Genomic DNA, 49,679 nt, shown 5'->3' on the forward strand with positions numbered 1-49,679 from the left:
GGGGTGGGGGTGGGGGGGGAGGGCCCCCGGAGGCGGCGCGGAACTCCGAGCCGGAGAAAGCGCCAGCACCAAAGGCAAGCCCCGAGCAAAGAACGGCGCCCACCCTCACTCCCCCGCATCACCCCCCGGCAGCGGAAATCGTGCTGCTTCGATGAAGTCCGGGCGGGGGTCGAGCGCGGCGGCGAGTCGGAAGTGGCGCAGCGCCTCGTCCGGGCGGTTGGCGCGCTCAAGGGTGCGGCCCAGGGCGAAGTGGGCGAACGCGTTGTCGGGCTCCCGTTCCAGGACGACCTGGAACTCCAGCTCGGCGGGGCGAAGTTGAGCGGCCAGGAAGAAGGCGCGGGCTCGTAGCAGTCGGGCGGCGGTGTTCTCCGGATGAGCGGCGATGACCGGGTCCAGGAGTTGTACCGCGCCCCGTGGATCGCGCGCCGCCAGCAGTTGTTCGGCTGCCCGGAAGTCGATGACATGCGTCTCGGGGGTGCGCTCGGTCACGGCCGTCTCCTCTCCGACACGTACGGACTCGCCGCGTACCGTTGGGGTACCGGCGGCTTGTGCACCGGCGACTCGGCCACGAGCAGATGGTTCGTCACCGACCACGAGCAGGTGGTTCGTCGCCGACGGGCAGCCCGTATCGACGACCGCCCGGTCGCTACGTGGGGCACAACAAGCCCGGTCGTCACCGCATTCCCGAGGCTCGCCACAGCATTGGCTGCGCGCGGCGCGCACCGCGCGCCCTACCAGCGCAGCGCAACCCTCGGACGCCGCACAGCAAACTCCCCCACCACACCCGCAAAAAGCCGAAGCCCAACCCCAAGACCCAGCCCAGCCCAGCCCAGCCCAGCGCCCTACAAACTAACCTGATAAGCCTTCCGCAGCGTCTCGTGCACCGTCCACCGAGTCCGATCCCCCTCCCGCAGGAAGCAAGCATCACCGGGGCCCACCTCGAGGACCGAGCCGCCCTCGATCTCGATGGTGGCGCGGCCGGAGACCACCACGAACAGCTCGTTGGCCTCGATGTCGGTCACGACGCCCGGCGTGATCTGCCAGACGCCGCGGACCTGCTTGCCGTCCGGGGATTCCCAGAGCACCTTTCCGGTGACGACCGGATCGCCGGAGAGGATCTGGTCCGGGTCGAGCGCTTCGGGCTCCAGTTCGGCGTCCGGGATGCCGGGGACGTTGACGACGAACGATGCGGGGGCCAGATCGGAAGCAGTCATGGCGTGAGGCTACCGCTGGGTCTCAGCGGGCCCGCAGCCGCTCCCAGATCTCACGTACTTGGGGCTCCAGGGCTTCCAGCGGACCGTCGTTGTCGATGACGTGGTCCGCGATCGCGAGGCGCTGCTCCCGCGTGGCCTGGGCGCCCATGCGGGCCTTCGCCTCGTCCTCGGTCATGCCGCGCAGCGTGACCAGCCGCCGCAGCTGGGTTTCGGGGGCGGCGTCGACCACGACGATCGTGTCGTACAAAGGCGCGAGGCCGTTCTCGGTCAGCAGGGGTACGTCGTGGACGACCACCGTGCCCTGGCCGGCCGCGGCCTCCAGTTCGGCGGAGCGGGCACCGACGAGGGGGTGCACGATGGCGTTCAGCGCCTTGAGCCGGTCGGGGTCGGCGAAGACGAGGGCGCCCAGTTTGGGCCGGTCCAGGGTCCCGTCCGGCGTCAGTACGTCCGTACCGAACGCCTCGATGACGGCGGCGAGACCGGGCGTGCCCGGTTCGACGACCTCCCGCGCGATCTTGTCCGCGTCCACGATCACCGCGCCGTACGACGCGAGCAGCCGCGATACCTCGCTCTTGCCTGCACCGATGCCGCCTGTAAGCCCCACCTTCACCATGGACCCCACGCTATACGGCACCCCGGCCCCCGCCCAGAGCCGGACCCACCCCCGGAGCCGAGCCTGCCCCAAGCCCGGCCTGCGCCGGACAGCTCCCCTCGCGAGCCCCTCTCGCCCCCTCCCGAACCCTCACCCCGTCAAACGCCCCTCCCCCTCCCAGCGTTCCCTCACATGCCCCCGTCTCCCATGTCCCGTTCCCGGTCGGCCAGGAAGGCTTCCAGTTCGCGGCCGATTTCCTCGGCGGACGGGAGTTCGGCGGGCTCGGCCACGAGGTTGCCGCGGGTTTCGGCGCCGGCCGCCGCGTCGTACTGGTGCTCAAGCCCGCTGACCAGCGCGACCAGCTCCTCGTCGCCCTCCGAGAGCTGCCGTTCGATCTCCTCCTGGGTGCGCAGCGCTTCGGTACGCAGGGTGTGCGCGGCGCTCGGCAGGACCAGGCCCGTCGCGGCGGTGACCGCCTCCAGCGCGGTGAGCGCGGCGTCCGGGTAGGCGGAGCGCGCGACGTAGTGCGGTACGTGGGCGGCGACGCCCAGTACGTCGTGTCCGGCCTCCGCGAGGCGGTACTCGATCAGCGCTTCGACGCTGCCGGGGACCTGCGCCTGTTCGAAGAGGTCGCGGTGGCCCGGGGTCAGGTCGGTGCGGTTGCCGTGCGGGGTGATTCCGACGGGGCGGGTGTGCGGGACGCCCATCGGGATGCCGTGGAAGCTGACCGAGAGGCGTACGTTCAGCCGCTCGACGGTCTCTCGTACAGCCGCCGTGAAGCGTTCCCATTCCACGTCCGGTTCGGGACCGGAGAGCAGCAGGAAGGGCGCGCCCGTGGCGTCATGGACGAGACGCAGCTCGATGCTGGGCGTCTCGTACGAGGACCACTGACCGTGGTCGAAGGTGAGCATCGGGCGGCGGGCCCGGTAGTCCACCAGCCGGTCGTGGTCGAAGCGGGCGACGACCTGATGCGGCAGTCCCTCCAGGAGGGTCTCGACAATCTGGTCACCGGTTTCACCGGCGTCGATGTAGCCGTCGAAGTGGTACAGGAGCACCAGCCCGGCGGAGTCGCGGGAGGCTATCGCGTCGACCGCCGCGAGCCCGCTCGGCTCCCATTCGTACAAATCCTGGGGATCCAACACAGTGACCGCTCCTCCTCGATGTCCGCCCCGCACAACGCGGTACAGGGCTCGGGCATTCCCCGCCCTTACGTCATCACCCGCTCGTGCAGCGCCATCACCACTTTTCGCGCCGAGGAGAATGCGCCGTGCTGCCAGGCGTCGGTGTGGCTGAGGTGGTCACCGGCGAAGTGGACGCGGCCTGCAGGAACGTTCAGGGCGGCGAAGGCGGCGTCGTCCGGACCGCCGTTGAGGTGGTGCCAGGCGGCTTCCAGGTGCGGTGCCCGGCGCCAGTTGTGGGAGAAGGAGGTGGCCAGTCCGGATCGGTATCGGCAGTGATGGTGTCGCCGGCCCGCACGGTGAAGTGGCGGCCACCGGTACGGTCCTTGGCCTCCAGGACTGTGCACTCGTTCTGATGCCCACCGTCCGCAGAAAGTCCCGCCTGTTGACCGCACTCATACGAACTCCCCTCGGCTGCCCGGCCTCTACCGGAGTCAGGGATGTTCGCAGCGTGCTGTTACGGCCTCACCAGCCGCCTGTGTCGCACACGTTTCTCGCCGTACGAGGACAGCCGGGCGGCAGCCGAACGACAGCCAGCCGGACAGCGCGAAGGCCCGCCCCCAAAGGGAGCGGGCCTTCGTGTCGCTATCGGCTAGCGCCTAGCGGTGAGCTTGCTCAGCTCTGGCCGCCGGCCAGCTTCTCGCGGAGCGCGGCAAGGGCCTCGTCCGACGCCAGGGCGCCGGAGTTGTCCGCCGACTCCGAGGAGTACGAGCCGCCGGAGACGTTGCCGCCGCCGCCACCCTGGCCACCGGCCGCCGGCGCCGCAGCGCCCTCGGCCGCAGCCTGCTCGTCGGCCTCGCGCGACTTGATGACCTGGGCCTGGTGCTGCTCGAAGCGCTGCTGCGCCTCGGCGTACTGGTTCTCCCACGCCTCGCGCTGCGCCTCGTAGCCCTCGAGCCAGTCGTTGGTCTCGGGGTCGAAGCCCTCGGGGTAGATGTAGTTGCCCTGGTCGTCGTAGGACGCGGCCATGCCGTACAGGGTCGGGTCGAACTCGACCGCCGACGGGTCGGCACCGAAGGACTCGTTGGCCTGCTTCAGCGAGAGGCTGATGCGGCGGCGCTCGAGGTCGATGTCGATGACCTTGACGAAGATCTCGTCGTTGACCTGGACGACCTGCTCCGGGATCTCCACGTGGCGCTCGGCCAGCTCGGAGATGTGGACCAGGCCCTCGATGCCCTCGTCGACGCGGACGAACGCACCGAACGGAACGAGCTTGGTGACCTTCCCCGGGACGACCTGACCGATCTGGTGGGTCCGGGCGAACTGCTGCCACGGGTCTTCCTGGGTCGCCTTGAGCGACAGGGACACGCGCTCGCGGTCCATGTCGACGTCCAGGACCTCGACCGTGACCTCCTGGCCGACCTCGACGACCTCGGAGGGGTGGTCGATGTGCTTCCAGGACAGCTCGGAGACGTGGACCAGACCGTCGACGCCACCCAGGTCCACGAAGGCACCGAAGTTGACGATCGAGGAGACGACGCCGGAGCGCACCTGACCCTTCTGGAGGGTGGTGAGGAAGGTCTGGCGGACCTCGCTCTGGGTCTGCTCGAGCCAGGCACGGCGGGACAGGACCACGTTGTTGCGGTTCTTGTCCAGCTCGATGATCTTGGCCTCGAGCTCCTTGCCCACGTAGGGCTGAAGGTCGCGGACGCGGCGCATCTCGACCAGGGAGGCGGGAAGGAAGCCACGGAGGCCGATGTCGAGGATGAGACCACCCTTGACGACCTCGATGACGGTACCGGTGACGATCCCGTCCTCTTCCTTGATCTTCTCGATGGTGCCCCAGGCGCGCTCGTACTGGGCACGCTTCTTCGAGAGGATCAGGCGGCCTTCCTTGTCCTCCTTCTGGAGAACCAGGGCCTCGATCTCGTCACCGACGGCGACGACCTCGTTCGGGTCGACGTCGTGCTTGATGGAGAGCTCGCGGCTGGGGATGACGCCTTCGGTCTTGTAACCGATGTCGAGCAGGACCTCGTCCCGGTCGACCTTCACGATGACGCCGTCGACGATGTCGCCGTCGTTGAAGTACTTGATCGTCTCGTCGATCGCGGCGAGGAAGGCTTCCTCGTTACCGATGTCGTTGACCGCAACCTGCGGGGTGGTGGCGGTGGTCTCGGTGCTGCTCGTCATGTGGGAAAGGGCTCCGGTACGGACATTGAAGTCGTAGGTACTGCTACGCCGAGAGCCTTTATCGCTTCTGCAGAAGTCGACAGCAATGAGGCGCGCTCCGGATTTCCGAGAAACCCGGTCAGCGCCTCGAAACCGAGGGGACATGCAACAGATGCGAGCGCGACCTGCTCCGTCTGAGGTGCGCAGGCCCGCAGCGCAACTTGTAGCATACGGGGGCAGCCGGACACGGTCAATGCGCGAAGGCCCACACCGCGGGCGGATCGCCTCATAACCGGCACACGCCGGGCGCGAGAAGAGCCGCTCGGCCTTGCCGTCGCAGGCCACAGGGGCCTGACGAAGATCCTCACAGGACTGCGAACAGCCGGCCCCGTGAACCTCAGAAACTACAAGCTTTAACGAACAATACGACGACGGGCGCGATGAACCAACACGACGACTCCCCAGTCACCGACTCCGCGGCCTGGGACGACGCCGAGGCCGTACGGCGCACCACCGGGGAGGCGGAGAGCAGTCGGGCCAGCCGCGGCTGGTGGGACCGGAACGCCGACGAGTACCAGAGCGAGCACGGCGCGTTCCTGGGGGACGACCGCTTCGTATGGGGTCCCGAGGGGCTGGACGAGGCGGAAGCCGGCCTTCTGGGCCCGGCCGCAGACCTCAAGGGACTGCGCGTCCTGGAGATCGGTGCGGGCGCGGCGCAGTGTTCGCGGTGGCTGGCGGCACAGGGGGCGCACCCGGTGGCGCTGGACCTCTCGCACCGGCAGCTGCAGCACGCCCTCCGGATCGGCGGGGACCTCCCGGCGGACGGTACGGAGGCGCGGGGTGTGGCTCTCGTGCAGGCCGACGCCGGGGTGCTTCCTTTCGCGGACGGCAGTTTCGATCTCGCGTGCTCGGCGTACGGTGCGGTGCCGTTCGTGGCCGATCCGGTACGGGTCTTCCGCGAGGTGCATCGGGTGCTGCGGCCGGGCGGCCGGTGGGTCTTCTCGGTGACGCACCCGATCCGCTGGGCCTTCCCCGACGAGCCCGGCCCCGAGGGGCTGTCCGTCGCGGCGTCCTACTTCGACCGCGTGCCCTACGTGGAGCAGGACGCGCAGGGCAACGCGGTGTACGTGGAGCACCACCGCACCCTGGGCGACCGGGTGCGTGACGTGGTGGCCGCGGGTTTCCGTCTGGAGGACCTGATCGAGCCGGAGTGGCCGGCGTGGAACACCCAGGAGTGGGGCGGCTGGTCGCCCCTTCGGGGCGGGCTGATCCCGGGTACTGCCATCTTCGTGTGCCGACGGGACCCATAGGCGGGCTGCCGTCCTTGTAGGCCGTCCCGAAGCTCTCCCCGAGAGGCAGCATCACAGCGCTCTTCCCCGATGGGCAGCGTCACAGCGCCTCCGGTAGGCCGTCGGCCCCGCGAGACACTGGGCGGGTGATCCGCCGCGATGAACTCGATGCTCTGCCCGTACGGTCCGCGCTGCCCGCCCTTCAGGAGGCGCTGGAGGGCGCCGGGACCGCCGTCCTGTGCGCGCCTCCGGGGACCGGCAAGACCACTCTGGTGCCGCTGGCGCTGGCGGGTCTGACGAAGGACGGTGCGCCCGTACGCAAGGTGATCGTCGCGGAACCGCGGCGGATCGCGGCGCGTGCTGCGGCGCGGCGGATGGCGTGGCTGCTCGGAGAGCGCGTGGGCGAGCGCGTGGGGTTCACCGTGCGCGGGGAGCGTGCGGTGGGGGCGCGCACTGTCGTAGAGGTGGTGACGACGGGCGTCCTGCTCCAGCGGCTCCAGCGTGATCAGGAACTCCCGGGCGTGGACATCGTTGTACTGGACGAGTGCCACGAGCGGCATCTCGACGCGGACACGGCGGCGGCGTTCCTGCTGGACGTGCGGGAGGCGTTGCGGCCGGAGCTGCGGCTGGTGGCGGCCTCGGCGACGACGGACGCGGAGGGCTGGTCGCGGCTGATGGGGGACGCGCCGGTGGTGGCGGCGCAGGGGGTGTCGCATCCGGTGGAGACGGTGTGGGCGCCACCGGAGCGGCCGGTGCGCCCGGCGCACGGCATGCGGGTGGACCCGGCGCTGCTCACGCATGTGGCGTCGGTGGTGCGGCGGGCGGTGCGCGAGCGGGAGGGGGATGTGCTGTGTTTCCTGCCGGGCGTGGGCGAGATCGCGCGGGTGGCGGGGCAGCTCGCGGATCAGGGCGCTGCCGGGGTCGAGGTGCTGCAGGTGCACGGCCGGGCGCCGGCCGCCGTGCAGGACGCGGTGCTGGCCGGTTCGGGGGACCGGCGGCGGATCGTGTTGGCCACGTCGGTGGCGGAGTCGAGCCTGACGGTGCCCGGGGTGCGCGTGGTGGTCGACTGCGGGCTGGCGCGCGAGCCGCGGATGGATCACGCGCGGGGGCTGAGCGCGCTGACGACGGTACGGGCGTCCCAGGCGGCTGCGCGGCAGCGGGCCGGCCGCGCGGGGCGCGAGGCGCCCGGCGTGGTCTACCGCTGCTGGTCGGAGGGCGAGGACGGGCGGTTGCCGCGCTTCCCGTCCCCGGAGATCAAGGTCGCGGACCTGACGGCGTTCGCGCTGCAGGCCGCGTGCTGGGGCGATCCGGGCGCCGCGGGACTTGCGCTGCTGGACGCGCCGCCGGCCGGGGCGATGGCGGCGGCGCGGGACGTCCTGACCGCGGTGGGCGCGGTGGACGCGGCCGGGCGGGCGACGGAGCGCGGTGTACGGATGGCCCGGCTCGGCCTGCATCCGCGGCTGGCGCGGGCCCTGCTGGACGGCGCGGCGCAGGTGGGCGCGCGGCGGGCCGCCGAGGTCGTCGCGCTGCTGAGCGAGGAGCCGCCGCGCGAGTACGGCGACGATCTCACCGACGCCTGGCGCACGGCCCGCCGCGGGCGGGACGCGTACGCCGGCCGGTGGCGGCAGGAGTCCCGGCGGCTGGCCTCGGCACTGTCCGGCGCGTCGGGTACCGGGGGCGCTCCGGACGGCGCCGTGCGCGCCCCCGACAGCCGTGCGCAGGCGCCCGGCACGACCGCCACGGTGGCCCGCGGGGAGAGCGATGACGCCGTGGCCGGGGTCGTGGCGGCGCTGGCCTTCCCTGAGCGGGTGGCCCGCAAGCGCGGTGAGGGTTCGTACGTGATGGCTTCGGGGACGGGGGCCGAGGCCGGGGAAGGGTCGCGGCTGCGGAGCGCCGAGTGGCTGGCGGTGGCGGTCGCGGACCGGCCCGTGACGGCGGCGTCCGCGCGGGTGCGGCTCGCTGCCGTGATCGACGAGGAGACGGCGCGGGCGGCCGCGGGGGCGCTGTACGCCTCGGCCGAGGAGGTCGGCTGGGCGGACGGCGACGTGGTCGCGCGGAGCGTGGCGCGGCTCGGCGCGATCGAGCTGGTGTCCCGGCCGCTGCGGGACGCGGACCCGGCGCTCGTACGGGAGGCGCTGGTGGACGGGCTGCGCAGGGAAGGGCTCGGGCTGCTGCGCTGGTCGGAGGGGGCGCGCTCGCTCCGGGAACGCATGGCGTTCCTGCACCGGGAGCTGGGTGCTCCGTGGGCGGATGTCGCGGACGAGGCGCTGCTGGCGCGCCGGGACGAGTGGCTGGAGCCGGAGCTGGGCCGGGCGCGGCGGCGTGCCGACCTGGCGCGGATCGACGCGGGCCAGGCGCTGTCGCGGCTGCTGCCGTGGGCGAGCGGCGATTCGGCGCGGTTCGACGAGCTGGCGCCGGAGCGCATCGAGGTGCCCAGCGGTTCGCGGGTCCGGGTGGAGTACGGCGGTGATCAGCCGGTGCTGGCGGTGAAGTTGCAGGAGATGTTCGGGCTGCGGGAGTCGCCGCGGGTGGCGGGCGGCCGGGTGCCGGTACTGGTTCATCTGCTGTCGCCCGCGGGGCGCCCGGCGGCCGTCACCGCCGACCTCGCCTCCTTCTGGCGCGACGGCTACCGCTCCGTGCGGGCGGAGCTGCGCGGCCGCTATCCGAAGCACCCGTGGCCCGAGGATCCGGCGACGGCCGAGCCGACACGTCATACGAAGGCCCGGATGCAACGGCGTGACGGCGCGCGCCAGGGCTGACAGCGGCGCCGCGGGTGCTCAGGCGGCCATGGCGCGCCCTCCCGTGCGCCGTCCGCGCGCCTCCAGGTACAGGCTCATGGCCAGGAGCGCGGCGCCCGTGGTGAGAAGGCTCCAGGGCAGGTAGCTGGTGAGGAGCAGGACGAGGGTACGCTGGGAGGAGACCAGGTCGACGGTGGCGGCCAGGTAGTCGGCGCGCATCTTCACGTGTCCGGCGAACGCGGTGACCTTGTCGCCGCCGGGCAGCAGGTCGCCGCCGCGCAGTTCCTCCTTGTGGATCTCCTCGCCGTTGACGGGCGCGCCGGTGACCGGCTCCACCCAGAACATCCGCTTGGTGGTGTACCAGCGCGTGGTGCCCATCTTCTCGACGGCTTCCGGGGTGACGCCCTTGACCGGCATCTTCTTGGGGAGCGGGACCTTGGTCCAGGGGATGGTCTGTTCGAAGTAGTAGACGTCGAGGCCCTGGAAGCGGCGGGTGCCTTTGTAGTGGATGGGCGCCGAGGTGCGGGTCTGGGCGTCGAAGTAGCTGTAGTCGCGCTTCTCGGTGAGGAAGGGCCACTTGTACTCGATGCCGTCGCGGCGCACCGGCTCGCCGTCGACCGCCTCGCCCTTCGCGTGCACGGGTTCCTGGGTGTGCGCGTCGAAGATGTAGCGCTCGGGGATCTCGGAGACCATCTTGCCGTCGGGGCCGGCCACGTAGGACAGCGCGTCCCAGACGACGACGTCGCGGCCGGCCGTGCGTTCGACTTCTTCGGAGGCTTCGACGTTGCCCTTCAGCGTCTGCACGATGCTGATCTTCGGGACCCGCTTGGCCTTCATGGTGCCGTAGTCGATGAGGGTGGCGGGCTTGGCTTCCAGGACCATCTCCTGGTACTGGCTCGGCGGGATCTTGGCGAGCCGGGGGAAGGCGTACCACCGCGTCAGCGGGGCCAGGACGGTACAGAAGACGGCGAGGGCGAGCAGGACGAGGCTGGACTTACGGCGCATGGCGGCGGCCCCTCAGGGGTGCTCGGGGACGGTGGTCCGCAACGGCTCGGGGAACGTGCGCCCTTCGGGGGCGCCGACGGCCGTCATGGTGAAGACCAGGGCCAGGGCAGCGGCCAGCCCGATCGCGGCTGCTGTGAGGGCACGCATCCTGGGCCTCCCGTTCGACTGCGGGGCTCCCCGCCGGAACTGACGCGGCGTCAGGTGGTCGGGGCTGGGGCACCGTAGCAACGGGCGGCGGAGATGAGAACACTGAGAACACTCGGAACGGCACCGCATACGGAAGGGGCGCGACGCCTGAGCGCCGCACCCCCTTCCCGCGTACCGTGCTGACGTGCGGTCGTCAGCCGACCTTGAGGTCCACCAGGAGCACCGCTCCGCCAGCCGTGGTGAGCCGGAGCTTGTATGTGCCGGAGTGGCTGTCGGTGAAGATCTCCGGCAGCTTCAGCAGGCCGTCGGCGTCGGTCTTCAGGCCGGTGAGCGTGCGTATCGGCGCGCCCTTGGCGTCCTTGAAGTACGGGCCTTCGGTGTTCTGCTCCGCCTTCGCGGCGTCGGCGGCGTCCCCGGCGATCATCGTGGCGGTGACGGCCACGCCGGCGGCGGCCTTGCCCTGATAGGTCGCCTTCACCTCGATGGGATCGGCGTAGGAGGCGCCCTCCGCGGCCTGCATCTCCTTGTCGGAGGTGCGGGCCAGGGCGTCGGCCTGCGGCCTGGCCTTGACGGTCGCGGTGAAGTCGGTGGCCGGCACGGCACGCCCCACCGCCGTCGCGCGGACGGTGTACGCCCCGGCCTTCTCGCCCGCGATCAGCGCCGGGGCGGTGGCGACACCGTCCTTGTCCGTGGTCACGGTGACCTTGGCGGCGCCGCCCTCGAAGCGGGTGTCGCCGTCGCCGCGTATCTCGTACTGGACTTTCACGCCGGAGACCGTGCGGTCCACGGTGTTCTTCGCGCGCACCCGGAGCCGGTCGGCGAACGAGTCGCCGGCGGTGGCGCTCACCTCCTTGTCCCCCATGCGCTCGAGAGAGGCGAGGGGCGCGGGCTGGGTGGGCGAGGGTGTCGGCGTGGGCGACTCGTTGGTGCCGCCCGGGGTCGTACCGGGCGACGAACCGTCCTCGGAGTCCGAGCCGTCTCCGGAACCCGGGCCGTCGCCGGGCGCGGGGCTCGGCTCGGGCCTCGTCCCGCCGTCGGTGCCGGTGCCGCCGCCGGACTCCGCCCCGTCGCCGTCCTTCCCCGGGGTGCCGTCGGCGTCCTTTCCGGCCTCGGTGTCCTTCCGGGAGTCCTGGTCCTTACCGTCCTTCGACGCATCCCCGGAGCGGGCCTTGTCCGAGCCGCTGCCTCCGGCGCCGGAACCGCCGGTGCGCGGTCCGGTCGGCAGGACGCCGGCGCCGTCGGGCACTTCGTGCGTGCCCTTGCGGTAGTACTCGTACCAGGACAGCACCGTGCGCAGGTACTCCTCGGAGTGGTTGTAGCCGAGGATCGCGCGGTTCATATCCGCCTGGACCGACAGGTCTCGGTCGGCCGCGCACAGGTAGCGGCCGGCCGACAGGGCAGCGTCGTAGATGTTGTTGGGGTCGCTCGCGCCGTCGCCGTTGGCGTCCGTGCCCCACCTCGCCCAGGTGGAGGGGATGAACTGCATGGGGCCGACGGCGCGGTCGTGGGTGGTGTCATTGTCGAAGCGGCCGCGGTCGGTGTCGGTGATCCGGGCGAAGCCGTTGCCGTTGAGCTGGGGGCCGAGGATGGGACGCAGCGTCGTGCCGCTCTCGTCCACCGCGCCGCCGCGGGCCTGCCCGGACTCGACCTTGCCGATCGCGGCGAGCAACTCCCAGGGGAGGTGACAGCCGGGGTGGGAGCGGGCGAGGGACGCCTCGGCCTCCTTGTACGCGGCGAGCACGGTCGCCGGTATGCCGGCCTCCGCGGGGCCGGTGGCTATGGGACCGTCCCCGCCCTGCTCCTTGCCGGGCCGCGGGCTGACGAGCGGGGGCAGGTCGGTGAAGTACGAGGAGTCGCCGTCGATGGGGGTGTCGCCCCGGGGGGCTTCGCGGGAACTCCCGGCGGCGTCGGCGGAGTCGGGCGCCTGGGAGGCGGTCAGCGCGGCGAGGGCCAGCGCCACCACCACACTGGAGGCCGCTCCTTTGCGGAGCCGTCGGCCGAACTTGGCTGCCATGTGTCCTACTCCCCCTCAGCGTTGACCCACCGCGCTGGATGCACGGTGTCGCGCTCTCGGCGCTCCAACGCACGCGACACTACGACAACTCCCCGCGCGCAGCTACCGTTCCCGGCTCGCCATCACCATCTGCTCACATCCGGCATACTGCCTCGAATCGATCACTCGATCATGCTCAACGGTCGGGTCCGGTCAGGAGAGAGATCATGCCGTTCACACTCAGTCATGCCGCGGCGGTGCTGCCTGCCGTACGCCGCAACGGTACGGCGCGCGGGCCGCTGCTGGTGTCCGCGCTCGTCGCCGGGTCCTTCGCGCCGGACCTGACGTACTTCGCCGACACGGTCGTGCCCGGTGCGATGGCCTTCGGAGAATTCACGCACGCGCCGGCCGGTGTTCTCACCGTGGACACGCTCTGCGCGGCGCTTCTGGTGGGGTGCTGGCTGCTGCTGCGCGATCCACTGCTCGCGCTGTTGCCGGCAACGTGGCGGGGCAGGGTGGGCGCGCTGGTCACCGGCCCAGGTCAGCGGCAGGGGCTGTCCCGTGGGCGGTTCGCGCTGCGCTTCTGGTACTCCGCGGTGCTCGGCGCGCTCACGCACATCGTGTGGGACGCGTTCACCCACCCCGGACGCTGGGGTGTCCGGCAGCTGCCCGTACTGCAGGAGCCGGTCGCCGGGTGGCCGGTGTACGCGTACGTGCAGTACGGCACTTCAGCGGTCGCACTCGCTGCCCTCGGGTGGTTCGTGTGCTCCGCGCTCCATCGGGCGCCGACCGGCGCCGTCCCCGAGGGGCTGCCCGTGCTCGGCAATCGGGCGCGGCTGTTGTGCTGCGCACTGCTGACGCTGTGCGTACTACTGGCGGCCTGGCATCGGGTGCTGCGGGCGCATGCGGTGTACGGCGGGGCGGCGACGTGGTTCGACTATGTGCCGACGGCGCTCTTCGGGGCGGGCGCCGGGCTGGGCGTGGCGCTCCCGGTGTGGGCGGCGGCGGTCCGTCTGAACGACCGCCGCCGTACGCGGGCCGCTGCCGCCCCGGCGGAAGAGACAGCGGCCGGGGGCCGGTGAGGGCAGCTCCGTCCCTCACCGGCCCCCGGCCGCCTCGTCACGCATCAGTGCGCGGCGGACTCCCAGTCCCCGCCCGAGCCGACGGAGACGTCCAGCGGGGCGCGCAGCTCGACGGCACCGGCCATCTCGCGTCGTACCAGCTCCTCCACCTTCTTCTGCTCGCCGGGCGCCACCTCGACCACGATTTCGTCGTGGACCTGGAGCAGCATCCGGGACGTGAGCCCGGCGGCGGTCAGCGCCTCGTCGACACGCAGCATCGCGATCTTGACGATGTCCGCCGCGGTGCCCTGGATCGGGGCGTTCAGCGCCATCCGCTCGGCCATCTCGCGGCGCTGGCGGTTGTCGCTGTTGAGGTCGGGCAGATAGCGGCGGCGACCGAGCATGGTCTCGGTGTAGCCCGTGGCGCGGGCCCGGTCGACGACGTCCTGGAGGTAGTCGCGCACGCCGCCGAAGCGCTCGAAGAAGTTGTCCATGAGCTTGCGGGCCTCGTCCGGGGAGATGCCCAGCTGCTGGGACAGGCCGAACGCCGAGAGGCCGTACGCCAGCCCGTACGACATCGCCTTGATCTTGCGGCGCATCTCGGGGTCGACCTCGGTCTTGGGCACCGAGAAGACGTGCGAGGCCACCGTGGTGTGCAGGTCCTCGCCGGAGGTGAACGCCTCGATGAGGCCCTCGTCCTCGGAGAGGTGCGCCATCACGCGCAGCTCGATCTGGCTGTAGTCCGCGGTCAGCAGCGTCTGATAGCCCTCGCCGACCACGAAGCCGCGGCGGATGGCGCGGCCCTCGTCCGTGCGGACGGGGATGTTCTGCAGGTTGGGGTCGGTGGAGGAGAGCCGGCCGGTCGCGGCCACCGTCTGGTTGAACGTGGTGTGGATGCGGCCGTCCGCGGCGATGGTCTTGATCAGGCCCTCGACCGTCGTGCGCAGCTTGGCCTGCTCACGGTGGCGCAGCATGATCACGGGCAGTTCGTTGTCGGTCTGCGCCGCGAGCCAGGCGAGGGCGTCCGCGTCGGTGGTGAAGCCGGTCTTGGTCTTCTTGGTCTTGGGCAGGCCCAGTTCGTTGAAGAGGACTTCCTGGAGCTGCTTGGGCGAGCCGAGGTTGAACTCGTGTCCCGCGGCGGCGTGCGCCTCGGTGACGGCCTGCTGGACGGCGGCCGCGAACTGCTGCTCGATGCGCTCCAGCCAGCCGCGGTCGGCGGCGATGCCGGAGCGCTCCATGCGGGCCAGCAGCACGCTGGTGGGCAGCTCGATGTCGCGCAGCAGGTCGGCGGCGCCGACCTCCTCCAGGCGCGTCTCGAAGGCGGCCCCGAGGTCGAGGACCGTACGGGCCTTGGCCATCAGGGCCTCGGCCTCGGCCTGCTCGTCGGCACCGAAGGCCAGCTGGCCGTCGCCGGCCGCCGCGGGGGCCAGGTCACGGCCGAGGTACTCCACGGAGAGCGCGTCCAGCGCGAAGGAGCGCCGGCCGGGCTTGACCAGGTACGCGGCGAGGGCGGTGTCCATGGTGACGCCGTCGATCTCCCAGCCGTGCTCGGGGAAGATCCGCATCAGGCCCTTGGCGTTGTGCATGACCTTCGGGCGCTCGCGGTCGGCGATCCAGGCGGCGAACGCCCGGTCGTCGGCCTCGTCCAGCTGCGTCGGGTCGAACCAGACGGCGGGGCCCGCGGCGGTGGCCAGGGCGACCTCGGCGACCGAGCCGCTGCCCAGCTTCCAGGAGTCGACCGTGGCGACACCGAGGAGAGCGCTGCCGTGCTCGGCGAGCCAGGGGGCGAGCTGCCCGGCGCCCGCGACGAGGCCGTCGATCTCGACGCCCGGCACGGGCTCGGTGGTGTCCGCGGCGTCCTCGGCTCCGGGGTCGACGGCCAGCAGGCGGTCGCGCAGACCCTGGTTACGGATCTCCAGCGCCTCCAGGAACACCGTGAGGGTCTGCCGGTCGTACCCCTCGCGCACCAGCTCGGCGGGGCCGCAGGGCAGCTCCACGTCGCGGACCATCTCGGTCAGCCGGCGGTTGAGCTTCACGGCCTCCAGGTGGTCGCGGAAGTTCTGCCCGGCCTTGCCCTTGACCTCTTCGGCCCGCTCGCACAGCTCCTGGAACGAACCGAACTGGTTGATCCACTTCGCGGCGGTCTTCTCACCGACACCGGGGATGCCCGGCAGGTTGTCCGACGGGTCGCCGCGCAGCGCGGCGTAGTCCGGGTACTGGGCGGGGGTCAGGCCGTACTTCTCGAACACCTTCTCCGGGGTGAAGCGGGTCAGCTCCGAGACGCCCTTGGTGGGGTAGAGCACCGTGACGTGCTCGCTGACCAGCTGGAAGGCGTCCCGGTCACCCGTGACGATGGACACCTCGAAACCCTGCTCGGTGGCCTGCGTGGCGAGCGTGGCGATGATGTCGTCCGCCTCGAAGCCGTCCGTGGCGAAGCGCTTCACGTGCATGGCGTCCAGCAGCTCGCCGATCAGCTCCACCTGCCCCTTGAACTCGTCCGGGGTCTTGGAACGATTGGCCTTGTAGTCGGGGAACTCCTCCGAGCGCCAGGTCTTGCGCGACACGTCGAAGGCCACCGCGAAGTGGGTGGGCGCCTCGTCGCGCAGGGTGTTCGCCAGCATCGAGGCGAAGCCGTACACGGCATTCGTCGGTTGCCCCGTGGCGGTGGTGAAATTCTCCGCGGGCAGGGCGAAGAACGCCCGGTACGCCATGGAGTGCCCGTCCATCAGGAGCAGCCGGGGACGCCCTCCCTCCGCCGTCTCGCTGCCGGTCGTTTCGCTCTTCTTCGCTGCCTTTGCTGCCACGCCCCCGATCCTGCCACGCCCCACTGACAATCCCTGCCGCGACGGCCGCTCCGGCCGTTCCCGGCGGGTGCCTGTGGACAACGTCATCACCCTCACCATCACGTCCTGTGGACGACCGGCCGACGGTCGGTGGCGCGTGGCAGGATCGATCACAGGCGGACGGAACGCATGGAGACTTGTTCCATGCATGATCCGGATGCCTGAATGGTGAAATACAGAGCGGCTGCTCGCGCACGGCAGCTCAGCATCATCGGCACCCAGGGAGACCGCCATGGCAGGCAAAGCACCCGAGTCGGACCCGGTACAGGACGCGCCCGAGGTCAGCGGCCCGAAGCACTCGGCCGTCGGCCTGCCCGCCATCACCAACGCGCTGCGCATCTCCCGGCAGCAGATGGGCGTGAAGCGCACGGCCCTGACGCTGCTGCGCGTGAACCAGAAGGAAGGCTTCGACTGCCCCGGCTGCGCCTGGCCCGACCCGGACCACCGGCACGCGGCAGAGTTCTGCGAGAACGGCGCCAAGGCCGTCGCCGAGGAAGCCACCCTGCGCCGCGTCACGCCCGACTTCTTCGCCGCCCACTCGGTCGCCGACCTCGCCGGCCGCAGCGGCTACTGGCTCGGCCAGCAGGGCCGCCTCACCCAGCCCATGTACCTCGCCGAGGGCGCGACCCATTACGCCCCCGTGCCCTGGGAGCGCGCCTTCGACATCGTCGCCGAGGAGCTGACCGGCCTCTCCTCCCCCGACGAGGCCGTCTTCTACACCTCCGGGCGCACGAGCAATGAGGCCGCGTTCCTGTACCAACTCTTCGCCCGCGAGTACGGCACGAACAACCTCCCCGACTGCTCGAACATGTGCCACGAGTCCTCCGGCTCGGCCCTCACCGAGACCATCGGCATCGGCAAGGGCAGCGTCTCCCTGGAGGACCTGTACAAGGCCGACCTGATCATCGTCGCCGGTCAGAACCCGGGCACGAACCACCCCCGCCAGCTCAGCGCCCTGGAGAAGGCCAAGGCCAACGGCGCAAAGATCATCTCGGTCAATCCGCTGCCCGAGGCCGGCCTGGAGCGCTTCAAGAACCCGCAGACGCCGCGCGGCCTGGCCGGCGGCGGCACCTCCCTCACCGACCTCTTCCTGCAGATCCGGCTCGGCGGCGACCAGGCCCTCTTCCGGGCGCTGAACCACCTCCTCCTCCAGACCGACGGCGCGCTCGACGAGGACTTCATCCGGGAGCACACCCACGGCTTCGAGGAGTTCGCCGCCGCCGCGGGCGACGGTCTGGACTGGGACGAGACCCTGCGGGCCACGGGCCTGACCCGCGCCGAGATCGACGAAGCGCTGCGCATGGTCCTCGCCTCGAAGCGCACGATCGTGTGCTGGGCGATGGGCCTCACCCAGCACAAGCACTCCGTTCCCACCATCCGCGAGGTCGTCAACTTCCTGCTGCTGCGCGGCAACATCGGCCGCCCCGGGGCCGGCGTCTGCCCCGTACGCGGCCACAGCAACGTCCAGGGCGACCGCACGATGGGCATCTTCGAGCGCCCCGCGCCCGCCTTCCTGGACGCCCTGGAGAAGGAGTTCGGCTTCGCGCCGCCCCGCGAGCACGGTTACGACGTCGTACGGGCCATCCGGGCGCTGCGCGACGGGCAGGCCAAGGTCTTCTTCGCCATGGGCGGCAACTTCGTCTCCGCCACCCCCGACACCGAGGTCACCGAAGCCGCCGTGCGCCGGGCGAACCTCACCGTCCACGTCTCCACGAAGCTCAACCGCTCGCACGCCGTCACCGGCGCCCGCGCGCTGATCCTGCCCACCCTCGGCCGCACCGAGAAGGACCTCCAGAGCAGCGGCGAGCAGTTCGTCACCGTCGAGGACTCCATGGGCATGGTGCACGCCTCCCGCGGCCGCCTGGAGCCCGCGAGCCCCCACCTGCTCTCCGAGCCGGCCATCGTCTGCCGCCTCGCCCGGAAGGTCCTCGGCGAGGACAGCCGCATACCGTGGGAGGAGTTCGAGAAGGACTACGCCACGATCCGCGACCGCATCGCACGCGTCGTCCCCGGCTTCGAGGACTTCAACGCCCGCGTCGCGAGCCCGGACGGCTTCGCGCTGCCGCACGCTCCGCGCGATGACCGCAGCTTCCCCACCGCCACCGGCAAGGCCAACTTCACCGCGGCCCCGGTGGAGTTCCCCGCCGCCCCCGAAGGCCGGCTGCTCCTGCAGACGCTGCGCTCGCACGACCAGTACAACACCACGATCTACGGCCTCGACGACCGCTACCGCGGCATCAAGAACGGCCGCCGCGTGGTCCTGGTCCACCCCGAGGACGCCCGCGCCCTCGGCCTCGCCGACGGCGCCTACACCGACCTCGTCAGCGAGTGGACCGACGGCAGCGAGCGCCGCGCCCCCGGCTTCCGGGTCGTCCACTACCCGACGGCGCGCGGCTGCGCCGCCGCGTACTACCCGGAGACCAATGTCCTGATCCCCCTGGACCACACCGCGGACACCAGCAACACCCCCGCCTCGAAGTCCGTGGTCGTCAGGCTGGAGCCGACCGGGCTCTGACAGCCGCCCCGGGCCCGGTCGTGCCCGGCCTCGCCGCGGCACGAAGGGCCCGGTGGGGCCCGGCGGCAGCCATGGGCGCGGCCATCGCCGGGCCTCCCCGCGGCGGGCCGGGCCAGTGATGAGCCGCACAGCCCTCGTACCCCCGAACTGAGCGCGCGCTCAGTAGCCTGAGGGCGGCACGACGCCCTGCCCGGCCGCCCACGGTCCGGGCCGGCCCCGTACGCGTACGGCCACCCCATCCGGACACCGACGAACAGCGACACGACGAGCAGCGCAAGCGAACGGAGCCGTACGCCATGGGCGAGCAGACCACGACCGCGTTCCCCCAGGAAGTCCTCGACCAGTGGGCCGGGCAGGGCCTGGACCTGCCCGCCCTGTTCTCCGCCGGCCACCTCGGCACGCGGATGAGCGTCCAGGTCGTGGAGGCCGCCCCGGAGCGGGTCGTCGGCACCATGCCCGTCGAAGGCAACACCCAGCCCTACGGCCTGCTGCACGGCGGCGCCTCCGCCGTCCTCGCCGAGACCCTCGGCTCGGTCGGCGCCATGCTCCACGGTGGCCCCGGCAAGCTCGCCGTCGGCGTCGACCTGAACTGCACCCACCACCGCGGCGTACGCACCGGCCTGGTCACTGGCGTCGCCACCCCCGTGCACCGCGGCCGCTCCACCGCGACGTACGAGATCGCCATCACCGACGAGCAGGGCAAGCGCGTCTGCAGCGCCCGCCTGACCTGCCTGCTGCGCGACGCCGAGTCCCCGGCCCAGCCCTCCTGACCTGGCAGTTCAGCCCCAGGCGGCCTTGCGGCGGCCCCGTTCCGGAAACTCCCGGAGCGGGGCCGCCGCGCTTCTCCCCACCGTCCGGACACGCCGCCACCCTCGCCGGGCCCCGTCGACGGCCGTACCGGAGGCCCACCGTCCGGACACGCCGCCACCCTCGCCGCCGCCCTCGCCAGGCCCCGTCGACGGCCGTACCGGAGGCCACCGCCACCCACCGCCTCCCGCCTTCTCCCACCGCCCTAACGCTGCGTAACCCGCGCACCGTGCCTCCGCCGCACGCCTCCCGCTCCGCAGCGGCGCCGCACCCGTACCGCGCCCCGCACCGCATTCCGGACGCCCCGACCGCGTCGCACGGCAAATCCCCTCGTAGAAGTGCAAGTTCACACTCCGCCTGGCGCACACGCCCCATCGGTAAGGACCATCAGTACGAAACGCTCATCGCAGGTCATAACAAGAGCGTCACATCCTCGTCGGCGCCGATGCCCCGGCGAACGGGACCGCCATACCATCACCGCCAGTCACCGCGCCGCCGGGCGCGCTGTACCAGCACGGCCTGTACCACCCCTTACAGCCCGGCGCGCGGACGGTCGCGCCACAGCGTGACCACGCCAGGGGAAAGGACTGATCGTGCGTCACCGTTCCTTGCTGATTCTCACCACCGCGGTAGCCGCCGGCGCCCTCACGCTCTCCGCGTGCGGCTCCCGCGGCGAAGACAAGAGCGGCGACGGCTCCAAGGCCACCGTCGTCATCGGCCTCGACGCCCCGCTCACCGGCGAACTCTCCGCCCTGGGCCAGGGCATCAAGAACTCCGCCGACCTCGCCGTGAAAACCGCCAACAACCAGAACGAGGTCGACGGCGTCACCTTCGAACTGCGCCCCCTCGACGACAAGGCACTGCCCAACGCCGGCCAGCAGAACGCCACCAAACTCGCCGGCGACAAGGAAGTACTCGGCATCGTCGGCCCGCTGAACTCCGGCGTCGCCCAGTCCATGCAACAGGTCGCGCAGTCCAACGGCGTCACCCTCATCTCCCCGGCCAACACCACGCCCGACCTCACCCAGGGCAAGAACTGGAAGAAGAACGACCGCAAACGGCAGTTCACCACCTACTTCCGCACCGCCACCACCGACGAGGTCCAGGGCGCGTTCGACGGCCAGTACGCCTACGAGAAGATGAAGGCCAAGACCGCCTACGTCATCGACGACCAGAAGACCTACGGCGTCGGCCTCGCCTCCTCCTTCAAGGACCAGTTCACCAAGCTCGGCGGCAAGATCGTCGGCACCGAGCACGTCAGCCCCGACGACCGCGACTTCAAGGCCGTCGTCGCCAAGGCCAAGGGCGCCAACCCCGACCTGGTCTTCTACGGCGGCGAATACCCCGCCTCCGGCCCGCTCAGCCAGCAGCTCAAGGACGGCGGCCTCGACGCCCCCCTCATGGGCGGCGACGGCATGTACAGCGCCGACTACATCGAACTGAACAAGAAGGCACAGGGCGACTACGCCTCCTCCGTCGGCAAGCCCGTCGAGCAGCTCCCCTCCGCCAAGAAGTTCATCGAGGACTACAAGGCCGCCGGCTACAAGGACCGCTACGAGGCATACGGCGGCTCCACCTACGACGCCACCTGGGCCCTCACCCAGGCCGTCAAGCAGGTCGTCGCCGACAACAACGGCAAGCTCCCCGACGACGCCCGCAAGAAGGTCGTCGACGCCATGAACAAGGTCTCCTTCGACGGCGTCACCGGCAAGGTCTCCTTCGACAAGTACGGCGACACCACCAACACCATGATCACGGCCTACCAGGTCGACAAGAAGCAGTGGAAGGCGCGCTTCAGCGCCGAGTTCGAGAAGTTCGACAAGAGCTGACCCGCACCGCCCGCCCGTACACCGGCCGCGCCAGCACCCACCCCCACCTGGCGCGGCCCGGGCACACCGGCACACTCCCCGCCTGCCCGGCACACCGGCACCTTCCACACCCCACGGAGGCCCTGCGGTGAACGAACTGCCGCAACAGCTGGCCAACGGACTCATCCTCGGCGCGATGTACGGACTCATCGCGATCGGCTACACGATGGTCTACGGCATCGTCCAGCTCATCAACTTCGCCCACGGCGAGATCTTCATGGTCGGCGGCTTCGGCGCGCTCACCGTCTACCTCGCCCTCCCGCCCGGCATGTCCCTCATGGCGGCCCTCCCCCTCATGCTCATCGGCGGCATCGCCGTCTCCGTACTCGTCGGTGTCGCCGCCGAGCGCTTCGCCTACCGCCCCCTGCGCGGCGCACCCCGCCTCGCCCCCCTCATCACCGCCATCGGCCTGTCCATCGCACTCCAGCAGGCCGTCTGGAAGTGGTACCCCGACGCCAAGAAGGCCCGCGTCTTCCCCCAGTTCAAGGGCGACGCCTTCGACATCCTGGGCGCCACCGTCCAGCGCGGCGACCTCTTCGTCATCGTCGCGGCCCCGATCTGCATGATCGCCCTCGGCTTCTTCGTCTCCAAGACCCGCAGCGGCCGCGCCATGCAGGCCACCGCCCAGGACCGCGACACCGCCGCCCTCATGGGCATCGACACCAATCGCATCATCGTCCTCGCCTTCGCCATCGGCGCCGCCTTCGCCGGCGTCGCCGCCGTCGCCTACGGACTGCGCACCGGCGAAGTGCAATTCCGCATGGGCTTCATCATGGGCCTCAAAGCCTTCACCGCGGCCGTACTCGGCGGCATCGGCAACATCTACGGCGCCATGCTCGGCGGCATCGTCCTCGGCATCGCCGAAGCCCTCGCCACCGCCTACGTCGAATTCATCCCCGGCATGACCCAGTTCGGCGGCGGAGCCTGGAAAGACGTCTGGGCCTTCGTCCTCCTCATCCTCGTACTCCTCCTGCGACCACAGGGCCTCCTGGGCGAACGCGTCGCGGATCGGGCGTGATAGCGATGACCACCGCACCCACCACGAACCCGGCCGCCGCGGGCACCCCCGCACCCACTCCCGGACTTCTCCCCCTCCCCGCACGCGCCGCCCGCATCATCACCGCCGCCGGCGCCCTGGCCACCGCCGCCTCCACCAGCATGTCCTGGACCTGGAGCAGCGAATTCCCCGGCGACCTCACCTACTACGGCTCCCCCGCCGGTCTCCAGCTCATCACCCTCACCGGCGCCCTCCTCACCCTCGCCTTCGCCCTCGCCGGCCTCGGCATCCGCGGCCTGACCGCACTCACCCCCGGCGGCCGCAACGCCCCCGCCCTCTTCGCCGCCCTCGGCACCTTCGCCGCCACCTGGTTCACCCTCGCCGCCATCGCCGTACAACTCGGCGGCCTGGTCAACCTCGAACCCGGCGGCTTCCTCGCCGGCATCACCGCACTGATCACTCTCGTCGGCGCACTCGGCCTCCCCGCCGACCACACCCCCGGCACACCCCCGCACGGCCCCTGGCAGCGCTTCACCAACAGTTGCGCGGCCGTCCCCACACCCCGGCCCGCCAAGCAGCTCCCCGCCTGGGCCGAGATCCTCCTCATCGCCGTCGCCTTCGGCATAGCCCTCTACGCCTTCACCTACGGCATCGACGCCGAGGACGGAGCCCCCTTCGTCGGCTACCTCCTCTTCGTCGCACTCGCCATCGCCGCCGTCCACCGCGCCGGCCTGATCAACCGCCTCACCGCACTCACCCACCGGCACCGCGGCATCGCACTCGCCGCCGCCTTCATCTCCGCGGCCGCCTTCCCCTTCACCCAGGACACCGACGAGTACACGATCATCGGTGCCAACATCCTGATCTTCGCCACCGTCGCCCTGGGCCTCAACGTCGTCGTCGGCCTCGCCGGCCTCCTCGACCTCGGATACGTCGCCTTCCTCGGCGTCGGCGCCTACGCCGCGGCCCTCGTCTCCGGCTCCCCCGAATCCCCCCTCGGCGTCCAATTCCCCTTCTGGGCAGCCCTCCTCACCGGAGCCGCCGCCGCACTCGTCTTCGGCGTCCTCATCGGCGCACCCACCCTGCGACTGCGCGGCGACTACCTCGCCATCGTCACCCTCGGCTTCGGTGAGATCTTCCGCATCGCCATGCTGAACCTCAACGGCACCACCGGCCCCGACGTCACCAACGGCGCCATGGGCATCCCCAACATCCCCAACCTGGAGATCGCAGGCTTCAACTTCGGCGAAACCCACACCGTCCTCGGCGTCCCCATCGCCACCTACGGCAACTACTACCTCCTCATGATCTTCGTGACGGCCTTCGTCGTCCTCGTCTTCCGCCGCGCGGCCGCCTCCCGCATCGGCCGCGCCTGGATCGCCATCCGCGAGGACGAGACCGCCGCCGTCGCCATGGGCATCAACTCCTTCCGCCTCCGCCTGCTCGCCTTCGCACTCGGCGCCGCCCTCGCCGGACTCGCCGGAACCGTCCATGCACACGTAGTAACGACCGTCACACCCGAGCAGTTCCAGTTCGCCGGACCCCAACCGCCCAACTCCGCCTTCCTCCTCGCCGCCGTCATCCTCGGCGGCATGGGCACCCTCAGCGGACCCCTCGTCGGCGCGGCACTCCTCTTCCTCATCCCCGCCAAGCTGGACTTCCTCCAGGACTACCAGCTCTTCCTCTTCGGCCTCGCCCTCGTCCTCCTCATGCGCTACCGGCCCGAAGGACTCATCCCCGACCGCCGCAAGCAGCTCGAATTCCACGAAACCGGCCAGCTCGACGTGCCGGACGTACCCGAACAGCGCCTCAGCGACGACACCACCGGCGCCACGAAGGCAGGGGCGTGAAGACACCATGACCACACCCACCACCGTCACGAAGAGCAACGGCGCCGTCCTCGAAGCCGCCGGCGTCACCATGCGCTTCGGCGGACTCACCGCCGTACGCGCCGTCGATCTCACCGTCGCCCCCGGCGAGATCGTCGGCCTCATCGGCCCCAACGGCGCCGGCAAAACCACCTTCTTCAACTGCCTCACCGGCCTCTACACCCCCACCGAAGGCACCGTCAGCTACAAAGGCACCCGTCTCTCCCACAAACCCCACCTCGTCACCCAGACCGGAGTCGCCCGCACCTTCCAGAACATCCGCCTCTTCGCCAACATGACCGTCCTGGAAAACGTCCTCGTAGGCCGCCACACCCGCACCAAAGAGGGCCTCTGGTCCGCCCTCCTCCGCGGCCCCGGCTTCAAAAAGGCCGAACGCGGCAGCGAGGCCCGCGCCATGGAACTCCTCGAATTCACCGGCCTGGCCGCCAAACGCGACCACCTCGCCCGCAACCTCCCCTACGGCGAACAACGCAAGCTCGAAATCGCCCGCGCCCTCGCCAGCGAACCCGGCCTGCTCCTCCTGGACGAACCCACCGCCGGCATGAACCCCCAGGAAACCCGCGCCACCCAGAACCTCGTCCTCGCCATCCGCGACCAGGGCACCGCCGTCCTCGTCATCGAGCACGACATGCGCTTCATCTTCAACCTCTGCGACCGCGTCGCCGTCCTCGTCCAGGGCGAAAAACTCATCGAAGGCACCGCGGAAGTCGTCCAGGCCGACGAACGCGTGATCGCCGCGTACCTCGGTACGCCCTTCGAAGGCGCACCCGGCGACGAGGAAGCCGCCGAAGTGGACGCGGCGGAGGCACACGCCACCGCACCCCGGTCCGCCGCACCGCAGCCCGCCGACGCAGCCCCTACGGAGCCGGCGGCAGACGGCACGGCATCCGGTACGAGCGCCGCACCCGGTACGAGCGCGCCACCCGGTACGAACAGCGCACCCGGTACCAGCACCGCGCCCGACGAGAACGCCCCGAACGGAGACGCGCGATGACCCCCCTGCTCGAAGTCGAGGACCTCCGCGTCGCCTACGGCAAGATCGAAGCCGTCAAGGGCATCTCCTTCACCGTCGAAGCCGGCCAGGTCGTCACCCTCATCGGCACCAACGGCGCCGGCAAGACCACCACCCTGCGCACCCTCTCCGGCCTCCTCAAGCCACTCGCCGGAAAGATCACCTTCAACGGCGACATACTCAACGGCGTCGCCCCCCACAAGATCGTCGAACGCGGCCTCGCCCACTCCCCCGAAGGCCGGCGCCTCTTCCCCCGCCTCACCATCGCCGAAAACCTCCAGCTCGGCGCTTTCCTCCGCAAGGACGGCAACGGCATAGAACGCGACATCCAACGGATCTACGAGCTCTTCCCCATCCTCGGCGAGCGCCGCAAACAAGCCTCCGGCACACTCTCCGGCGGCGAACAGCAGATGCTCGCCATGGGCCGCGCCCTGATGTCCCGCCCCAAGCTGCTCATGCTCGACGAGCCCTCCATGGGCCTCTCCCCGATCATGATGCAGAAGATCATGGACACCATCCGCGAACTCCGCTCCCAGGGCACGACGATCCTCCTCGTCGAACAGAACGCCCAGGCCGCGCTCTCCCTCGCCGACCACGGTCACGTCATGGAAATCGGCAAGATCGTCCTCTCCGGCACCGGCCAGGACCTCCTCCACGACGAGTCGGTCCGCAAGGCGTACCTCGGCGAGGACTGACCGCCGCGCACGGCCGACGACGCCCTGCCGCACATCAGGACAGCGCTGAGGGCCGCACCGTAATCACGGTGCGGCCCTCAGCGCAGCCTCCTGTCACAGCCCCGGACCGCCACTCGCCCCCCGAAGCGGGCGAACGACTACTAGGAGGGCTGCCCCCTTACTCGGAGGGCTGCCCCCTTTACTCGGAGGGCTGCTCCTTCTCCTTCTGCTTCTTCTCCTCGGCGTCCTCGATGACCGCCTCGGCGACCTGCTGCATCGAAAGCCGACGGTCCATCGACGTCTTCTGGATCCAGCGGAAGGCGGCGGGCTCGGTCAGCCCGTACTGCGTCTGCAGAATGCTCTTCGCACGGTCGACCAGCTTCCGCGTCTCCAGGCGCTGCGTGAGGTCCGCGACCTCCTTCTCCAGTGTCCGCAGCTCCGTGAACCGGCTCACGGCCATCTCGATCGCCGGCACGACGTCGCTCTTGGAGAACGGCTTGACCAGGTACGCCATGGCACCGGCGTCCCGCGCCCGCTCGACCAGCTCACGCTGGGAGAACGCGGTCAGCATCAGCACCGGGGCGATGCTCTCCTCGGCGATCTGCTCGGCCGCGGAGATGCCGTCGAGGACGGGCATCTTCACATCGAGGATCACCAGGTCGGGGCGGTGCTCGCGGGCCAGCTCCACGGCCTTCGCGCCGTCACCGGCCTCGCCGACGACCGTGTAGCCCTCCTCCTCCAGCATCTCTTTGAGATCCAGACGGATGAGCGCCTCGTCCTCGGCGATGACGACGCGGGTGGTCTGCGGCGGGACGTGCGACTGCTCGTCGGCGACGGGCTGCTCGGGCTCGGCGGCGCTCACGTGACTCCTCGTTCCAGGCAGGTGGTGCCCCACGAGCCTACCTATCTCCTGTATCTTTGATGCACGGAGGGCCACGGCCCACCTTCCTTTGCAAGGCCCCGGTAGCCCAATTGGCAGCAGGCAATGGATTCAAAACCCATACAGTGTCGGTTCGAGTCCGACCCGGGGCACTTTACCTTCGAATCGAAGATTCGACACCGGTTGGCGATCTTCACTCGGTTCGGTGAACACTCCTTCGAATCGCCCCGCGAAGGGTAAAAGTCCCGCCAAAATCGGCGCTGTGTACGACCTTGAAACGCGTAAGCGTGCGCTCGCACTCGTCTCCCACGGCCGCAGTCTCAACTCTGTCAGCAAGCAGACAGGGATATCCCGCGCCGCGATCCGCCAGTGGCAGGTAAGGATCGAGCCGATCTCGCGCACCACTGAGTGTTCTCGACCTGACGATCTCGCCGCCTACTCGTACCTGCTGGGTCTCTACCTTGGCGACGGCTGCCTCAGCAGACAGCCACGGGGCGGTTACGTGCTACGCATCGCCTGCGCTGACGCCTGGCCCGGACTCATAGCCGCATGCCGCGACGCCATCCTGCGCGTACGCCCCACGAACAGCGTCTGCCTCGTCCGCAAACAGGGCTGCGTCATGGTGACCAGCTCCAGCCGCCACTGGCCGTGCCTGTTCCCGCAGCACGGGCCCGGCAGGAAACACCACCGCCGTATCGTCCTCGAACCCTGGCAGCAAGCAATCGTGGACGCGCACCCGTGGGAGTTCATACGCGGGCTGATCCACTCCGACGGGTGTCGGATCACCAACTGGACGACGCGCATGGTCGGCGGGGAGCGGAAGCGTTATGAGTACCCGCGGTACTTCTTCACCAACAAGTCCGACGACATCAGGAAGCTCTTCACGGACACGCTCGCCAAGGTGGGCGTCGAGTGGTCGGTCCTGGCGCGCGGCTCGGACCCCTTCAACGTCTCCGTCGCCCGACGGGCGTCCGTCGCGTTGATGGACGCCCACGTCGGGCCGAAGTACTAGGCGCAGGCGCGCCGTACCGCTACTCCGGCGAATCGTCCTCGCCGATGCGGTGGACGCGGACCAGGTTGGTCGTGCCCGGGACACCGGGGGGCGAGCCGGCGGTGATGATCACGACGTCACCGCGTTCGCAGCGGCCGATGCGCAGGAGTTGCTCGTCGACCTGGGCGACCATCTCGTCCGTGGAGTCGACGGTCGGGCCGAGGAACGTTTCGACGCCCCAGGTGAGGTTCAGCTGGGAGCGCGTGGCCGGTTCCGGCGTGAAGGCGAGGAGCGGGATCGGCGAGCGGTAGCGGGAGAGCCGGCGGACCGTGTCGCCGGATTGCGTGAAGGCCACGAGGAACTTCGCGCCGAGGAAGTCGCCCATCTCGGCGGCGGCCCGCGCCACCGCCCCGCCCTGCGTACGGGGCTTGCTGGTCTCGGTGAGCGGCGGCAGCCCCTTGGTGAGGATGTCCTCCTCGGCGGCTTCGACGATGCGGCTCATCGTGCGGACGGTTTCCGTCGGGTACTTGCCGACACTCGTCTCGCCGGAGAGCATCACCGCGTCCGTGCCGTCGATGACGGCGTTGGCGACGTCGGAGGCTTCCGCGCGCGTCGGCCGGGAGTTGTCGATCATCGAGTCGAGCATCTGTGTGGCGACGATGACCGGCTTGGCGTTGCGCTTGGCGAGCTTGACCGCGCGCTTCTGAACGATCGGGACCGTTTCGAGCGGCATTTCGACGCCGAGGTCGCCGCGGGCGACCATGATGCCGTCGAACGCGGCAACGATGTCGTCGATGTTGTCGACCGCCTGCGGCTTCTCGACCTTGGCGATGACGGGGAGGAAGCGGCCTTCCTCGCGCATGATGCGGTGGACGTCTTCGATGTCGCGGCCGCTGCGTACGAAGGAGAGCGCGATGACGTCGGCTCCGGTGCGCAGCGCCCAGCGGAGGTCGTCCTGGTCCTTTTCGGAGAGGGCGGGGACGGAGACGGCGACGCCGGGAAGGTTGAGGCCCTTGTGGTCGGAGACCATGCCGCCCTCGATGACGCGGGTGCGGACCTCGGGGCCGTCGACGCCGATGACTTCGAGGGTGACCTTGCCGTCGTCGACGAGGATGCGTTCGCCGGTGGTGACGTCGGCGGCGAGTCCCTCGTACGTGGTGCCGCAGACGTGGCGGTCGCCTTCGGCCTCCGGTTCGACGGTGATGGTGAATTCGTCGTCACGTTCGAGGAGGACGGGGCCTTCTCGGAATCGGCCGAGGCGGATCTTCGGACCTTGAAGGTCGGCGAGTACGCCGACGCTGCGGCCGGTCTCGTCGGATGCCTTGCGGACCCGCTCGTAACGCGCCTCGTGGTCGGCGTAGGTGCCGTGGCTGAGGTTGAAGCGGGCCACGTCCATTCCGGCTTCGACGAGTGCCTTGATCTGCTCGTACGAATCTGTGGCGGGTCCCAGGGTGCAGACGATCTTTGCTCGGCGCATGCCGTCGACCCTATGACTTACCGGTGGGTAGAGAACTGTGGAGAGGTGACTGCCCAACGGCGGTGAGGTGAAAGGCTCTTGACAAGTATTGGAATGTGCGAGCGACCGCTCCTATGAGCAGCTTTCGAGGCTTGCACGTGCGCCCGTACGCGCATCCGCACGCCCCTCACATGTACGCACGCCCCAGGCGGCGCCGTCCGCCCCACCCGACGGACGGCCGGCCCGCCGCCTCATCACGTCACGTCGCGTCACAGAACCGGCCGGGTCATCGTGAAGCGCGCGTTGACGTGTGCGTACACGGTCTGCTGCTGGGGTTCGAGGTCGAGCGCCGGGGCGGTCTCCTCGTGGGCGGCGCCTCCGTAGGCGGCGCGGGAGCGGAGCATCGGGTTGCCGGCGGGTGCGGCGTTCTCGGCGCCGATGTCCGCCAGTTCGACAAGCGCGTCGAGTCGTGCGCCGAGCGCTTCGGCGTACTCGCGGGCGCGCTGTACGGCTTCGCGTACGGCCTGCTGGCGGGCCTCGCGGTGGGACGGCGAGTCGGGGCGCAGGTCCCACCAGGGGCCGGCGACGCGGGTGAGTTCCAGGTCGGCGAGGCGGGTGGCGAGTTCGCCGAGTGCGGTGAAGTCGGTGAGGGTGGCGGTGAGGTGGACGTTGCCGTGGTAGGCGCGTACGCGTTCGCCGCGGCCCTTGTGGGTGAGTTGGGGCGTGACGGTGAAGGCGCCGGTGGCGAGCTTTTCGACGGCCTCGCCGTAGCTCTTGAGCAGGTCGAGCACTTCGGCGTTGCGGCGGGTGAGGTCCTGGAGTGCGGTGGCGCGATCGGTGCCGCGGGCCTGGACGGTGATACCGATGCGGGCGATCTCAGGGGCCACGTCGAGGCGGGCTTCGCCCCGTACGGCGACGCGCGGGACGTCCGGGGTGCCGTACGGGACGGCGTCGCCGGGGGTCCCGGCGGGGGCGGTGTAGGTGCTGGTGGTGGGCGCGTCGGTCATGTGGTGGGGGGCTCCTTCTCGCGGCGCGGCACGGCCTCGCTCCGGACGGCGTCCTGCTGCGCAGAGCCTTGCACGGCGGCGGGGGTTTGTCAGGCGAGTGCGGGAGCGGCCGGCGGCGCGGCGGTCATCTGATCGCAACCTGTGAGGGGTGTTGCGGGAGAGGTGCCTGCGCCAGAATCTACGCGCGTCGTTCATCCGAACGTGACGCACGAACATGACGTCCATCTACGCGCGTTGTTTCGCTGTACGCCCAGTTGTACGCCCAACGGTTCGCAGGGATGCGGACGGTCAAGGAGAGGTCATGCCGCTCGATCGCAGAACGTTTGTGGGAAGTTCCGTCGCCGCCGGTGCCGGGGTGGCGCTGACGGGCGCCGGTGCGCCGGCCGCCGTGGCGAGTGAGCCGGCCGGCGCCCCGGTCCCCGCGGGGCACGGCCATGGAGGCGGCGGCAAGCGGTACGCGTTCACCGTCATGGGCACCACCGACCTGCACGGCAATGTCTTCAACTGGGATTACGCGACGGACGCGGAATTCGACGATCCTGCCCACAACGACGTCGGCCTGGCGAAGATTTCGACCCTGGTGAATGAGGTACGTGCCGAAAAGGGACGCGGCAACACTCTCCTCATCGACGCGGGTGACACCATCCAGGGCACGCAACTGGCGTACTACTACGCGAAGGTGGACCCGATCACCGGCGCGAACGGCCCGGTGCACCCGATGGCCCGGGCCATGAACGCCATGGGTTACGATGCCGCGGCGCTCGGCAATCACGAGTTCAATTACGGCATTCCGGTGCTGCGCAAGTTCGAGGAGAACTGTGACTTCCCCCTGCTGGGCGCGAATGCGGTGGACGCTACTTCGCTGCGCCCGGCGTTCCCTCCGTACGTCATCAAGCGGCTGCGCACCCCGCACGGGCAGGATGTACGGGTCGGCATTCTCGGGCTGACGAATCCGGGTATCGCGATCTGGGACAAGGCGCACGTCCAGGGGAAAATGGCTTTTCCGGGGCTGGAGGAGCAGGCCGCGAAGTGGGTGCCGAAGTTGCGGGCTCTGGGCGCGGACGTGGTGATCATAGCGGCGCATTCCGGATCGAGCGGCACGTCCTCGTACGGGGATCAGTTGCCGTATGTGGAGAACGCGGCGGCGTTGGTGGCGCAGCAGGTGCCGGGCATCGATGCGATTCTGGTGGGGCACGCGCACACGGAGATCCCGGAATACCGGGTGAGGAACGAGCGGACGGGCCGCGAGGTGGTGCTGTCGGAGCCGCTGAAGTGGGGGCAGCGGCTGACGTTGTTCGACTTCGAGCTGGCGTGGGAAAAGGGTCGCTGGTCGGTGGATTCGGTGTCGGCGCGGGTGCTGAACTCGAATGCGGCGGCGGAGGATGCGCGTATTTCCGGGCTGCTGCGTGATGCGCACGCGAAGGTGGTGCGTTATGTGAATCAGGTGATCGGGCGGTCGGCTGCGCGCCTGTCCGCGGCGGAGGCTCCGTACAAGGACACTCCGGTGCTGGATTTCATCGCTTTCGTGCAGGCGGAGGTGGTGCGGAAGGCGTTGGCCGGGGGTGCGTTCGCGGATCTGCCGGTGGTGTCGCAGGCGTCGTGTTTCTCGCGCACGGCGGAGGTGCCGGCGGGGGAGGTGACGATCCGGTCGATGGCGGCGTTGTATCCGTTCGACAATACGCTGGAGGCGCGGGTGCTGACCCGTGCGCAGCTCAAGGATTACCTGGAGTTCTCGGCGCGGTATTACGTGCGAACGCCGGCGGGTGGCGAGGTGGATCCGTCGAAGCTGACGAATGCGGACGGCATTCCGGATTACAACTACGACGCGGTGAGCGGGGTGTCGTACAAGATCGACATCGCGAAGCCGGCGGGGCAGCGGATCGGGAAGCTGTTGCGGGACGGGAAGCCGGTGGATCCGGCGGCGCGTTTCGTGCTGGCGGTGAACAATTACCGGGCGAGCGGCGGGGGGAATTTCCCGCATGTGGCCAAGGCGGAGCAGGTGTGGGTGACGTCGGACGAGATCCGGAATCTGATCATTGAGTGGGTGAAGCAGTCGGGCTCGATCGACGCGTCGCGTTTTGCGTCAGTGGACTGGAAGCTGACGCGGGACGGAGTTCCGGTCTTCTGACGGGCGCGGAGTGGCGGGCGGCTGGTGCTGGAGCCGTCGCCCGCCGGGCGTCTGCTGCTGACGGCCTGGTTGCGGTGCCAGGCCGAAGGTGGTGAAGGCAGTGCGGTCGGGGAGGGGGTAGGGGGTGGTGCCGGTGAGGTGGTTGAGGATGACGGCGCTGCGCCAGGCGGCGAGGCCGAGGTCGGGCGTGCCGACGCCGTGGGTGTGGCGTTCGGCGTTCTGTACGTAGACAGAGCCGGTCACGCGGGTGTCGAGGTTCAGGCGGTGGTGGGCGTCGATGCTGGGGCGACCGGCGTTGTCGCGGCGGAGGTAGGGGTCGAGGGCGCCGGTGAGGGCGTCGAGGCTGCGTTCGCGGTAGCCGGTGGCGAGGACGACGGCGTCGGTGCTGAGCCGGCTGCGGGCCTGCTGGTGAGCGTGTTCCAGGTGGAGTTCGATGGTGTGGGTGCCGATGCGGCCTGCGGTGCGGACGGTGACGCCGGGGGTGAGGACGGCGTCGGGCCAGCCGCCGTCGATGGTGCGTTCGTACAGCTCTTGGTGGATGGCGGCGATGGTGTCGTGGTCGATGCCTTTGTAGAGCTGCCACTGCTGGGGGACGAGGGCGTCGCGGGTGGCTTCGGGGAGGTCGTGGAAGTAGCGCGTGTGGTCGGGGGTGAAGTGCTCGAGGCCGAGCTTGCTGTACTCCATGGGCGCGAAGGCGGGCGTGCGCGCCAGCCAGTGCAACCGTTCGTGGCCTGTGGGGCGGTTGCGGAGCAGGTCGAGGAAGATCTCGGCGCCGGACTGGCCCGAGCCGATGACGGTGATGTGGCCGGCGGCGAGCAGGCGTTCGCGGTGGTCGAGGTAGTCGGCGGAGTGGATGACGGGGAGGGCGGGGGCGTCGGCGAGGGGTTGGAGCGGCTCGGGGACGTGGGGTGCGGTGCCGATGCCGAGGACGACGTTGCGGGCGTACGTCCGGCCGAGTGCTTCGGCTTCGCCCTCGGCGTCGAGCTGGGTGTGGTCGACCTCGAAGACGGCGTGTTCGGCGTTCCAGCGGAGGGTGTCGATCTGGTGGCGGAAGTGCAGGCCGGGGAGGTTTTCGCTGACCCAGCGGCAGTACGCGTCGTACTCGGCGCGGGGGGCGTGGAAGCGTTCGGCGAAGTAGAAGGGGAAGAGCCGGTCGCGGTGTTTGAGGTAGTTGAGGAAGCTCCAGGGGCTGGTGGGGTCGGCGAGGGTGACGAGGTCGGCGAGGAAAGGGACTTGGAGGGTGGCGCCGTCGATCATGAGGCCGGGGTGCCAGTGGAAGGCGGGCTGCTGGTCGTAGAAGGCGCAGGTCAGGTCGGTGAGGGGTGCGGCGAGGGCGGCGAGGGAGAGGTTGAAGGGGCCGATGCCGACGCCGACGAGGTCGAGGGGGGTGCGGGGGTCGGGGGCGGAGGCGGTGGTCATCGGGGGGTGTGGCCTTCCACTAGGTCGATGAGAGCGCGCAGGTCGTCGGGGTGCGCGTGGGGGTTGAGGAGGGTGGCCTTGAGCCAGAGGCCGGTGGAGGTGGTGGCGCGGCCCAGTACGGCGTGGCCGTCGTGCAGGAGGCGGCGGCGGATGGTGGCGACGGTGGTGTCGTCGGCGCCGGTGGGGCGGAAGAGGACGGTGGTGAGGGTGGGGCGGGAGTGCAGTTCGAGGGTGGGGCGTGCCTCGATGAGGTCGGCGAGGGTGCGGGCGGCGGTGACGGTGCGGTCGACGAGGTCGGCGATGCCGCGGCGGCCGAGCGCCTTGAGGGTGACGGCGATCTTGAGGATGTCGGGGCGGCGGGTGGTGCGTAGCGAACGGCCGAGCAGGTCGGGGAGGCCGGCTTCGGTGTCGTCGTCGGCGTTGAGGTAGTCCGCGCGGTGGTCGAGGGGGGCGAGGTCGCGGGCTTCGGGGACGGCGAGGAAGCCGGCGGCGACCGGCTGCCAGCCGAGTTTGTGCAGGTCGAGGGTGACGGTGTGGGCGCGGTGCAGGCCGGTGAGCAGGTGCCGGTGGGTGTCGCTGAACAGGACCGGTCCGCCGTACGCCGCGTCGACGTGGAACCGGGCGCGGTGTGCGGTGGCGATGTCGGCGAGGGCGGGCAGTGGGTCGATCGCGCCGGAGTCGGTGGTGCCGGCGGTGGCGACGACGAGGAGGGGGCCGCTGAGGCGGTCGAGCGCTGCCGCCAGGTCGGCGGGGTCGAGGGTGCCGTCGGGTGTGGGGACGGTGACGGGCGCGGGCAGTCCGAGCAGCCATGCCGCTCGGTGGATGCTGTGGTGCGCGTTGGCTCCGCAGACGACTTGCAGGGGTGGCCCGGTGGGTGCGACGGGATCGGTCTGTGACGGGTGGGGCGTGTGTGGGTGAGCGGCGAGGTGGGGGTGGGCGCCGATGTGCGGGCGGGTGGAGTGCTCGGGACCGTGGACGGCCCGGTCGCCGGCGCGATGCCCGTCCGGGTGCGCGCCGCCCTGAGTGGAGCCGTGCGCAAGGCCGTGGCAGGGGCCGTACGGGGGTGTGTACGGAGCCGTGTGCGGGGGCGTGTGAGCGGTCACCCCGTGTGAGGCGGGGGTGCGGTGCTCGCGGGCGGCGCGCTCCGGGTCGGCCTCGTGTCCCCGTACCGGGTGTTCCCCGGTCGCGTACTCCGCGGTGTACTCCTGGGCCGCCCGCTCCCTGGCCAGCAGCACGGCGAGCTGGTTCGACTCGGTACCGCCCGTGGTCACCAGGGCTTCGGCGTCGGGCCCCTGGGGGTGCACGAGTTCGGCGAGCGCGCGGGTGGTCAGGGCTTCCAGCTCGGAGGCGGCGGGGGCCTGGTCCCAGGAGTCCATGGAGGGGTTGAGGGCCGAGGCGGCGAGGTCGGCGGCGGTGGCCAGGGCGAGCGGCGGGCAGTGCAGGTGCGCGGCGCAGTGCGGGTCGGCGGGGTCGGCGGCCCCCGCGGCGAGCGTACGGACGACCGTGCGCAGGGCGGCGTGCGGTCCGGCGCCGGCGTCCTGGAGGAGCGGCGCGCACGCCTCGCGCACGGCGTCCGCGACGCTCTCGGGACCGCCGACCGGCAGCGGCCCGCCGCGCTCGGCGGCCCCTGTGGCCAGGGCGTCGAGCACGGTGTCCAGGAGGGGCCGCAGCGCGCCGGCCCCTTGCGGGCCACCGGCCAACTCGGGTGCGGCGGGGGCGGATACTGCGGTTGCGGCGGCGGTGGACGCGCCGGGGGGCGCGGGCGGAGGGACGTGAGCGGAGGCCGGTGTGGGGGCGGGCACCGAGCGCGGAACGGGCTCGCGGACGGGACTTGGGGGGCTGGCGGGACTTACGGGGGTGCTGTCGCCTGGGGCCGGGGCGCCTGGGGCGGGCACAGGCATGGGTGTGCCCTTCTTGTCGGGGAATCGATTGGTTTAGGGCGACCTAAGTTACTTCCGTTGTCGAGTACTTCGCCGAGATGCGGGCGGAGTCCACTCGCACGAGGGACACGCGTGGGGGTTGCGGCGAACGGATCTGGTATGGGCCCCGCCCCACACCGTTCGGCCCTCGGGCCCGCACCCCGGCAAAACGCTCGAGGTGCGGACCGGACGGACTCCCCCCGGATCTCAGCCCTGAGCGTCCCGCACGGCCAGCGCGCGGCGGAGGTCGTCGAGCTGGTCGGCGAGCTTGCGCCGGAGGGCGGGGGTGGGCTCGGCGTCGCGCAGGCACGCCTCGCCGAGCCGGAGGGTTGCCGCCTCGACGAGCGATGCGGGGAACGCGTACCGGCCGGCGGCCTCGGCCAGGGCCGGGCCGCGGCGTTCGGCGAGGGTGACGGCGTCGGTGAAGTACCGCTCTGCGTAGGGGCGTACGAGGTCGGCCTGCTCGGGGGCCCAGAAGCCGGTGGCGGTGGCGGTGAAGAGGTAGGTGGACAGGTCGTCGGCGGTGTCGGTGGTGAACATGGCGTCCCAGGCGGTCTTCTTGGCGGCCGGGTCGGGGAGCGCGGCGTGGCAGCGGGCGGCGCCTTCCTTGCCGCTGGCGCTGGGGTCCCGGGTCAGTTCGGCGTTGATGGCGGCGGGTGTGGTGGCGCCGAGGACGGCGAGGCGGCCGAGGATGCGCCAGCGCAGTTCGGGGTCGAGGGCGGGGCCGCCGGGGACGCTGTCGCCGTCGAGCCAGTCCTGGATGCCTTCGGGTGTGGTGGCGCTGTCGATGAAGGTGCGGACGGCTGCGAGGCGGAGGCCCTGCCGGTCGCCGTTCTCGCTGCCTTCGGTGCGGCGGAGGATGTCGCGGCAGAGGTCGGCGAGGGTGGTGAGGGCGGCGGGGCGGTCGGCGGCGGGGAGGTAGCGGTCGGCGATCTGGCTGCGGGCGAAGGCCAGTACGCCCTGGACGAGGGCGGTGTCGGTCTCGTGCGGGAGGTGGGTGCGGACGGCTTCGAGGTAGGCGGCGGGGGGCAGTTCGCCGTCGCGGACCATGTCGCGGGCGGCGTTCCAGACCACTGCGCGGGTGAGGGGGTCGGGGAGGCCGGAGAGGGCGGTCTGCGCGGTGGTCCAGGAGGTGGGGTCGAGGCGGACCTTGGCGTAGGTGAGGTCGGCGTCGTTGAGCAGGACGAGGTCGGGGCGGCGGCCCGGAATGGTGTGGGTGCGGTCTCCGGGCAGGTCGTGGGTGAGGGGGGCGCGGGGGACGAGACGGCCGGGGGTGGTGGGGTCCTGGTCGTAGAGGCCGATGGTGAGGTGGTGGGGGCGATCGCCCTCATGGGTGACGGTGAGGGTCCAGGAGCCGTCGGTGGTCTCATCGATGGCGGGGGTGAGGGTGTCGACTCCGGTGGTGCGCAGCCACTTGTCGGCCCAGGCGTGGACGTCGCGGTCGGTGGCGCGGGCGAGAGAGTCGGTGAAGTCGGCGAGGGTGGCGTTGCCGAAGCGGTGCCGGGCGAAGTGGTCGTTGATGCCGGCGAGGAAGTCCTTTTCGCCCATCCAGGCGACGAGTTGGCGCAACGCGGAGGCGCCCTTGGCGTAGGAGATGCCGTCGAAGTTGAGGAAGGCGGAGGCGGTGTCGGGGACGGCGTCGGGGGCGGGGGCGACGGGGTGGGTGGAGGGGCGCTGGTCGGCGTCGTATCCCCAGCTCTTGCGGGCGACGCCGAAGTCTGTCCAGGTGTCGGTGAAGTGGGTGGCTTCGCTGAGGACCTGGTAGCCCATGTACTCGGCGAAGGACTCGTTGAGCCAGATGTCGTCCCACCAGGCGAGGGTGACGAGGTCGCCGAACCACATGTGGGCCATTTCGTGGGCGATGACCATGCCGCGGGTCTGGCGCTCGGTGTCGGTGACGGCGGAGCGGTAGACGAATTCATCGCGGAAGGTGACGAGTCCGGGGTTCTCCATGGCGCCGGCGTTGAATTCGGGGACGAATGCCTGGTCGTAGGAGTCGAAGGGGTAGGGCTCGTCGAAGAGCTGGTGGTAGCGGTCGTAGCAGCGGCGGGTGATGTCGAGGATTTCGTCGGCGTCGGCGTTGAGGTAGGGGGCGAGGGAGCGGCGGCAGTGGATGCCGAAGGGGAGGCCGGCGTGCTCGGTGCGGACGGAGTGCCAGGGGCCGGCGGCGACGGCGACGAGGTAGGTGCTGATGGGCGGGGTGGGGGCGAGGGTCCAGTGGCCTTCGGGGGTGCGGGTGGCGAGGGAGTTGCCGAGGACGGTCCAGCCGTCGGGGGCGGTGACGGTGAGGGCGAAGACGGCTTTGAGGTCGGGCTGGTCGAAGGCGGGGAAGACGCGCTGGACGTCTTCCATGAACAGTTGGGTGTAGAGGTAGGTCTCGCCGTCGGCGGGGTCGGTGAAGCGGTGCATGCCTTCGCCGGTGCGGGAGTAACGCATGGTGGCTTCGATGCGCAGCTCGTGTTCGCCAGGGGTGAGGCCGGTGAGCGGGAAGTGGTTGTCCGCCAGGTCGCCCGGGTCGAGGGACCGGCCGTCGAGGGTGATGCTGTCCAGGTGGTCGGGCTTGAGGTCGACGAAGGTGTCGCCCGGGGTGCGCGCGCTGAAGCGGATGGCCGTGCGGGTGGTGAAGTGCTCCTCGCCGGTGGTGAGGTCGAGGTCGATGTCGTAGCGGTGGACGTCGAGGATGCGGGCTCGGATTTGCGCTTCGTCGCGCGTCAATGCGGGCATGGCGTCATGCTGCCGCAGGTCGGCGGCTTCGCGCACCCATGCCTCCGAGCCTGTGGATAACTCGCCGGACAAGGGCTGTGGGAAGGCTTTGCGACGGCTCGTGGTCCGGTCGGAAGCGGTCGGCGGTGGGGTGGTGACGGCGGGCGTCCCGCCGCGGCCGGAACCGCGCCCGGCAGTTGGAACCGTTAAGTGGCGCGGCTTCTCAGTACTAAGATTTCCGGAAGATCATGGCCGGGTGCCCGGCCCGATGGGCGAGCTCGGGGAGGGTGCCGAGATGGCGAGGAAGACGGCGGCGCGGGACGCGGTGGCCGGCATCATCGAGGACTGGCGGCGGGAGCGGCCGGAGCTGGACACCTCGCCGCTGGAGGTGCTGGCGCGGCTGCACCGTACGTTCCTGCGGTACAGCGCGAAGCTGACGGCTTCGGTGGAGTCGCACGGCCTGTCGGTGGCCGGGTTCGATGTGCTGACGGCGCTGCGCAGGGCGGGGAAGCCGTACCGGCGTACGGCGGGCCAGCTGGCCGATTCGGGGCTGATCTCGTCGGCGGGCGTGACGCTGCGGATCGACCGGCTGGAGAAGGACGGTCTGATCGTGCGGGAGCGGGATCCGGAGGACCGGCGGGTGGTGCGGTCGCGGCTGACGGAGGAGGGCCTGGCCAAGATCGACGCGTTGTTCGCCGAGCATCTGGAGAACGAGCGGCGGATGCTGGCCGGCCTCTCCCCCGCCGAGTGCCGTCAGCTGGCGCGGCTGCTGTCGAAGCTGGAGCGGTCCATCACGGAGTCGGGTGCGGCGGAGCCGGACTCGTCGTCCGGGGCCTGACCGGCGGCTCTTCGGTGGCGGGCGGGCCGGGCCGGAGCAGGAGCCAGGCTCCGCAGACCAGCGTGACGGCCTGGGCGCCGATCAGCAGCGCGTATCCGGCGGCGAAGCCGTGGCCGCCGCCGAGGGCGATGGCCGCGCCCATGGCGGTGGGCATGAAGGCGGAGACGAGGTTGCCGACGCCGTTGACCACTCCGTAGGCGCTGCCGACCGTACCGGCCGGTGCGTGCCGCTGTACGAGGGTGGGGATGGCCGGGCCCTGCAGGCCCCAGAAGCCGCCCGCCAGGACGAGTCCGGTGGCGGCGAGCCAGGCGGCGTCCGCGGTGATGACGAGCAGGACGCAGCTCCCGGTGCCGAGCGCGCCGACGACGAACAGCAGGGGCAGTCTGCGGGCGGGCAGTTTGTCGATGAGGTGTCCGCCGAGGAAGCCGGAGGCCAGGCTCGTCAGGAAGGGCAGCGCGGAGACGGCGCCCATCTGCGCGAGGGAGAAGTGGCGTTCCTGCAGGAGGTACGCCGGCAGCCAGGAGCTGCTCCCCCACAGGTAGGCCAGGGTGGCGATCTCGATGAGCAGGATGCAGCCGAGGCGTGGAGTGCGCAGGGCTTCGCGCAGGGTGGCCGCGACGCCGCGCCGCGGTCCCGTAGGCGCGCTCTCCTGACCGGATCGGCCCTCCCCCGCGCGTCCCCGTCCCCGTATGAAGAGCGCGATCAGCGGCAGTCCGATCGCGGCGTTGAGGAGCGCGAGGAGCACGAAGGAGGTGTGCCAGTCGTAGCGGTGGACGAGGTAGGTGATCAGGGGCAGCCCGACGGCGGTGCCCAGGGAGACGCCCATGGAGCTGACCGCGTTGGGCCTGCCGACCTCGTGCGGTGCGAAGTGTTCCTTGACGTACATCGTCTTGAGCGAGAACAGCGGCCCTTCGGACACGCCCAGCAGGAAGCGGAGGGCGAGGAACATCAGGGCGCCGAGCGCGTACGGGGAGAGCAGCGTGAGCGCTGCCCATAGGCCGACGCTCACCAGGAGGCCGCGCCGCGCCCCCAGTGCGGATTCGTACAGCGGGGTGAGGAAGAAGGCGGCGAGTCCGTACCCGATGAGGAAGACGGTCATCAGGGCGCCTTGGAGGACGCGGTCGCCGGTCATGCCGAAGTGGTCGGTGAAGGCGCGGTCGGTGATCAGTACGGAGGCGTTGACGCGGTCGACGTAGGAGATCAGGACGACGGCGAGCAGGCTGAGTATGCCCGCCCACCGCCGCGGGGAGGCCGTGGCGGTGGGCGGTGCGGCGGTCGGCGCCACGGTGTCAGCCGCCGGCGGGGGCGGTCGCCGCGGCGGGCTCCGGGGAGGCGAGTGCGGCGGCCTGCTGTTCGGCCGCGGTCCGGTAGAGGCGGCGCAGCCGTACGACACCGAGGTCGTGCTGGTAGAGGTTCTCCGCCTGGTCGGCGTCGTGCGGCATCGCCTCCAGCATGACGCGGTCCTGTTCGAGCACCTCCCAGTGGCGCTTCTCGATGAGCGTGCGGTACAGGAAGCGCCAGGTGTCGCGCTGCCAGCCCGTGACCTTGCGGTAGCGCCAGAAGAAGACGCCGCTGCGGTGCTCGTCCACGGGGCAGATCATGCCGACGATCCCGAAGGGGCCGCCGGGGCCCGCGGACGGCGGGTACGGGATGGACAGGTCGACCCAGTCGATACCGGTGCGGCACAGTTCGACCCAGTCGAAGTTGACGCCGCGCTGGTCGGTCTTCTCGAAGAAGTAACCGCGGTCGGTCTCCCGGATGCGGAACTTGGCGGTGGTGTCACCGTCGAACATCGTGTGCGACTCGTGGTGCAGGAACTGTCCGTGCATCGGGTCGAGGAGGTTCTCCATGCCGAACCGCCAGGGCACGTCCCACTCCGCGTAGCAGAGGATGGCCTCGGTACCGGGGTCGGTGAGCGGTTCGGGGAGGGTCAGTTCGCACGGCTCCGGGTGCTGCTCGTCGCCGAAGTAGGCGAGGATCACGCCGCCGACCTCGCGTACGGGGAGGCTGGTGACGAGCTTCTTGCCCTCCAGGTTGCAGCCGGGCAGGCCCGGTACGGAAGAGACCGTGCCGTCGCCCTCGACCTCGACGCCGTGGTACCAGCAGGCCACGCGGTCGCCGAGGTGCTTGCCGAGGGAGAGCCGGGCGCCCCGGTGGGGGCAGCGGTCGGCGAGCATGTGGAGGGTGCCGTCGGCGCGGCGGAAGAGGAGCCAGTCCTCTCCGAGGGCGGTGACCTTGCGCATGCCTCCGGGGGCGACGAAGCGGGACGGCACTACGGGGTGCCACTGGTTGCGCAGCCCGGTGGCGTAGATGTGCTCAGCGGTGGCGGCGGTGCCGGCCTTGGTGTGGGTGAGGGTCATGTCAGGCTCCCAGGCGGTGCATCTCGGCGCGGAAGGTGTCCTCGGTCCAGGGGGCGCCGTCGGGGGCGTGCACCTGCCGGGAGTTGAGGCCGCGGACGACATCGGCCAGCTCGTGGCCTTCCTTGGTGAAGACCTCTTCGAGAGTCGCGGCGAGCTTGTACTCGTACGGGGTGGGCTCGTGCGTACGGGACTGGTGGACGTCCAGGTACGGCCAGGGGGTCATCGGTGCCTCCGGTGTCTACAAGGCGAGCGGGGTGGCTTACAGATCGAGGACGAGGCGGTCGGAGGCACAGCGCGAGACGCAGATCATCATGGTCGCGTTCGCCGCGTGCTCGGCCTCGCTGAGGAGGAAGTCGCGGTGGTCGGGGACGCCTTCGAGGACGCGGGTCTCGCAGCTGCCGCAGATGCCGTCGCGGCAGGAGCTCTCGGCCTGCAGGCCGGCGGCCTCGGCGGCTTCGAGGACGGAGGTGTCGGCGCCGACGGTGAGCGTCACTCCGGAGCGGCGGCACTCGACTTCGAAGGCGCTGTCGTCGCCGCTGCGCTCCACGGTGGGCGCGGCGAAGCGCTCCACCCGCAGCTGTGCGGCGGGACAGCGGTCTTCGACGGCGGCGAGCAGCGGCTCGGGCCCGCAGCAGTACACGAGGGTGTTCTCGTCGAGGCCGGTCAGGGCGGCGTCGAGGTCGATGTAGCCGTGTTCGTCCTGGGGGTGGAGGACGAGTTCGCCGCTTCCTTGGGTGGCGAGGTCGGCGAGTTCGCTGCCGAAGGCCATCGAAGCGCGGCTGCGGCCTCCGTGGACGAGCCGCCAGGGCACGCCCTTACGGGTGGCCTCGCGGGCCATGGCCAGCAGCGGGGTGATGCCGATGCCGCCGGCGATGAACAGGTACGCGGGCGCGTCGGTGAGCGCGAAGTGGTTGCGGGGGCCGACGGCGGTGACGGTCTGTCCGGGGCGGAGCTGGGTGTGGACGAAGCGGGAACCTCCGCGGGAGGCCGGTTCGTTGAGGACTCCGAGGCGGTAGCGCGTGGTGTCGAGGGGGTCGCCGCACAGGGAGTACTGCCGGGTGTGGCCGCCGACGTGCAGGTCAAGGTGGGCGCCGGGCTGCCAGGCGGGCAGTGGCTTGCCGTCGGGGTGGACGAGGTCGACGGAGAGTACGCCGTCGGCTTCCCAGGTCATGCGGTGGACGAGCAGGTCGAGGCGGGGTTCGGCGGCCGTGGCCTGGTCGGGGGTGTCCGGCTGGGTGTCGTTGCTGGTCATGGCGTCGGCCTCCTCACGCGGTGGGGATCTTGACGGGCGGGGTGAACGGGTTCTTCATCGGGCCGAGCGCGGCCAGGTCGACCTCGACGAGGGTGGGGCCGCCGGAGGCGACGGCCTCGGTGAGGACGGGCGCCGCGTCGGCCTCGGCGGCGATCCGGGCGTAGGGCAGGCCGCAGGCGCGGGCCAGGAGGGAGAAGTCGGGGGTGGTGAGGTCGACTCCGGAGCGGCGTTCGCTGTAGCGGTCCTGCATGTTGCGGAGGACGCCGTAACCGCCGTCGTTGAAGACGAGGAGGGTGAGAGCGGGCTGCTCCTGGGCGAGGGTGAGGAGTTCTCCGAGGTGCACGGCGAGGCCGCCGTCACCGGCCATGACGACGGTCGGTTCGTCCGGTCGTGCGAGTGCGGCGCCGAGGCCCATGCCCAGGCCCTGGCCGATGCCGCCGCCACGCGGGAAGACGTTGTCGCGCGGGTCGTAGATCTCCAGCAGGCGGTTGCCCCAGCTGCTGGAGGGGATGGTGACGTCGCGGGCGATGACGGCGCGGCGCGGCAGGGCGTCGCGCAGCGCGTCGCAGACGGCGGCCTGCGGTCCGATGGCGTCGTGCAGGGAGGCGCGTACATCCTCGCGTACGGAGGCGACGCGGGCGGTCCAGCCGGGCTCGGCGCTACCGGTCGCCGGGCCGTCGCCGGGGGCCGGCGGCTCCTCGGGCAGGCGGGTGAGCAGGGCGCCGAGTACGGCGTGCGCGTCGCCGTGCAGCGCGTGCTGTGCCGGGTAGACGCGTTCCAGGGCGGCGGCATCGAGGTCGATCTGGAGGTGCGCCTCGGGCAGGGCGAGGGAGTAGTCGCCGGTCTCGTTGGAGCGGAAGTGGGTGCCGATGGTGAGCAGGACGTCGGCGTCGGCGAGCAGGGCGCGGCCCGCGGGGGTGGTGGCGAAATTGCCGAGGACCTGCGGGTGGTCCTCGGGGACGGCGCCGCGGCCGGAGTTGGAGGTGAACAGTCCGGCGCCGGTGCGTGCCAGAAGTTCGACGAGCCGGTCCCCGGCCCCGCACGCGCCACCGCCTGCCCAGATCAGGGGCCTGCGGGCGCCGGCCAGCAGCCGTGCGGCGGCGTCGAGTTCGGCCGCCTCCGGGTGGGCCGTCTCCGGGGGTGTCACGGTGATGTGCTCGTCCTGCTGCGGCGCGTACTGCAGGTCGATCGGCCATTCCACGCTCGCCGGGCCGCCCGGTGCGCGCAGGGCGGCGCGGGCCGCTTCTCGTAGGACGCGTCCCGCGGCGTCCGTGGAGGGCACGGTCGCCGCGTATGTGGAGACCGCGCGCAACATGGCGAGCTGGTCCTTGGTCTCGTGGATGAAGCCGCGGCCGCTGCCGAGGTACTGGCTCTCGATCTGGCCGGTGACGTGCAGGACGGCGGTGCCTGCGCTGAGCGCTTCGATGAGCGACCCGGCGGCGTTGCCGGCGCCGGTACCGGTGGAGGTGAGGGCGCAGCCTATGGAGCCGCGGGCGCGTCCGTAGGCGTCGGCGGCGTTCACCGCGGTGGCTTCGTGGCGTACGGGCACGAAGCGCAGCTCACGGTCGACGGCTTCGACGAGCGGCAGGTTGTGGACGCTGACGATGCCGAACACGGTGTCGATGCCGAGTTCGCGCAGGACGGCGACGAGGAGGTCGCCTCCGGTGGGATGGTGCGTCATGGAGGCTCCTCAGAGGATGCCGCGGCCGACTCCGCCGCAGACGTCGATGCTGGTTCCGGTGATGTAGGAGGCGCGCGGCGAGAGGAGGGCCAGTACCGCGTAGGCGACTTCCTCGGCGCGGCCGAGGCGGCCGAGGGCGATGCCGCGGTCGGCGGCCAGTTCGGCCTGCCACTCCTCGTAGGTGAGCCCGCTGTCGGCGGCGGCGTGCCGGCGTGTCCACTGTCCGGTGTCGATCAGGCCGAGGCACACGGAGTTGACGCGGATGCCGTCGGGGGCGAGTTCCCGGGCGAGGTTGGCGGAGAGGTTGAGAATGCCGGCGCGGGCGGCGCTGGTGGTGATGAGCCGGGGTTCGGGCTGCTTGGCCAGTACGGCGTTGATGTTGACGATGCCGGCGGCGTCGGAGGCGCGCAGGTGCGGAAGGGCGGCGTGCAGCGGGTTGAGTACGCCGGCGAACTTCAGCTCCAGTTCGTCGCGCCAGTCCTCCTCGGTGGTCTCCGCGAGGCGCTTCATACGCGACTGCCCGGCGTTGTTGACCAGGCCGTCCAGGGCGCCGAAGTGGTCGGCGGCGCGGGTCACGAAGTCGCGTACGGCGGTGGCGTCCCGTACGTCGCAGACGCCGGTCAGCAGCCGGTCGGTGCCTGCTCCGAGGCGGGCCGCGGCCTTGTCGAGACGGTCGGCGTCGCGGCCGGAGGTGGCGACGCGCGCGCCTTCGGCCAGGAGGGCGCGGACCGTGGCCAGGCCGACGCCCGAGCTGCCGCCGGTGACCAGTACGGTGCGGTCGGCGAGGCCCAGGTCCATGGGATGTTCCTTCGGTGGTGGTGAGCGGTGCGGAGTGCCCGGGGACGCCCGGTGGTGGCCGCGCGGGCCGGTGCGCAACGGGCGGGTGATCAGTGCATGGTGAAGCCGCCGTTGACGGCGATCACCTGTCCCGTGAGGTAGCGGGATTCCTCGCCGAGCAGGAAGGCGACGATGCCGGTGAGGTCGTCCGGCTGCTGGGTCCGGGAGATGGCCCGGTTGAGCCGGTAGAGCTCGTGGCGCTCCGCGGGGACGTTCTCGGTCGCCTCGCACTCGGTGATGCCGGGCGCGACGGCGTTGACGGTGATGCCCCGGTCGCCCAGTTCGCGGGCCATGGCCCGGGTGAGGGCGATGACGGCTCCCTTGGAGGCGATGTAGTGGGCCAGCCGCGGAGAACCGTACAGCGCGGCGTCCGACGCAAGGTTGACGATGCGGCCGCTGCCCGCGGCGAGGAGCTGGGGCAGCAGGGCGCGGGCGACGAGCCACGGCCCGCGGGCGTTGACCGTCATGATGCGGTCCCAGGCGTCGATGCCGATGTCCTGGAATTCCTTGCCGCCCACGCCGTTGGCGAGGCCGGCGTTGTTGACCAGGCCGTGCAGCGGCCCCAGCTCGGCGACCCGCTCCGCCATCGCCGCGACCGAATCCGGGTCGGCGACGTCGCACGGGACGAAGTGGGCGTCGTGGCCCTCGGCGCGCAGCTCGTCGGCCACCCGCGTGCCCCGCTCGGGGTCGAGTTCGGCGAGCACGACGCGGTGTCCGTCCGCGGCGGCCCGGCGGGCCATGGCCTCCCCCAGGCCACGGCCGGCGCCGGTGATGACGACGGTGCGCATCAGTCGCGGGTGACGCCGTGCATCGGCGAGTGCTCGGGGTAGGTGGGGACCTGCGGCTTCTGCGTGCCGATGACGACGCAGAAGAGGGCGTCGGTGTCGCCCTCGTTCTTGAGGGACCGGGCCACACCGGCCGGCACGACGATCATGTCGCGGTACCCGAGCGTGCGGTACTCGACCTCGTCCTTGCCACGGTGGATACCGACCCTGACCTGGCCCTCCAGGACGAAGAACGCCTCTTCGACGTCGTGGTGGGTGTGCTCCGGGCCCTCGGCGCCGGGCGGCAGCAGCATGTTGGAGAAGGTGAAGCCGCCGGACGGCAGCACGCGGTTGTCGCCTTCGTGGTTACCGGTGGCACCGGAGCCGACGTACCGGATCTGGGCGCGTCGGTACTGGTCACCGGCCTTGGCCTGGAAGGCCAGGGTGTTCCAGTCGGGCTCGCGGGAGTCCTTGGTGGCGATCAGGGAGTCGGTGTAGCGGGCGAGGTCGCCGCCGTTGTCGTAGTCGGTGGTGGTGATGGGCATGATGTGCCGTCCTTTAGTCATATGAATGGGCGGGGCTGTGGACAGTCCTCAGCCGGCTTCGGCGATTCCTGCTGAAATTCGGAGGTGGGCGAGAACCCACGCGTCGAAGGCATCGGGCTGTTCCTGATTCGCGAGGTGACCGGCGTCCTTGACGATCACGTACACGGAGGAGTGGAGGTCTGCTGTGAGCATCTGGCTCGCTTCGATCCCGGTGACCCGGTCCTGGTCACCGCAGAGCACCAAGGTGGGCGCCCTGACGGCGGCGAGGTCGGCGATACGCAGGTCGGTGGCGGCCATTGACTCGGTCGCGTAGCGGTAGCCGGGGAGCCGCAGGGAGCGGGCCATGGTGTCGGTGACGCGCTGGACGAGAGCGTCGGGGGCAGCTTCGGAGACCAGGCGGGGGCCGCGCCGCTCGGCGAAGGCGCGGGGGCCGGCTTCGGCCAGCTCGCCGGCCCGGGCCCGCATGGCTTCCGCCTTCGCCGGATCGGTGCCCGAGCCGGCGCTGGAATCAGCGACGATCAGAGAGGAGACGAGTTCGGGGTGGCGGGCGGCGAGCCGCACGGCGATGACGCCGCCCCAGGAGACCCCGAGCACATGAGCGCGGCCGCCACGCTGCCGGATGAGGGCGGCGGCGGTGTCGGCGAAGTCATCGAGCGTGAACGGATCTGCCGGGTCGGCCGACTTGGCGTAGCCCGGTGCGTCCCAGGCCACCACGCGCACGTACCGGCTCAGCGTGGCGAGCTGCGGCGCGAACGCGGCGGAGGAGGACCCGATCCCGTGCAGACACAGCAGTACCGGACCGCTGTCGCCGGCTTCCTCGACGTGCAGGCCGGCGAGGTCGTAAGGCGAAGACGCGGAGGATGCGGAGGATCGGGAGGTGGATGACATGGACGCGAGCGGTGTGGAGGGCTCGGACGAGGAAGGAGAAGTGCGATGAGTAGTGCTGCCGCTCATAGGATCTGCCCCCTCCGCCCGGCGAGGGCGCCGAGGCTGCGCAGCACCGCGTACGGCACGACCTGGCTGGTGGCGGGGTTGTCGGGGTCGGGGAGGTGCTGCACTTCGAAGCGGTAGACACCGTGGCTGCCGGATGCCTCGATGACGTGCCGGGTGTGCTGAGCCGCCGGGTCGGCGACGACATGGACGCGTACGGCATCCAGGTCGCCGACGGCCAGCGCGACGGAGGCGGCGACGTTGGTGGACTTGGGGAACTTCACCGGCACGTCGCGGGCGGTGCCGCGCATGACCTCGACCGGTCCGGTGGCCGTGCGCATCCGGTGCAGCAAGTCCTCGTCCATCCAGGGCTGTTCGAGGGTGCTGGGCAGCTTGGTGGTGGTGAGGGTGACGTCGGTGAGCCGGCCGAGGGAGCGTACGGCCTGCAGCAGGTCGAGGCCGCCGACGGCACCGCCGGTGAAGTACACACGCCCCGGGCCGGCGGCGAGGAGAGCGGAGGCTAGGTCCTCATCGGTGAGCGCGCCGGTGGAGGCGATGAGGAGATCGGTACCGGAGCGCAGGACGCGTTCGCCCCACTCGCGGACGACGCTCTGGCCCGCCGCTTCGACGATGAGGTCGCAGCGGTCGAGGGCGTCCTCGAAGGAGAGCTGAGGTACGGGGGCGTCGCCGAGAGCGCGGTTGTCGACGATGCAGATCAGCTCGGCGCCGGGGACGTTCCCCTCGGCGAGCGCGGTGCCCACGGTGCGGCCTATGGCGCCCCAGCCGACGAGGCCGACCTTGCGGGAGATGGGGGGCGTCGTGGGCACCGGTGAGGCGGTGGGCGCTGTGGTTGCCGAAGGGAGGGTTGCCGAGGAGGTGGTTGGCGTGGTGGCCGACGTCGGATTCTGCGTGGTGGTCGGGTGTGTCATGCGGGGATCTCCTGGGGGGCCGGCTGGGTGAGGGGGCCGGGGTCGGGGTGACCGGCCATGTGGGAGCGGATCTCCTGTGACGGCGGGCCTGCGGTGCCCCACAGGTCGGACAGCTCCGGCACCCGGCGCCAGACGCGGGCGATCCAGGCGTCCTCGACGATCTGGGCGACCTCGGAGGTGTATTCGCAGACGAGACCGGAAGGGTCGGTGAAGTAGGAGAAGGTGTTGTTACCGGGTCCGTGTCGCCCCGGCCCCCACTGAGGGGTGATCCCGTGGTGGCGCAGCCGGCCCAGCCCGCGCATGAAGTGGTCGACCGAGCTCATCTCGTAAGCGACGTGGTTGAGGGAGGCCCACTCGGCCTGGTTGAAGGCGATGCAGTGGTGGTCCGCGTTGCAGCGCAGGAACGCCATCTGGTGTTCTGACCAGTCCGATACCCGCAGGCCCAGGACGTCGCAGTAGAAGGCGACGGCGGCGTCGATGTCGGCGGTGTTGAGCACGGCGTGGGTGACGCCGACCGGGACGGCGCCGTCGCGGCCCCGCGGGGCGACGGCTTCGACCTGGGCGCTGATCTCGATGAGCCGGTGTTCGGGGTCGGTGAAGCGGAGTCCGTAGCCACCGCCGACCTGGTCCAGCGGGCCGGGGCCGGTGACGGGCGTGATGCCGCGGGCGAGCAGTCGGCGGGCGGCCTCGTCGACCTCGGCTGGGGTGGCGACGGCGAAGGCGATCCGGCCGAGTCCGGTGCGGTCGGCGCGGGTCAGCTGGAGGACGTGGTGTTCGTCGCCCGTGCCGCGCAGCCAGCGTGCGCCCCGGTCACCCTCGACAGCCTCTAGGCCCCAGACCTCCTGGTAGAAGTCGGCGGCTTCGGTGAAGGCGGGGGTGAACAGTTCGACGCACCGCAGGGAGCGCAGGCGCGCGATGGGCTGCTGGGGCGGAGGCTGGTGCGGGGTACGGGACATCGCTGTCTCCAGTCGTACGGGGGGCGATGGGGGCTGCGCGGCGGTGGGTGGTGGGCCGGTGGGCGGTGGTGGGCCGGTGGGCGGTGGTGGAGCGGGGGCGCCGCTGGGTGTGGGGCGGAGACGCCGCTGGGTGGTGGGTTGGCGGTCACTGGT

At 70.9% G+C, this 49,679-nt stretch carries 39 protein-coding genes, 1 tRNA gene and 1 pseudogene; 14 read left to right on the forward strand and 27 right to left on the reverse strand.

Translation table 11 applies throughout. The annotated features are described in order from the left end of the window. Nucleotides 1–105 precede the first annotated feature (105 nt). The 6 genes and pseudogenes from IG84_RS0134670 to rpsA all read right to left on the reverse strand — a co-directional run bounded on the left by IG84_RS0134670 (nt 106) and on the right by rpsA (nt 5,114). Complete coding sequence (locus IG84_RS0134670) at nt 106–489, reverse strand: tetratricopeptide repeat protein (protein WP_031066540.1); 384 nt, start codon at nt 487–489, stop codon at nt 106–108. Nucleotides 490–842: 353 nt separating this feature from the next. Continuing rightward, nucleotides 843–1,214 (reverse strand): cupin domain-containing protein, encoded by a 372-nt coding sequence (locus tag IG84_RS0134675; RefSeq protein WP_031066542.1) that lies wholly within the window; start codon nt 1,212–1,214, stop codon nt 843–845. A gap of 22 nt (nt 1,215–1,236) precedes the next feature. Continuing rightward, a complete protein-coding gene (coaE, locus tag IG84_RS0134680) occupies nt 1,237–1,827 on the reverse strand; it encodes a dephospho-CoA kinase (protein WP_031066554.1) in 591 nt (196 codons plus the stop codon). 167 nt (nt 1,828–1,994) lie between these two features. Continuing rightward, entirely contained in the window at nt 1,995–2,948 is a 954-nt protein-coding gene (locus tag IG84_RS0134685) for a PAC2 family protein (protein ID WP_031066556.1), read from the reverse strand. A gap of 65 nt (nt 2,949–3,013) precedes the next feature. Continuing rightward, nucleotides 3,014–3,256 (reverse strand): annotated as a pseudogene (locus tag IG84_RS40905) (FAD-dependent oxidoreductase); the annotation flags it as partial. A gap of 343 nt (nt 3,257–3,599) precedes the next feature. Continuing rightward, on the reverse strand, nt 3,600–5,114 hold the full coding sequence (gene rpsA, locus IG84_RS0134690; RefSeq protein ID WP_031066558.1) for a 30S ribosomal protein S1: 1,515 nt from the start codon (nt 5,112–5,114) through the stop codon (nt 3,600–3,602). A 419-nt stretch (nt 5,115–5,533) separates the two neighbouring features. Between rpsA and IG84_RS0134695 the strand changes: the two genes are divergently transcribed. Both IG84_RS0134695 and hrpB read left to right on the forward strand, forming a co-directional pair. Continuing rightward, nucleotides 5,534–6,403, forward strand: a complete 870-nt coding sequence (locus tag IG84_RS0134695; RefSeq protein WP_031066560.1) for a class I SAM-dependent methyltransferase — start codon at nt 5,534–5,536, stop codon at nt 6,401–6,403. A gap of 125 nt (nt 6,404–6,528) precedes the next feature. Continuing rightward, nucleotides 6,529–9,141: an ATP-dependent helicase HrpB gene (gene hrpB, locus IG84_RS0134700; protein WP_031066564.1), complete on the forward strand. Its 2,613-nt coding sequence runs from the start codon at nt 6,529–6,531 to the stop codon at nt 9,139–9,141. 18 nt (nt 9,142–9,159) lie between these two features. Here hrpB and pgfA read toward each other — a convergent pair whose 3' ends face one another. The 3 genes from pgfA to IG84_RS0134715 all read right to left on the reverse strand — a co-directional run bounded on the left by pgfA (nt 9,160) and on the right by IG84_RS0134715 (nt 12,286). Next, nucleotides 9,160–10,125 carry a cell envelope lipid trafficking protein PgfA gene (gene pgfA / locus IG84_RS0134705; protein ID WP_031066565.1) on the reverse strand — a complete coding sequence of 322 codons (966 nt, stop codon included), beginning with the start codon at nt 10,123–10,125 and terminating at the stop codon, nt 9,160–9,162. 12 nt (nt 10,126–10,137) lie between these two features. Beyond that, nucleotides 10,138–10,272, reverse strand: a complete 135-nt coding sequence (locus tag IG84_RS40910; protein WP_107054027.1) for an SPW_0924 family protein — start codon at nt 10,270–10,272, stop codon at nt 10,138–10,140. 193 nt (nt 10,273–10,465) lie between these two features. Then, on the reverse strand, nt 10,466–12,286 hold the full coding sequence (locus tag IG84_RS0134715; RefSeq protein WP_031066567.1) for a lytic transglycosylase domain-containing protein: 1,821 nt from the start codon (nt 12,284–12,286) through the stop codon (nt 10,466–10,468). 206 nt (nt 12,287–12,492) lie between these two features. Between IG84_RS0134715 and IG84_RS0134720 the strand changes: the two genes are divergently transcribed. Next, a complete protein-coding gene (locus tag IG84_RS0134720) occupies nt 12,493–13,347 on the forward strand; it encodes a DUF4184 family protein (RefSeq protein ID WP_031066568.1) in 855 nt (284 codons plus the stop codon). Between the two features lie 44 nt (nt 13,348–13,391). Here IG84_RS0134720 and polA read toward each other — a convergent pair whose 3' ends face one another. Beyond that, complete coding sequence (gene polA / locus IG84_RS0134725) at nt 13,392–16,130, reverse strand: DNA polymerase I (RefSeq protein WP_031066577.1); 2,739 nt, start codon at nt 16,128–16,130, stop codon at nt 13,392–13,394. Between the two features lie 271 nt (nt 16,131–16,401). Here polA and IG84_RS0134730 point away from each other — a divergent pair, with 271 nt between their 5' ends. From IG84_RS0134730 to IG84_RS0134760, 7 genes are all read left to right on the forward strand, one after another. Continuing rightward, a complete protein-coding gene (locus tag IG84_RS0134730) occupies nt 16,402–18,684 on the forward strand; it encodes an FdhF/YdeP family oxidoreductase (RefSeq protein ID WP_031066581.1) in 2,283 nt (760 codons plus the stop codon). 296 nt (nt 18,685–18,980) lie between these two features. After that, nucleotides 18,981–19,454: a PaaI family thioesterase gene (locus IG84_RS0134735; protein WP_031066587.1), complete on the forward strand. Its 474-nt coding sequence runs from the start codon at nt 18,981–18,983 to the stop codon at nt 19,452–19,454. A gap of 645 nt (nt 19,455–20,099) precedes the next feature. Further along, a complete protein-coding gene (locus IG84_RS0134740) occupies nt 20,100–21,320 on the forward strand; it encodes a branched-chain amino acid ABC transporter substrate-binding protein (RefSeq protein ID WP_031066592.1) in 1,221 nt (406 codons plus the stop codon). A 127-nt stretch (nt 21,321–21,447) separates the two neighbouring features. Next, entirely contained in the window at nt 21,448–22,377 is a 930-nt protein-coding gene (locus IG84_RS0134745; protein WP_031066593.1) for a branched-chain amino acid ABC transporter permease, read from the forward strand. 5 nt (nt 22,378–22,382) lie between these two features. Continuing rightward, nucleotides 22,383–24,206, forward strand: coding sequence for a branched-chain amino acid ABC transporter permease (locus IG84_RS0134750; RefSeq protein WP_031066596.1), 1,824 nt, complete (start codon nt 22,383–22,385; stop codon nt 24,204–24,206). A gap of 7 nt (nt 24,207–24,213) precedes the next feature. Next, complete coding sequence (locus tag IG84_RS0134755) at nt 24,214–25,239, forward strand: ABC transporter ATP-binding protein (protein WP_078649801.1); 1,026 nt, start codon at nt 24,214–24,216, stop codon at nt 25,237–25,239. Continuing rightward, nucleotides 25,236–25,952, forward strand: coding sequence for an ABC transporter ATP-binding protein (locus tag IG84_RS0134760; RefSeq protein WP_031066603.1), 717 nt, complete (start codon nt 25,236–25,238; stop codon nt 25,950–25,952). The genes IG84_RS0134755 and IG84_RS0134760 overlap by 4 nt, the downstream gene beginning before the upstream one ends. Nucleotides 25,953–26,130: 178 nt before the next feature. On the opposite strand, the gene IG84_RS0134765 is transcribed toward IG84_RS0134760, so the two are convergent. Next, complete coding sequence (locus IG84_RS0134765; protein WP_031066607.1) at nt 26,131–26,793, reverse strand: ANTAR domain-containing response regulator; 663 nt, start codon at nt 26,791–26,793, stop codon at nt 26,131–26,133. Nucleotides 26,794–26,888: 95 nt separating this feature from the next. Here IG84_RS0134765 and IG84_RS0134770 point away from each other — a divergent pair. Further along, a tRNA-Leu gene (locus IG84_RS0134770) sits at nt 26,889–26,963 on the forward strand. A gap of 110 nt (nt 26,964–27,073) precedes the next feature. Next, entirely contained in the window at nt 27,074–27,823 is a 750-nt protein-coding gene (locus IG84_RS0134775; RefSeq protein ID WP_031066609.1) for a helix-turn-helix domain containing protein, read from the forward strand. A gap of 19 nt (nt 27,824–27,842) precedes the next feature. On the opposite strand, the gene pyk is transcribed toward IG84_RS0134775, so the two are convergent. Further along, nucleotides 27,843–29,279, reverse strand: coding sequence for a pyruvate kinase (gene pyk / locus IG84_RS0134780; protein ID WP_031066611.1), 1,437 nt, complete (start codon nt 29,277–29,279; stop codon nt 27,843–27,845). A gap of 248 nt (nt 29,280–29,527) precedes the next feature. After that, entirely contained in the window at nt 29,528–30,265 is a 738-nt protein-coding gene (locus IG84_RS0134785; protein WP_031066615.1) for an SIMPL domain-containing protein, read from the reverse strand. 301 nt (nt 30,266–30,566) lie between these two features. On the opposite strand from IG84_RS0134785, the gene IG84_RS0134790 reads away from it, so the two are divergent. Continuing rightward, nucleotides 30,567–32,393, forward strand: coding sequence for a bifunctional metallophosphatase/5'-nucleotidase (locus IG84_RS0134790; RefSeq protein WP_031066618.1), 1,827 nt, complete (start codon nt 30,567–30,569; stop codon nt 32,391–32,393). Here the strand turns inward: IG84_RS0134790 and IG84_RS0134795 are convergent. The 3 genes from IG84_RS0134795 to pepN all read right to left on the reverse strand — a co-directional run bounded on the left by IG84_RS0134795 (nt 32,349) and on the right by pepN (nt 38,455). Continuing rightward, nucleotides 32,349–33,812: a lysine N(6)-hydroxylase/L-ornithine N(5)-oxygenase family protein gene (locus tag IG84_RS0134795; RefSeq protein ID WP_078649803.1), complete on the reverse strand. Its 1,464-nt coding sequence runs from the start codon at nt 33,810–33,812 to the stop codon at nt 32,349–32,351. The genes IG84_RS0134790 and IG84_RS0134795 overlap by 45 nt on opposite strands. Continuing rightward, nucleotides 33,809–35,461, reverse strand: a complete 1,653-nt coding sequence (locus tag IG84_RS42470) for a pyridoxal phosphate-dependent decarboxylase family protein (RefSeq protein WP_342668487.1) — start codon at nt 35,459–35,461, stop codon at nt 33,809–33,811. The genes IG84_RS0134795 and IG84_RS42470 overlap by 4 nt, the downstream gene beginning before the upstream one ends. Before the next feature lie 477 nt (nt 35,462–35,938). Next, a complete protein-coding gene (gene pepN / locus IG84_RS0134805) occupies nt 35,939–38,455 on the reverse strand; it encodes an aminopeptidase N (protein WP_031066626.1) in 2,517 nt (838 codons plus the stop codon). Nucleotides 38,456–38,729: 274 nt separating this feature from the next. On the opposite strand from pepN, the gene IG84_RS0134810 reads away from it, so the two are divergent. Next, entirely contained in the window at nt 38,730–39,272 is a 543-nt protein-coding gene (locus IG84_RS0134810) for a MarR family winged helix-turn-helix transcriptional regulator (RefSeq protein WP_030256278.1), read from the forward strand. Here IG84_RS0134810 and IG84_RS0134815 read toward each other — a convergent pair. From IG84_RS0134815 to IG84_RS0134865, 11 genes are all read right to left on the reverse strand, one after another. Then, nucleotides 39,226–40,557 (reverse strand): MFS transporter, encoded by a 1,332-nt coding sequence (locus IG84_RS0134815; protein ID WP_051862806.1) that lies wholly within the window; start codon nt 40,555–40,557, stop codon nt 39,226–39,228. The genes IG84_RS0134810 and IG84_RS0134815 overlap by 47 nt on opposite strands. Before the next feature lie 4 nt (nt 40,558–40,561). Next, nucleotides 40,562–41,632, reverse strand: a complete 1,071-nt coding sequence (locus IG84_RS0134820) for an aromatic ring-hydroxylating oxygenase subunit alpha (protein ID WP_031066632.1) — start codon at nt 41,630–41,632, stop codon at nt 40,562–40,564. Between the two features lies 1 nt (nt 41,633). After that, on the reverse strand, nt 41,634–41,855 hold the full coding sequence (locus tag IG84_RS0134825; protein ID WP_030256285.1) for a recombinase-like helix-turn-helix domain-containing protein: 222 nt from the start codon (nt 41,853–41,855) through the stop codon (nt 41,634–41,636). Nucleotides 41,856–41,891: 36 nt separating this feature from the next. Beyond that, nucleotides 41,892–42,884 carry a PDR/VanB family oxidoreductase gene (locus tag IG84_RS0134830; RefSeq protein WP_051862807.1) on the reverse strand — a complete coding sequence of 331 codons (993 nt, stop codon included), beginning with the start codon at nt 42,882–42,884 and terminating at the stop codon, nt 41,892–41,894. A 13-nt stretch (nt 42,885–42,897) separates the two neighbouring features. Further along, nucleotides 42,898–44,565, reverse strand: a complete 1,668-nt coding sequence (locus tag IG84_RS0134835) for a thiamine pyrophosphate-binding protein (protein ID WP_031066637.1) — start codon at nt 44,563–44,565, stop codon at nt 42,898–42,900. 9 nt (nt 44,566–44,574) lie between these two features. Continuing rightward, on the reverse strand, nt 44,575–45,363 hold the full coding sequence (locus IG84_RS0134840) for an SDR family oxidoreductase (RefSeq protein WP_031066641.1): 789 nt from the start codon (nt 45,361–45,363) through the stop codon (nt 44,575–44,577). A gap of 89 nt (nt 45,364–45,452) precedes the next feature. Then, nucleotides 45,453–46,190 (reverse strand): SDR family oxidoreductase, encoded by a 738-nt coding sequence (locus IG84_RS0134845; RefSeq protein ID WP_031066644.1) that lies wholly within the window; start codon nt 46,188–46,190, stop codon nt 45,453–45,455. After that, on the reverse strand, nt 46,190–46,711 hold the full coding sequence (locus IG84_RS0134850; protein ID WP_030256295.1) for a cupin domain-containing protein: 522 nt from the start codon (nt 46,709–46,711) through the stop codon (nt 46,190–46,192). The genes IG84_RS0134845 and IG84_RS0134850 overlap by 1 nt, the downstream gene beginning before the upstream one ends. Before the next feature lie 48 nt (nt 46,712–46,759). Beyond that, entirely contained in the window at nt 46,760–47,599 is an 840-nt protein-coding gene (locus tag IG84_RS0134855; protein WP_031066647.1) for an alpha/beta fold hydrolase, read from the reverse strand. Between the two features lie 62 nt (nt 47,600–47,661). Next, entirely contained in the window at nt 47,662–48,570 is a 909-nt protein-coding gene (locus IG84_RS0134860) for an aspartate dehydrogenase domain-containing protein (RefSeq protein ID WP_078649806.1), read from the reverse strand. Further along, nucleotides 48,567–49,526, reverse strand: a complete 960-nt coding sequence (locus IG84_RS0134865) for a VOC family protein (protein ID WP_037801281.1) — start codon at nt 49,524–49,526, stop codon at nt 48,567–48,569. Before IG84_RS0134865 ends, IG84_RS0134860 begins: the two co-directional genes overlap by 4 nt. Nucleotides 49,527–49,679 lie beyond the last annotated feature (153 nt).

Source organism: Streptomyces ochraceiscleroticus, assembly GCF_000720485.1.
GTDB classification, from domain to species: Bacteria; Actinomycetota; Actinomycetes; order Streptomycetales; family Streptomycetaceae; genus Streptomyces; species Streptomyces ochraceiscleroticus.

What these genes read in the sequence shown, in the direction of transcription:
- IG84_RS0134840 (WP_031066641.1), bottom strand. Translation starts at nt 45,363, where the DNA reads ATGGACCTGGGCCTCGCCGACCGCACCGTACTGGTCACCGGCGGCAGC.
- IG84_RS0134785 (WP_031066615.1), bottom strand. Translation starts at nt 30,265, where the DNA reads ATGACCGACGCGCCCACCACCAGCACCTACACCGCCCCCGCCGGGACC.
- IG84_RS0134720 (WP_031066568.1), top strand. Translation starts at nt 12,493, where the DNA reads ATGCCGTTCACACTCAGTCATGCCGCGGCGGTGCTGCCTGCCGTACGC.
- IG84_RS0134845 (WP_031066644.1), bottom strand. Translation starts at nt 46,190, where the DNA reads ATGCGCACCGTCGTCATCACCGGCGCCGGCCGTGGCCTGGGGGAGGCC.
- IG84_RS0134755 (WP_078649801.1), top strand. Translation starts at nt 24,214, where the DNA reads ATGACCACACCCACCACCGTCACGAAGAGCAACGGCGCCGTCCTCGAA.
- IG84_RS0134750 (WP_031066596.1), top strand. Translation starts at nt 22,383, where the DNA reads ATGACCACCGCACCCACCACGAACCCGGCCGCCGCGGGCACCCCCGCA.
- pgfA (WP_031066565.1), bottom strand. Translation starts at nt 10,125, where the DNA reads ATGCGCCGTAAGTCCAGCCTCGTCCTGCTCGCCCTCGCCGTCTTCTGT.
- IG84_RS0134730 (WP_031066581.1), top strand. Translation starts at nt 16,402, where the DNA reads ATGGCAGGCAAAGCACCCGAGTCGGACCCGGTACAGGACGCGCCCGAG.
- IG84_RS0134810 (WP_030256278.1), top strand. Translation starts at nt 38,730, where the DNA reads ATGGCGAGGAAGACGGCGGCGCGGGACGCGGTGGCCGGCATCATCGAG.
- IG84_RS0134675 (WP_031066542.1), bottom strand. Translation starts at nt 1,214, where the DNA reads ATGACTGCTTCCGATCTGGCCCCCGCATCGTTCGTCGTCAACGTCCCC.
- IG84_RS0134850 (WP_030256295.1), bottom strand. Translation starts at nt 46,711, where the DNA reads ATGCCCATCACCACCACCGACTACGACAACGGCGGCGACCTCGCCCGC.
- pepN (WP_031066626.1), bottom strand. Translation starts at nt 38,455, where the DNA reads ATGCCCGCATTGACGCGCGACGAAGCGCAAATCCGAGCCCGCATCCTC.
- IG84_RS0134715 (WP_031066567.1), bottom strand. Translation starts at nt 12,286, where the DNA reads ATGGCAGCCAAGTTCGGCCGACGGCTCCGCAAAGGAGCGGCCTCCAGT.
- IG84_RS0134795 (WP_078649803.1), bottom strand. Translation starts at nt 33,812, where the DNA reads ATGACCACCGCCTCCGCCCCCGACCCCCGCACCCCCCTCGACCTCGTC.
- IG84_RS0134865 (WP_037801281.1), bottom strand. Translation starts at nt 49,526, where the DNA reads ATGTCCCGTACCCCGCACCAGCCTCCGCCCCAGCAGCCCATCGCGCGC.
- IG84_RS0134695 (WP_031066560.1), top strand. Translation starts at nt 5,534, where the DNA reads ATGAACCAACACGACGACTCCCCAGTCACCGACTCCGCGGCCTGGGAC.
- IG84_RS40910 (WP_107054027.1), bottom strand. Translation starts at nt 10,272, where the DNA reads ATGCGTGCCCTCACAGCAGCCGCGATCGGGCTGGCCGCTGCCCTGGCC.
- IG84_RS0134790 (WP_031066618.1), top strand. Translation starts at nt 30,567, where the DNA reads ATGCCGCTCGATCGCAGAACGTTTGTGGGAAGTTCCGTCGCCGCCGGT.
- IG84_RS0134820 (WP_031066632.1), bottom strand. Translation starts at nt 41,632, where the DNA reads ATGACCCTCACCCACACCAAGGCCGGCACCGCCGCCACCGCTGAGCAC.
- IG84_RS0134835 (WP_031066637.1), bottom strand. Translation starts at nt 44,565, where the DNA reads ATGACGCACCATCCCACCGGAGGCGACCTCCTCGTCGCCGTCCTGCGC.
- rpsA (WP_031066558.1), bottom strand. Translation starts at nt 5,114, where the DNA reads ATGACGAGCAGCACCGAGACCACCGCCACCACCCCGCAGGTTGCGGTC.
- coaE (WP_031066554.1), bottom strand. Translation starts at nt 1,827, where the DNA reads ATGGTGAAGGTGGGGCTTACAGGCGGCATCGGTGCAGGCAAGAGCGAG.
- IG84_RS0134860 (WP_078649806.1), bottom strand. Translation starts at nt 48,570, where the DNA reads ATGACACACCCGACCACCACGCAGAATCCGACGTCGGCCACCACGCCA.
- IG84_RS0134855 (WP_031066647.1), bottom strand. Translation starts at nt 47,599, where the DNA reads ATGTCATCCACCTCCCGATCCTCCGCATCCTCCGCGTCTTCGCCTTAC.
- IG84_RS0134825 (WP_030256285.1), bottom strand. Translation starts at nt 41,855, where the DNA reads ATGACCCCCTGGCCGTACCTGGACGTCCACCAGTCCCGTACGCACGAG.
- IG84_RS0134735 (WP_031066587.1), top strand. Translation starts at nt 18,981, where the DNA reads ATGGGCGAGCAGACCACGACCGCGTTCCCCCAGGAAGTCCTCGACCAG.
- pyk (WP_031066611.1), bottom strand. Translation starts at nt 29,279, where the DNA reads ATGCGCCGAGCAAAGATCGTCTGCACCCTGGGACCCGCCACAGATTCG.
- IG84_RS0134760 (WP_031066603.1), top strand. Translation starts at nt 25,236, where the DNA reads ATGACCCCCCTGCTCGAAGTCGAGGACCTCCGCGTCGCCTACGGCAAG.
- IG84_RS0134830 (WP_051862807.1), bottom strand. Translation starts at nt 42,884, where the DNA reads ATGACCAGCAACGACACCCAGCCGGACACCCCCGACCAGGCCACGGCC.